Source organism: Empedobacter sp. GD03861, from assembly GCF_029840885.1.
Lineage (GTDB): Bacteria > Bacteroidota > Bacteroidia > Flavobacteriales > Weeksellaceae > Empedobacter > Empedobacter falsenii_B.
On record NZ_JAOCDJ010000012.1, the window covers coordinates 1 to 56,482 of the forward strand.

The 56,482-nt window shown below is 32.5% G+C and carries 68 protein-coding genes, 1 other RNA gene and 1 riboswitch (1 of these 70 cut by a window edge); of the genes, 16 read left to right on the plus strand and 53 right to left on the minus strand.

Annotated elements, in window-relative coordinates:
- Positions 1 to 151: 151 nt before the first annotated feature.
- The 20 genes from N5D03_RS07910 to rpsH form a co-directional block, all read right to left on the minus strand.
- Complete coding sequence (locus N5D03_RS07910; protein WP_280051333.1) at positions 152 to 388, minus strand: hypothetical protein; 237 nt, start codon at positions 386 to 388, stop codon at positions 152 to 154.
- A gap of 173 nt (positions 389 to 561) precedes the next feature.
- Positions 562 to 1,407, minus strand: coding sequence for a GLPGLI family protein (locus N5D03_RS07915; protein ID WP_280051335.1), 846 nt, complete (start codon positions 1,405 to 1,407; stop codon positions 562 to 564).
- A 59-nt stretch (positions 1,408 to 1,466) separates the two neighbouring features.
- Positions 1,467 to 2,768, minus strand: coding sequence for a glycosyl transferase family 1 (locus N5D03_RS07920; RefSeq protein WP_280051336.1), 1,302 nt, complete (start codon positions 2,766 to 2,768; stop codon positions 1,467 to 1,469).
- A 7-nt stretch (positions 2,769 to 2,775) separates the two neighbouring features.
- On the minus strand, positions 2,776 to 5,421 hold the full coding sequence (locus N5D03_RS07925; RefSeq protein ID WP_280051337.1) for a YfhO family protein: 2,646 nt from the start codon (positions 5,419 to 5,421) through the stop codon (positions 2,776 to 2,778).
- Positions 5,411 to 5,668 (minus strand): hypothetical protein, encoded by a 258-nt coding sequence (locus tag N5D03_RS07930; RefSeq protein WP_125349691.1) that lies wholly within the window; start codon positions 5,666 to 5,668, stop codon positions 5,411 to 5,413. Before N5D03_RS07930 ends, N5D03_RS07925 begins: the two co-directional genes overlap by 11 nt.
- A 1-nt stretch (position 5,669) precedes the next feature.
- Positions 5,670 to 6,740, minus strand: a complete 1,071-nt coding sequence (locus N5D03_RS07935) for a DUF6263 family protein (protein WP_260509516.1) — start codon at positions 6,738 to 6,740, stop codon at positions 5,670 to 5,672.
- A gap of 229 nt (positions 6,741 to 6,969) precedes the next feature.
- Positions 6,970 to 7,443 carry a 50S ribosomal protein L17 gene (gene rplQ / locus N5D03_RS07940; protein WP_038335555.1) on the minus strand — a complete coding sequence of 158 codons (474 nt, stop codon included), beginning with the start codon at positions 7,441 to 7,443 and terminating at the stop codon, positions 6,970 to 6,972.
- A gap of 12 nt (positions 7,444 to 7,455) precedes the next feature.
- Positions 7,456 to 8,448, minus strand: coding sequence for a DNA-directed RNA polymerase subunit alpha (locus tag N5D03_RS07945; protein WP_038335552.1), 993 nt, complete (start codon positions 8,446 to 8,448; stop codon positions 7,456 to 7,458).
- A 22-nt stretch (positions 8,449 to 8,470) separates the two neighbouring features.
- Positions 8,471 to 9,073: a 30S ribosomal protein S4 gene (rpsD, locus tag N5D03_RS07950; protein ID WP_114999018.1), complete on the minus strand. Its 603-nt coding sequence runs from the start codon at positions 9,071 to 9,073 to the stop codon at positions 8,471 to 8,473.
- A gap of 47 nt (positions 9,074 to 9,120) precedes the next feature.
- Complete coding sequence (gene rpsK, locus N5D03_RS07955; protein ID WP_019974178.1) at positions 9,121 to 9,510, minus strand: 30S ribosomal protein S11; 390 nt, start codon at positions 9,508 to 9,510, stop codon at positions 9,121 to 9,123.
- An 11-nt stretch (positions 9,511 to 9,521) separates the two neighbouring features.
- Complete coding sequence (rpsM, locus tag N5D03_RS07960) at positions 9,522 to 9,899, minus strand: 30S ribosomal protein S13 (RefSeq protein ID WP_125349692.1); 378 nt, start codon at positions 9,897 to 9,899, stop codon at positions 9,522 to 9,524.
- A gap of 12 nt (positions 9,900 to 9,911) precedes the next feature.
- Positions 9,912 to 10,028 carry a type B 50S ribosomal protein L36 gene (gene ykgO, locus N5D03_RS07965; protein ID WP_013598490.1) on the minus strand — a complete coding sequence of 39 codons (117 nt, stop codon included), beginning with the start codon at positions 10,026 to 10,028 and terminating at the stop codon, positions 9,912 to 9,914.
- 75 nt (positions 10,029 to 10,103) lie between these two features.
- Entirely contained in the window at positions 10,104 to 10,319 is a 216-nt protein-coding gene (gene infA, locus N5D03_RS07970) for a translation initiation factor IF-1 (RefSeq protein WP_019974180.1), read from the minus strand.
- Positions 10,320 to 10,341: 22 nt separating this feature from the next.
- Positions 10,342 to 11,712, minus strand: a complete 1,371-nt coding sequence (gene secY / locus N5D03_RS07975; protein ID WP_125349693.1) for a preprotein translocase subunit SecY — start codon at positions 11,710 to 11,712, stop codon at positions 10,342 to 10,344.
- A 15-nt stretch (positions 11,713 to 11,727) separates the two neighbouring features.
- On the minus strand, positions 11,728 to 12,183 hold the full coding sequence (gene rplO / locus N5D03_RS07980) for a 50S ribosomal protein L15 (protein WP_038335541.1): 456 nt from the start codon (positions 12,181 to 12,183) through the stop codon (positions 11,728 to 11,730).
- Between the two features lie 30 nt (positions 12,184 to 12,213).
- Positions 12,214 to 12,393 (minus strand): 50S ribosomal protein L30, encoded by a 180-nt coding sequence (gene rpmD / locus N5D03_RS07985; protein ID WP_038335538.1) that lies wholly within the window; start codon positions 12,391 to 12,393, stop codon positions 12,214 to 12,216.
- Between the two features lie 11 nt (positions 12,394 to 12,404).
- Positions 12,405 to 12,926, minus strand: coding sequence for a 30S ribosomal protein S5 (gene rpsE / locus N5D03_RS07990; RefSeq protein WP_038335536.1), 522 nt, complete (start codon positions 12,924 to 12,926; stop codon positions 12,405 to 12,407).
- Between the two features lie 16 nt (positions 12,927 to 12,942).
- Positions 12,943 to 13,293, minus strand: coding sequence for a 50S ribosomal protein L18 (rplR, locus tag N5D03_RS07995; RefSeq protein ID WP_038335534.1), 351 nt, complete (start codon positions 13,291 to 13,293; stop codon positions 12,943 to 12,945).
- 13 nt (positions 13,294 to 13,306) lie between these two features.
- Positions 13,307 to 13,852, minus strand: coding sequence for a 50S ribosomal protein L6 (rplF, locus tag N5D03_RS08000; protein ID WP_038335531.1), 546 nt, complete (start codon positions 13,850 to 13,852; stop codon positions 13,307 to 13,309).
- Between the two features lie 22 nt (positions 13,853 to 13,874).
- Positions 13,875 to 14,276, minus strand: a complete 402-nt coding sequence (rpsH, locus tag N5D03_RS08005; protein ID WP_019974187.1) for a 30S ribosomal protein S8 — start codon at positions 14,274 to 14,276, stop codon at positions 13,875 to 13,877.
- A gap of 287 nt (positions 14,277 to 14,563) precedes the next feature.
- Positions 14,564 to 14,656, plus strand: a riboswitch (TPP riboswitch).
- A gap of 82 nt (positions 14,657 to 14,738) precedes the next feature.
- Between rpsH and thiM the strand changes: the two genes are divergently transcribed.
- The 5 genes from thiM to N5D03_RS08030 are packed head-to-tail and all read left to right on the plus strand — an operon-like array spanning position 14,739 to position 18,268.
- Entirely contained in the window at positions 14,739 to 15,542 is an 804-nt protein-coding gene (gene thiM / locus N5D03_RS08010; RefSeq protein ID WP_038335529.1) for a hydroxyethylthiazole kinase, read from the plus strand.
- Positions 15,532 to 16,191: a thiamine phosphate synthase gene (gene thiE / locus N5D03_RS08015; protein ID WP_038335526.1), complete on the plus strand. Its 660-nt coding sequence runs from the start codon at positions 15,532 to 15,534 to the stop codon at positions 16,189 to 16,191. The genes thiM and thiE overlap by 11 nt, the downstream gene beginning before the upstream one ends.
- Positions 16,166 to 17,002: a bifunctional hydroxymethylpyrimidine kinase/phosphomethylpyrimidine kinase gene (gene thiD / locus N5D03_RS08020; RefSeq protein WP_038335524.1), complete on the plus strand. Its 837-nt coding sequence runs from the start codon at positions 16,166 to 16,168 to the stop codon at positions 17,000 to 17,002. The genes thiE and thiD overlap by 26 nt, the downstream gene beginning before the upstream one ends.
- Entirely contained in the window at positions 16,986 to 17,648 is a 663-nt protein-coding gene (gene tenA, locus N5D03_RS08025) for a thiaminase II (protein ID WP_038335522.1), read from the plus strand. Before thiD ends, tenA begins: the two co-directional genes overlap by 17 nt.
- Complete coding sequence (locus N5D03_RS08030) at positions 17,633 to 18,268, plus strand: HAD family phosphatase (RefSeq protein ID WP_280049171.1); 636 nt, start codon at positions 17,633 to 17,635, stop codon at positions 18,266 to 18,268. Before tenA ends, N5D03_RS08030 begins: the two co-directional genes overlap by 16 nt.
- Before the next feature lie 71 nt (positions 18,269 to 18,339).
- Here N5D03_RS08030 and rpsN read toward each other — a convergent pair whose 3' ends face one another.
- From rpsN to rpsL, 18 genes are all read right to left on the minus strand, one after another.
- Entirely contained in the window at positions 18,340 to 18,609 is a 270-nt protein-coding gene (rpsN, locus tag N5D03_RS08035) for a 30S ribosomal protein S14 (RefSeq protein ID WP_019974193.1), read from the minus strand.
- 6 nt (positions 18,610 to 18,615) lie between these two features.
- Entirely contained in the window at positions 18,616 to 19,179 is a 564-nt protein-coding gene (gene rplE / locus N5D03_RS08040; RefSeq protein WP_038335516.1) for a 50S ribosomal protein L5, read from the minus strand.
- Position 19,180: 1 nt separating this feature from the next.
- The gene (rplX, locus tag N5D03_RS08045) at positions 19,181 to 19,495 is read right to left on the minus strand and encodes a 50S ribosomal protein L24 (protein ID WP_038335509.1); all 315 of its coding nucleotides are present in this window, start codon (positions 19,493 to 19,495) and stop codon (positions 19,181 to 19,183) included.
- Between the two features lie 9 nt (positions 19,496 to 19,504).
- A complete protein-coding gene (rplN, locus tag N5D03_RS08050) occupies positions 19,505 to 19,873 on the minus strand; it encodes a 50S ribosomal protein L14 (protein WP_019974196.1) in 369 nt (122 codons plus the stop codon).
- Between the two features lie 8 nt (positions 19,874 to 19,881).
- Positions 19,882 to 20,136, minus strand: a complete 255-nt coding sequence (gene rpsQ, locus N5D03_RS08055) for a 30S ribosomal protein S17 (protein ID WP_019974197.1) — start codon at positions 20,134 to 20,136, stop codon at positions 19,882 to 19,884.
- A 16-nt stretch (positions 20,137 to 20,152) separates the two neighbouring features.
- On the minus strand, positions 20,153 to 20,341 hold the full coding sequence (gene rpmC, locus N5D03_RS08060; RefSeq protein WP_038335494.1) for a 50S ribosomal protein L29: 189 nt from the start codon (positions 20,339 to 20,341) through the stop codon (positions 20,153 to 20,155).
- A 22-nt stretch (positions 20,342 to 20,363) separates the two neighbouring features.
- Positions 20,364 to 20,783 (minus strand): 50S ribosomal protein L16, encoded by a 420-nt coding sequence (gene rplP / locus N5D03_RS08065; protein WP_280051338.1) that lies wholly within the window; start codon positions 20,781 to 20,783, stop codon positions 20,364 to 20,366.
- A 36-nt stretch (positions 20,784 to 20,819) separates the two neighbouring features.
- The gene (rpsC, locus tag N5D03_RS08070; RefSeq protein ID WP_019974200.1) at positions 20,820 to 21,542 is read right to left on the minus strand and encodes a 30S ribosomal protein S3; all 723 of its coding nucleotides are present in this window, start codon (positions 21,540 to 21,542) and stop codon (positions 20,820 to 20,822) included.
- A 4-nt stretch (positions 21,543 to 21,546) separates the two neighbouring features.
- Entirely contained in the window at positions 21,547 to 21,963 is a 417-nt protein-coding gene (gene rplV, locus N5D03_RS08075; RefSeq protein ID WP_019974201.1) for a 50S ribosomal protein L22, read from the minus strand.
- A 9-nt stretch (positions 21,964 to 21,972) separates the two neighbouring features.
- A complete protein-coding gene (gene rpsS, locus N5D03_RS08080) occupies positions 21,973 to 22,251 on the minus strand; it encodes a 30S ribosomal protein S19 (protein WP_019974202.1) in 279 nt (92 codons plus the stop codon).
- Positions 22,252 to 22,254: 3 nt separating this feature from the next.
- The gene (gene rplB, locus N5D03_RS08085; RefSeq protein WP_038335472.1) at positions 22,255 to 23,079 is read right to left on the minus strand and encodes a 50S ribosomal protein L2; all 825 of its coding nucleotides are present in this window, start codon (positions 23,077 to 23,079) and stop codon (positions 22,255 to 22,257) included.
- A gap of 15 nt (positions 23,080 to 23,094) precedes the next feature.
- Entirely contained in the window at positions 23,095 to 23,379 is a 285-nt protein-coding gene (gene rplW, locus N5D03_RS08090) for a 50S ribosomal protein L23 (protein WP_038335466.1), read from the minus strand.
- Between the two features lie 10 nt (positions 23,380 to 23,389).
- The gene (gene rplD, locus N5D03_RS08095) at positions 23,390 to 24,019 is read right to left on the minus strand and encodes a 50S ribosomal protein L4 (RefSeq protein ID WP_038335460.1); all 630 of its coding nucleotides are present in this window, start codon (positions 24,017 to 24,019) and stop codon (positions 23,390 to 23,392) included.
- The gene (gene rplC, locus N5D03_RS08100; protein WP_038335606.1) at positions 24,010 to 24,639 is read right to left on the minus strand and encodes a 50S ribosomal protein L3; all 630 of its coding nucleotides are present in this window, start codon (positions 24,637 to 24,639) and stop codon (positions 24,010 to 24,012) included. Before rplC ends, rplD begins: the two co-directional genes overlap by 10 nt.
- Before the next feature lie 248 nt (positions 24,640 to 24,887).
- Positions 24,888 to 25,193: a 30S ribosomal protein S10 gene (rpsJ, locus tag N5D03_RS08105; RefSeq protein ID WP_019974208.1), complete on the minus strand. Its 306-nt coding sequence runs from the start codon at positions 25,191 to 25,193 to the stop codon at positions 24,888 to 24,890.
- 10 nt (positions 25,194 to 25,203) lie between these two features.
- Positions 25,204 to 27,327: an elongation factor G gene (gene fusA, locus N5D03_RS08110; RefSeq protein WP_280051339.1), complete on the minus strand. Its 2,124-nt coding sequence runs from the start codon at positions 27,325 to 27,327 to the stop codon at positions 25,204 to 25,206.
- Positions 27,328 to 27,332: 5 nt separating this feature from the next.
- The gene (gene rpsG, locus N5D03_RS08115) at positions 27,333 to 27,809 is read right to left on the minus strand and encodes a 30S ribosomal protein S7 (protein WP_019974210.1); all 477 of its coding nucleotides are present in this window, start codon (positions 27,807 to 27,809) and stop codon (positions 27,333 to 27,335) included.
- A 12-nt stretch (positions 27,810 to 27,821) separates the two neighbouring features.
- A complete protein-coding gene (gene rpsL, locus N5D03_RS08120; protein WP_019974211.1) occupies positions 27,822 to 28,205 on the minus strand; it encodes a 30S ribosomal protein S12 in 384 nt (127 codons plus the stop codon).
- A 414-nt stretch (positions 28,206 to 28,619) separates the two neighbouring features.
- Here rpsL and N5D03_RS08125 point away from each other — a divergent pair, with 414 nt between their 5' ends.
- The 3 genes from N5D03_RS08125 (at position 28,620) to N5D03_RS08135 (ending at position 31,606) form a co-directional block, all read left to right on the plus strand.
- A complete protein-coding gene (locus N5D03_RS08125; protein WP_038335434.1) occupies positions 28,620 to 29,264 on the plus strand; it encodes a DUF47 family protein in 645 nt (214 codons plus the stop codon).
- 22 nt (positions 29,265 to 29,286) lie between these two features.
- Positions 29,287 to 30,393 carry an inorganic phosphate transporter gene (locus N5D03_RS08130; protein ID WP_280051340.1) on the plus strand — a complete coding sequence of 369 codons (1,107 nt, stop codon included), beginning with the start codon at positions 29,287 to 29,289 and terminating at the stop codon, positions 30,391 to 30,393.
- 115 nt (positions 30,394 to 30,508) lie between these two features.
- Positions 30,509 to 31,606 carry an inorganic phosphate transporter gene (locus tag N5D03_RS08135; protein ID WP_114999000.1) on the plus strand — a complete coding sequence of 366 codons (1,098 nt, stop codon included), beginning with the start codon at positions 30,509 to 30,511 and terminating at the stop codon, positions 31,604 to 31,606.
- An 82-nt stretch (positions 31,607 to 31,688) separates the two neighbouring features.
- Here the strand turns inward: N5D03_RS08135 and N5D03_RS08140 are convergent, their stop codons facing one another.
- The 4 genes from N5D03_RS08140 to N5D03_RS08155 are packed head-to-tail and all read right to left on the minus strand — an operon-like array spanning position 31,689 to position 35,671.
- A complete protein-coding gene (locus N5D03_RS08140) occupies positions 31,689 to 33,404 on the minus strand; it encodes a phospho-sugar mutase (protein WP_219034157.1) in 1,716 nt (571 codons plus the stop codon).
- Positions 33,405 to 33,413: 9 nt separating this feature from the next.
- Positions 33,414 to 34,118 carry a DUF2807 domain-containing protein gene (locus N5D03_RS08145; protein ID WP_125349699.1) on the minus strand — a complete coding sequence of 235 codons (705 nt, stop codon included), beginning with the start codon at positions 34,116 to 34,118 and terminating at the stop codon, positions 33,414 to 33,416.
- 17 nt (positions 34,119 to 34,135) lie between these two features.
- On the minus strand, positions 34,136 to 35,098 hold the full coding sequence (locus N5D03_RS08150) for a glycosyltransferase family 2 protein (protein ID WP_114998995.1): 963 nt from the start codon (positions 35,096 to 35,098) through the stop codon (positions 34,136 to 34,138).
- A gap of 3 nt (positions 35,099 to 35,101) precedes the next feature.
- On the minus strand, positions 35,102 to 35,671 hold the full coding sequence (locus tag N5D03_RS08155; protein WP_114998993.1) for a DUF4199 family protein: 570 nt from the start codon (positions 35,669 to 35,671) through the stop codon (positions 35,102 to 35,104).
- Between the two features lie 229 nt (positions 35,672 to 35,900).
- Between N5D03_RS08155 and ffs the strand changes: the two genes are divergently transcribed.
- From ffs to N5D03_RS08175, 4 genes are all read left to right on the plus strand, one after another.
- An RNA gene (gene ffs / locus N5D03_RS08160) (signal recognition particle sRNA small type) lies at positions 35,901 to 35,999 on the plus strand.
- A gap of 81 nt (positions 36,000 to 36,080) precedes the next feature.
- Positions 36,081 to 37,733 carry a CTP synthase gene (locus N5D03_RS08165; RefSeq protein ID WP_114998992.1) on the plus strand — a complete coding sequence of 551 codons (1,653 nt, stop codon included), beginning with the start codon at positions 36,081 to 36,083 and terminating at the stop codon, positions 37,731 to 37,733.
- Entirely contained in the window at positions 37,711 to 39,555 is a 1,845-nt protein-coding gene (gene yidC / locus N5D03_RS08170; RefSeq protein WP_280051341.1) for a membrane protein insertase YidC, read from the plus strand. Before N5D03_RS08165 ends, yidC begins: the two co-directional genes overlap by 23 nt.
- A 214-nt stretch (positions 39,556 to 39,769) precedes the next feature.
- Positions 39,770 to 40,336, plus strand: coding sequence for an acetate uptake transporter (locus tag N5D03_RS08175; protein WP_280051342.1), 567 nt, complete (start codon positions 39,770 to 39,772; stop codon positions 40,334 to 40,336).
- Positions 40,337 to 40,401: 65 nt separating this feature from the next.
- Here the strand turns inward: N5D03_RS08175 and N5D03_RS08180 are convergent, their stop codons facing one another.
- The gene (locus tag N5D03_RS08180) at positions 40,402 to 40,716 is read right to left on the minus strand and encodes a GlsB/YeaQ/YmgE family stress response membrane protein (RefSeq protein WP_125349703.1); all 315 of its coding nucleotides are present in this window, start codon (positions 40,714 to 40,716) and stop codon (positions 40,402 to 40,404) included.
- 119 nt (positions 40,717 to 40,835) lie between these two features.
- On the opposite strand from N5D03_RS08180, the gene glmM reads away from it, so the two are divergent.
- From glmM to N5D03_RS08200, 4 genes are all read left to right on the plus strand, one after another.
- On the plus strand, positions 40,836 to 42,218 hold the full coding sequence (gene glmM / locus N5D03_RS08185; protein ID WP_280051343.1) for a phosphoglucosamine mutase: 1,383 nt from the start codon (positions 40,836 to 40,838) through the stop codon (positions 42,216 to 42,218).
- 92 nt (positions 42,219 to 42,310) lie between these two features.
- Positions 42,311 to 43,690 carry a tetratricopeptide repeat protein gene (locus N5D03_RS08190; protein WP_280051344.1) on the plus strand — a complete coding sequence of 460 codons (1,380 nt, stop codon included), beginning with the start codon at positions 42,311 to 42,313 and terminating at the stop codon, positions 43,688 to 43,690.
- Positions 43,691 to 43,794: 104 nt separating this feature from the next.
- Positions 43,795 to 44,388: an ACP phosphodiesterase gene (locus N5D03_RS08195; RefSeq protein WP_280051345.1), complete on the plus strand. Its 594-nt coding sequence runs from the start codon at positions 43,795 to 43,797 to the stop codon at positions 44,386 to 44,388.
- A gap of 63 nt (positions 44,389 to 44,451) precedes the next feature.
- Positions 44,452 to 46,080 (plus strand): carboxyl transferase domain-containing protein, encoded by a 1,629-nt coding sequence (locus N5D03_RS08200; protein WP_219034162.1) that lies wholly within the window; start codon positions 44,452 to 44,454, stop codon positions 46,078 to 46,080.
- Positions 46,081 to 46,133: 53 nt separating this feature from the next.
- Here N5D03_RS08200 and N5D03_RS08205 read toward each other — a convergent pair whose 3' ends face one another.
- The 10 genes in view from N5D03_RS08205 to N5D03_RS08250 are tightly spaced (at most 53 nt apart) and all read right to left on the minus strand, a layout consistent with a single transcriptional unit that may run on beyond the window.
- Positions 46,134 to 46,709, minus strand: coding sequence for a sugar transferase (locus N5D03_RS08205; protein ID WP_280049184.1), 576 nt, complete (start codon positions 46,707 to 46,709; stop codon positions 46,134 to 46,136).
- Between the two features lie 5 nt (positions 46,710 to 46,714).
- Entirely contained in the window at positions 46,715 to 49,204 is a 2,490-nt protein-coding gene (locus N5D03_RS08210) for a polysaccharide biosynthesis tyrosine autokinase (RefSeq protein WP_280051346.1), read from the minus strand.
- A gap of 2 nt (positions 49,205 to 49,206) precedes the next feature.
- The gene (locus N5D03_RS08215) at positions 49,207 to 49,950 is read right to left on the minus strand and encodes a polysaccharide biosynthesis/export family protein (protein ID WP_280051363.1); all 744 of its coding nucleotides are present in this window, start codon (positions 49,948 to 49,950) and stop codon (positions 49,207 to 49,209) included.
- Positions 49,951 to 50,003: 53 nt separating this feature from the next.
- Positions 50,004 to 51,107 (minus strand): MraY family glycosyltransferase, encoded by a 1,104-nt coding sequence (locus N5D03_RS08220; RefSeq protein WP_038335348.1) that lies wholly within the window; start codon positions 51,105 to 51,107, stop codon positions 50,004 to 50,006.
- Positions 51,094 to 51,840, minus strand: coding sequence for a glycosyltransferase family 2 protein (locus N5D03_RS08225; RefSeq protein ID WP_280051348.1), 747 nt, complete (start codon positions 51,838 to 51,840; stop codon positions 51,094 to 51,096). Before N5D03_RS08225 ends, N5D03_RS08220 begins: the two co-directional genes overlap by 14 nt.
- On the minus strand, positions 51,831 to 52,949 hold the full coding sequence (locus N5D03_RS08230; protein WP_280051349.1) for an EpsG family protein: 1,119 nt from the start codon (positions 52,947 to 52,949) through the stop codon (positions 51,831 to 51,833). Before N5D03_RS08230 ends, N5D03_RS08225 begins: the two co-directional genes overlap by 10 nt.
- A gap of 6 nt (positions 52,950 to 52,955) precedes the next feature.
- The gene (locus tag N5D03_RS08235) at positions 52,956 to 53,945 is read right to left on the minus strand and encodes a glycosyltransferase (protein WP_280051351.1); all 990 of its coding nucleotides are present in this window, start codon (positions 53,943 to 53,945) and stop codon (positions 52,956 to 52,958) included.
- The gene (locus N5D03_RS08240; RefSeq protein ID WP_280051353.1) at positions 53,945 to 55,009 is read right to left on the minus strand and encodes a glycosyltransferase; all 1,065 of its coding nucleotides are present in this window, start codon (positions 55,007 to 55,009) and stop codon (positions 53,945 to 53,947) included. The genes N5D03_RS08235 and N5D03_RS08240 overlap by 1 nt, the downstream gene beginning before the upstream one ends.
- A 6-nt stretch (positions 55,010 to 55,015) precedes the next feature.
- A complete protein-coding gene (locus tag N5D03_RS08245) occupies positions 55,016 to 55,564 on the minus strand; it encodes a serine acetyltransferase (RefSeq protein WP_280051355.1) in 549 nt (182 codons plus the stop codon).
- Between the two features lie 3 nt (positions 55,565 to 55,567).
- Positions 55,568 to 56,482 carry the 3' portion of a glycosyltransferase gene (locus N5D03_RS08250; RefSeq protein ID WP_280051357.1) on the minus strand. Its footprint extends 228 nt past the window's final position, so 915 of the gene's 1,143 nt are visible here — the last part of the coding sequence; its start codon lies beyond the right edge, outside the window; its stop codon occupies positions 55,568 to 55,570.

Consider the following 56,482-nt stretch of genomic DNA (forward strand, 5'->3'; position numbering starts at 1 on the left):
ATGTGTAATTATATACAAATTCATATGATTGACATAAAGAGATAATTGGTATTAATAATAATATATATAATAGCTTTTTCATGGTATCGATAAATGTAGATAACTAAATAATATTTATTTAATTATCTACATAATTTATTAGATTATTACTTTAATTTGCAGGTGGAATAGATTCTATTAATTTTTCCATTTCACATAGCTTTTTATCTGCTTCATTTATTGCTGCTAAATCCCAAGTTGCGTCTTTATCTTTGCAAGCCATTATATAACCTCCACATTCTGTACTTGATTTAAATAAATCACATTCTTTTTCTACAACTGTAGTAGTGTTAGTTTCATTTGCCATTGCAAAAGTTCCGATAAGTGCAAAAGCACTTGTTAATAACATTTTTTTCATTTTTTAAGTAATTTAGTTTTTTAATAATCAATCATAGTTTGCAACCTACAATTGCCTCATTAACGTTAATTACATCAATAATAATAATAATAATAATAATAAATGAATAAAACAAATCGTTTTGTAAGTTAAGTAATTAAAAACAAATAGAATATGTTAAATTCTTACTCCAATTCAATAGGGTTATAAGGCATTCCACCCAAATTGGTTATAGGTTTCTTATTTTCGTCAAGAGCATATCCTTTTAACCTTTCAGCTGCATTTTCATGATAATCTTTTTCGGCTTTATAGAATTCTGTTTTTTTAACCTCTATAGGTGTTTTTTCACCTTGTGCTAAATAGATTTGTTTAGGTTTTTGGTTGATAGCGTTTGCTGTAAAATGATAATGTTCTTTATCATCATAAATTTCTAAAATAAGACCAGGCAAACCATAAAATTTATACGGACCAGCATTCATTGGGATTTCGTCTGTGTACCAAGCCGTCCATTTTCTACCACCGTAGTTTACAGTCGCTTTTTTTGCAGTATAATTCAATATTTGTTTGATGTCATTCAGTAGTTTCCAATCCAATTTTGGTAACGTTTCTTTATAAAAAAATGAATCGTGATAAATTTTATCTGCAAAAGTCAATTGATCTTTTTCTTTATCGATAATAATTTGATATCTAAAGGCAGATTTGAAACGTTGAGCCATACTAATATTAATATCATTTGCATTAACTGTTCCCAAATGACTATGTTTTTCGTCTATAGAATCTGATCCAATTCTATTGTAATCGACGAATTTATTGTAACGTTTACCAATTTGTAGAAGTGCTAAACCAGCTTTCGCTTTTTCCGGGTTTTTTATATTACGAACAACTTTGTAATCGTAAGTTATATTGTAATCAGATAACTCGAAATTTGTTTGGGAGTAATTAGAAGAATTGAATGTCGCGTCAGTTTTTATTTGTGGCTGTGCATATACAATGCAACCAATAAAAATGATAAAATAGTATAGTAATTTCATTATAAGGTTGTTAATTATGATGAAATTACTATAAATATTTTTATTCTACAAATATAGTATTAATTTATTTTTAAATTATTTACCACGTCAACCAACTTTTTAGTTAAGTTTTTACGGTTGAATTGTTGAACTTCGTCTTCGTTTGTTTCAAATTTTTGAAGAGGATTTCTTAACCATTGGTTATAAATAGAAAGGATGAAAGATTTTATTTCAGTAACATCTTGATGGCTAAAATAATCGCCAGCTTTCGTTTTATGCAGTATTTTTTGAACATCAGCATCTGCTGGACCAACTGCTAAAATAGGATTTCCAGTCGCCATATATTCAAATAACTTTCCAGGAATAATTCCTTTAGATGCAACATTATCAAAGTTGGTCAAAATCAAAACATTTGCTGTATTAATAGCGTTCAATGACTCTTGATGTGAAACGTAACCATGTGCAACCAAGTTTTTCTCTAAACCTGCATCAATCACTGTTTGTTTGACGTCATCAGCCAAAGAACCATAAAAATCAAGTTTAAAATCTTCTCGAAACGATTGATTTTCGTTGCTAATTTCGGCTAAAGCTTTCCACAAAGCAATTGGATTTCGAAGCATTTCCAAACCTCCAGAATACGTCAAATGAAAGTGATTTCTATCTTTTTCTGTTTGTTGTTTTACTTCTTCAAAACCATTTGTAATTACTTCTACATGTTTTGCACCAATCTTCTTGAAATTTTCTCCATCAGCATAACTTGTTGCTAAAACAACATCTGCTTTTTGCATCACTTCACGTTCCAAATCTTTGTGTTTTTTTGCAGCCCAAAAAGTTAATTTCAATTCTTTGTGATAACTAATTTGAGTCCATGGATCACGAAAATCTGCCAACCATTTGAGATTTGGTAATTGTTTTTTCAGCTTCAAGCCAATTAAATGAAGACTATGAGGCGGACCAGAAGTTACAATCGTATCGATATTTTCTTTTTGTAAAAAGTTTTTTAAATATTCAGCAGAAGGATTTACCCAAAACTTACGTGCATCTGGAATAAAGAAATTCCCTCTTACAAAAACCGACAACTTCGACATAAAAGATTGATTTTCTTTTTTCTCGAAATGTCCACCTTTATAAGCTTTATTCTTTGGATTCAGTTTTTCTGCTAACTGATAAGGTTCCCAAATTTTATTCTTGATGATTTTAACTTTTGGATTAATGTCCTTGGCTAAAGTTTCATCGAGAATTGGATAAGAAGGATTTTCTGGAATATAAACATAGGTTTCATATCCAAATTCAGGAAGATATTTTGTGAATTTCAACCATCTTTGAACACCAGGACCTCCCGCAGGAGGCCAGTAATAGGTGATGATTAATATTTTTTTCATTCCAAAATTAAGCCTTTTCAGCGACTAAGTTTAAATTCTCTTTTGTAGAACATTTTTTATATCCCAAATAAATACCTCCAGCCACAACGATTAAAAGTAAAATATTCGAAACAATCACAATCATATTTCCAGTAGAAATAACTTGTGGTTTAAATTCCATCACGATTGTGTGATTTCCTTTCTGTACAGGAACTGCACGCAAAACATAATTCGCTTTTTCGATCGGAACTTCTTTTCCATCAACGGTTGCAGTCCATCCATGTGGGTAATAAACTTCTGAGAAAACAGCAATTTGATCTGCGTTAGAAGAAGATTTATACGTCATTTTCATCGGTGAATAATCAACCAATTCAATTTTCGCATTAGTATCTGCCGAAACATTCATGTTTTTATTCTCAACCAAATCTTTACGTAAAATTACAGTGTTATTAATTGGTGTAGAATTTATCGCTAAGATTTCATCATTTGCATTTTCTGTCCATTTGATATTTGAAGCCAACCACGCACTTCCAAAAGCTGTAGGATTTTGCTGTACTTGGGGTTCCGTTGGACTTCCATGAATAATGTATTTCGTATTCATCATATTCAATACATTAATCAAACCTGTTTCATCTTTGATTCCGTATTTTTTCAATTGTGGATCTTGAGAAAAATAGATATCCACAACATCTTGGTATTTCCCTAATTTCGCTGCATGATAACCACCAATCGAAGGAACAAAATATGAAGTTCCAGCTTCGTTAAATGTACTCAAAACCGTATTGTAAACACGGAAATGTGATTTATCTTGTTTTGATATGTTCGATAATAAATTATTCAACGGAACTTTGTAAGCAATTTGTGCTACATTATTGTTGTTCTGAGCTTCGGTTTGTAAACGAGGCGACATTTCCGTTGGGAAAGGATTATCAACAATGTATTTAGATACAAAATTATCTTCGTTCAAATATCTTTTATTCACCGTAAATCCATCAATAAAAGCCAATGCACCAATCGCTAAAATGACGATAATTGGTTTTTTGATAAACTTGAATAAATAAGCCAACAACAAAGCCATTGTGAACAAAACAAAAATCAATGTGCGAACTGTATCCGCTTTAAACATTGCAATTCTATCTTGAATTAATGCTTCATCTAATCGTTTTATCAATCCATCCCAAAGTCCGATTGCATTTGGATTTGCTTGCTGAATTTGTCCGATTAATTGTTCAGTCATTAATTTTTCATTCTCTGATGTAAATGGAAAAATCATTCCACCGAATAAGAAGAATATAATTAAAATTCCAACTGTAGAACCACCAGCTATATAAAGTACTTTCTTTTTGAATTCATCTGATTCGTCAGAATTAAAGAAATAATATAAAGTCAAAATTGCTAAGAAAGGCATTGTAAATTCGGCAATTACCAAGATTGATGATACAGCGCGAAACTTATCATACATCGGGAAATAATCAATAAATAAGTTCGTAACGAATGGTAAATTTTTACCCCATGCCAAAATGAAACTTAGAATCGTTGCTCCAACTAACCATTTTTTATAGGTCGCGTATTTTCCACGTACCATAAACATTCCGATAATAAACAAGAAAACGACTACAGCTCCCTGATAAGCTGGACCAGAAGTTCCTGGCTGATCTCCCCAATATGCACTTCTCGGTTGACTTGCCACAGCTTGAAAAACTTGCTGATTGAACTCGTCTTCACCAAGACTATATTGAGTATTTTGTAATTCTGATGTATAATTCTTTAAATCTTCTGGATTCGTTTGCGAACCACCCCCCATCAAATTTGGAATAAAAAGATTTAATGTTTCTAATTTTCCATAACTCCATTGTGTGATATAATCGTGATCTAATCCGTTCGAATTCTTTTTCAACAAGGTCATCTCAGATTTCCCACGAGTCGTTTCTTTACTATATTCGTAAGTTGACAATAATCGATTTGCATTCAATCCTGCTGCAATAATTACAGCGACAACTACTAATGCAGATGATTTTAAGAAATCTGGTAATTCTTTTTTCTTTAAACTATCAATAAATTGAACAATTGCAAAAACCAACAACGCTAAAAACAAATAGAACGTCATTTGAATGTGATTGGCTTGTAATTGCAATCCCATAAACAAGGTTGTGAGTACAAAACCTGCAATGTATTTTTTGCGATACAATAGAAGAATTCCAGCAACCAAAGGCGCGAAATACCCAATTGTATGTAGCTTTCCGTTATGTCCGGCTGCAATTAATTCGAAATAATACGAACCAAATGCAAAGAAAATTGCACCGACTAAAGCATATTGCCACTTTTTGAAAAGCGTTAAGCCAAGAATAAAAAATCCTGTAAACAACAAGAAAATGTAATCTGCTGGACGCGGTAAAAATCTGAATGCGCCATCAATGGTTTTGATGATATCAAAACTATATTTCGCACCAGTTTGATAGGTTGGCATTCCACCAAACATCGCATCAGACCAATAGACATTTTCTCCTGTTTTGTCTTGATACGTCAACATTTCTTGCGCACTACCCTTGTAGTTGATAATATCAGGCTGAATAACAGATTTTCCCGATAAAACTGGTGAACAATACACCAATGCAATCACTGCAAAAAGCAGCAATGAGATAAGAACGTAGAGTAAATTCTTTTTATTTTTCATCCTTTTTTTCTTCGATTATTTCGTAATCCACCGTTTCGGCGTCTATATTATATTTCGGTTTGTCGAAAGATGTGTTTGGTTTCGATTCGTTGTACGAATCATTTGAGTTTTGGCTCTGATTATAAGCATTTCTTTGCTGATTAATTGCTTCTTGAAAAACCTTTTTCACTGCAAATACTTTTCTTAAAAATCTAAAAATCGTTAAGAAAATAATACTTAAAATTATAATCCAAATAATTGTTTTCATTTTAGTTAACTGTTGTGACAGTTGTAACCGACTCAGTCATCGTTTGTTTTTGACCTTGCGCTTCTACTGTACGTTTTAATGTTTCCTTTTTCGTTAAATTAACTTTGTTGATCCAACCAGATTTTGTATCCAACAAAATTTTTCCATCTACATTCGCACTACTATTCGCAGACATTGTAACACCTTGCTGCGACTCATTACCTTTCAAACTTTGCGTTCCATTTACAGTAATTGTCGTATTTGCAGGCTCAACACTTGCTAAAGTTCTCTTCATCGAAATATTTCCTTTCATTGGACCTTGATCAATTTTTTGACTATCGCTCCAAGATTCTTTAAGCGCTAAAGTTTTGTTAGGAAAAATATTCATCGTTTCTTCAAATTGAGAAGAAATTGCTTGTTTGTTTAATGAATTATCGATAATCTGTGTAAAGAATTTAAATTCTTCTGCACTTACTTGAGTTTTTACAGAATTTAAAATTGATTTTTTAATTTCATCTAATCCATCAACGCTTACAACTTTTCCTTTCTGATCAACTTTCATTGTATACGTTTTTCCTGTCATCGCTTTGTAAATCGACCAAGAAACCGCAATATCTTTGTTCGCTGGTTTCGCAGCATTTGTGTCATACGAAATTGATTTTCCCGAAGGATCTGTCATTTTCTCGCTATATTGTTTAGATTTCACTTCTAATGTATACACACCATCTTTGAAATCTTTTACCGTATAATCAATTTGTTTTTTACTTTCGCTTGACATTTTTTGAGATTGTTTCCCATCCGAAGCCGTGTGAGTTGTTTTGATTCCCAACGTCATTGGATAAGTCTTTCCTATCTCCAAATTGTATTTGTAAGCATATTTGTCATCTGCACCTTTTGTTATTGCTACAACTTCTGGTTCAGCAAGCGTTTCAGCAACATTCAAAGAATCTGTTGTTTCCGTTTTGGCAACTGTATCACCTTTTTCATTCACAATTAATTCTTTTCCGTCTTTATCTTTTCCTACGACTTTATCATCTTTTTTACATGAAACAACTGCCATTGCGACAGCCATCATGAATAGTAATTTTTTCATATCAATTTTATGTTTGATAGTTGGTTTATTGCCAAAATCAATCCAAAAATAAGGATTTTAGTTGATTTTTTAACATTAAGATTTTAAAACAATCATATCTAGAAAATTAGATGATTGAAAAGAATTTATTGTCAATCTAGAAAATTATAAAGTATTACAAATTGTCATAATTAATAAATACAAAAAAAGCCTCCCAAATTGGGAGGCTTTTACTATATAATCGAATAGATTATGCTTCTTCTGTACTTTCAGTTTCAGCAGCTGGTGCAGCTTCTTCTGTTTTAGTACTTTTTTTACTACGACGTGTAGTTGCTTTTTTCTCTACTTTCGCGTTAGTGTAGATATCATTGAAATCTACTAACTCGATCATTGCAGTATCAGCACCGTCACCTAAACGGAATCCAGTTTTGATGATACGAGTGTATCCTCCTGGGCGATTTGCAATTTTAGGAGCTACAGTTCTGAATAATTCAGTTACAGCTTCTTTATCTTGTAAGTATGAAAATACAACGCGACGGTTGTTAGTATCGTCTGTTTTAGACTTTGTCAATAAAGGCTCAACATATGTTTGTAATGCTTTAGCCTTTGCTACTGTTGTGTTAATTCTCTTGTGAGTAATCAACGCTATAGCTAAATTAGATAATAAAGCTCTTCTATGAGAGGCAGTTCTACCTAAATGGTTAAATTTTTTTCCGTGTCTCATTTTTTAATAAAATTATTCTACGTCTAACTTATATTTTACGATGTCCATTCCAAAGTTAAGACCTTTGCTGTCCACCAATTCTTCTAACTCTGTAAGAGATTTCTTACCAAAGTTTCTGAATTTCATTAAGTCAGACTTAGCGAAAGAAACTAATTCGCCTAATGTTTCAACTTCAGCTGCTTTTAAACAATTTAATGCTCTTACTGATAAATCCATATCTACCAATTTTGTTTTCAATAATTGGCGCATATGTAATGCTTCTTCATCATAAGTTTCACCAGATGCAACTTCTTCCGCTTCTAATGTAATTCTCTCATCTGAGAATAACATAAAGTGGTGAATTAAGATTTTAGCTGCTTCAGTTAAAGCATCTTGAGGTGTTATAGAACCATCTGTTGTAATTTCAAAAACTAATTTTTCGTAGTCAGTTTTTTGTTCTACACGATAGTTTTCAATTGCGTATTTTACATTCTTAATTGGAGTGTAAATTGAGTCAATTGCTATAGTACCGATTGGCGCAGAAGCCTTTTTATTCTCATCAGCTGGTACGTATCCTCTACCTTTTTCGATTGTAAATGTAATTGTTACGTTTACTTTAGCGTCTAAGTTAGCGATAACTAATTCAGGGTTTAAAACTTGGAATCCAGAAATAAATTTCCCTAAATCACCTGCTGTTAATTGATCTTGCCCTGAGATAGTAGCAGTTACAGTTTCAGCATCTGATTCATCAATTTGTTTCTTAAAACGAACCTTTTTCAGATTTAAAATGATCTCTGTAACATCTTCCACTACTCCTGGAATAGTTGAAAATTCGTGCTCAACTCCTTCAATTTTGATTGAAGTGATCGCATATCCTTCTAATGAAGAAAGTAACACTCTACGTAGAGCATTTCCAACTGTAATCCCGTATCCTGGCTCTAATGGACGGAACTCGAATTGTCCGAATTTAGAGTCAGACTCTACTAAGATTACTTTGTCAGGTTTGATGAAATTTAAAATAGTCATTTTATTAGTCTGATTTTAAGGTTTATTTAGAATATAACTCGACGATTAATTGCTCTTTAATATCTTCTGGAATTTGAACTCTTTCTGGAGCTTTTGTGAAAGTTCCTGATTTTTGTTCGTCGTTCCAAATTAACCAATCGTACTCGCTACGTGCGTGTAAAGAGTTTGTGATTGCAGTTAAAGATTTAGATTTTTCTCTAACAGCGATTACATCACCAGCTTTTAATTGGTAAGAAGGGATGTTCACGATTTCTCCGTTTACAGTTACGTGTTTGTGAGATACTAATTGACGTGCAGCACTACGTGAGTTTGCGATACCTAAACGGTAAACTACGTTATCTAAACGAGATTCACATAATTGTAATAATACTTCACCTGTAATTCCTTTAGAAGCATTTGCTTTTTTGTATAAGTTAGCAAATTGACGCTCTAAAATACCGTAAGTATATTTTGCTTTTTGTTTTTCAGTTAACTGAATAGCGTATTCTGATTTTTTAGCTCTTCTTTTGTTAGGTCCGTGTTGCCCTGGAGGATATTTCTTTTTCTCAAAAGATTTATCGTCACCGAAAATTGGTTGTCCAAATTTTCTTGCAATTTTAGTTTTTGGTCCTGTATATCTTGCCATGATTTGTTACTATTAAATATATTAAATAATTAAATTGAGAAAAATGATTATACTCTTCTCTTTTTAGGTGGACGACATCCATTGTGTGGTAATGGAGTAACATCAACGATTTCAGAAACCTCGATACCACCGTTATGAATTGTTCTAATAGCAGATTCACGACCTTGACCTGGTCCTTTCACGAATACTTTTACTCTTCTTAATCCTGCTTCGTATGCAACTGTTGTTGCATCTTGAGCAGCTACTTGAGCAGCGTAAGGAGTGTTCTTTTTAGATCCACGGAATCCCATTTTACCTGCTGAAGACCAAGAGATAACTTCACCGTTTTTGTTTGTTAAAGTAACGATAACGTTGTTAAACGATGCTTGAATATGAGCTTGTCCAGTAGCTTCAATAACTACTTTTCTTTTCTTTACTACTTTCTGATTTTTTGCCATGATCCTATTTATTATTTAGTGGCTTTTTTCTTGTTAGCAACTGTTTTCTTTTTACCTTTTCTTGTACGTGAGTTATTTTTTGTTCTTTGACCACGTAATGGTAAACCTAATCTGTGACGAATACCTCTTTGACATCCGATATCCATTAAACGTTTGATGTTTAATTGGATTTCTGATCTTAATTCACCTTCTACTTTGAAAGTTTCATTGATCGATGCACGGATTGCGTTGATTTCTTCATCAGTCCATTCGCTAACTTTTGTATCTTCTGAAATGTTATTTTCAGATAAGATTTTAGAAGCACTGCTTCTTCCGATCCCGTAAATGTATGTAAGTCCGATTACCCCTCTTTTGTTTTTAGGTAAATCTACACCTGAAATTCTTGCCATAATTCTAAATAATTAACCTTGTCTTTGTTTAAACTTAGGATTCTTTTTGTTGATCACATACAAACGTCCTTTACGACGCACAATTTTACAGTCAGCACTTCTCTTTTTAATGGATGCTCTAATTTTCATCTTTGTAAATTTATTTATAATCCGATAGAGTTAACGTATCTACATTAACTCTACCACCAGTCGTTATTATTTCTTTTAGTATCTGTAAGATATTCTACCTTTCGTTAAATCGTAAGGAGACATCTCTATTTTAACTCTATCACCTGGTAATAATTTGATATAGTGCATACGCATTTTACCAGATATGTTACATGTTACAACATGTCCATTTTCTAATTCGACACGGAACATTGCATTTGATAATGCTTCTGTAATCGTACCGTCTTGTTCAATATGTTTTTGTTTAGCCATAAATCTTTTTAATAAAATCTTATTAGATATCTCTTGAAGTTCTACCTGAAGACATTAAACCATCGTAACGGTGATTTAATAAATATGTATTAATTTGTTGTACAGTATCTAAGATAACTCCCACCATAATTAACATTGATGTACCTCCAAAGAACATTGCTAAGCTCTGTTCTACACCTAATAATTTTACAATCGCTGGCAAAACAGCAAGCAAAGTTAGTAAAATTGCTCCAGGTAACGTAATTTTTGATAAAATTTCGTCTAAAAAATTTGCAGTTTCTTTTCCAGGACGGATTCCAGGGATGATTCCTCCGTTACGTTTAAGATCTTCTGCCATTTGGTTTACTGGGATTGTGATCGCAGTATAGAAATAGGTGAAGATAATAATTAGTAATCCGAAGATCAAATTGTATTCCCACGTAAATGGATCTGCCATTTTCGCGAAGAATGCTTTTACTGGACTTCCTTCATCTAGGAAATAGTTTGCCAATGTTCCTGGTAAAAACATAATTGCTTGTGCGAAGATAATAGGCATTACACCTGCTGCATTTACTTTAAGTGGAATATATGAACGTACAGAGTCTGTAACTGATCTCATATATGAACTACTTGAAGTTTGCGCTCTTCTTACATATTGTACTGGTACTTTACGCACCGCTGCAACAATCATAATACACATTGCAATAACTAGGATTAACCCTAACATTTCTATCAAGAAGAAAATACCGTTTGAAGGGTCTACTTCAAATGCATTAAATATTGCTTTTGGTAAGTCGGCTAGGATACCAACCATAATTAAGATTGAAATACCATTACCTATACCTTTGTCAGTAATTTTTTCACCCATCCACATGGCAAAGATTGTCCCTGTAATCAAAATGATTGTTGAAGGGAACCAGAACCAAAAGTTGGTTGGAGGAATTACATAGATAGCATATGAAGAAGTTGGATCGTAAGGTAAAATTTGAGAAGTTACCAATGTAAGGTATGCTGGTGCTTGCACCAAACAAATCCCGATTGTCAACCATCTCGTAATTTGATTTACTTTGTTACGTCCGCTTTCTCCTTCTTTTTGTAGTTTTTGGATGTAAGGTACTGCTAATCCCATCAATTGTACAACAATCGAAGCAGAGATATAAGGCATAATTCCTAACGCAAATACGGAAGCTCTCTTAAAAGAACCTCCGGTAAAAGAGTTTAATAATCCTAAAATTCCTGAATTTGCATTTTCTTGGTCTGCAACAAAACGATTAACCTCGTTAATATCGACACCTGGAAGTGGAATATGAGAACCGAATCTATAAACCAACAATAGAAGGATAGTTACAAGTAACTTATCCTTCAATTCTTTTATGCTCCAGATATTTTTTATGGTCTGTATAAACCCTTTCATCTATAAAATATATTCTTAAGCGTTAACTAATTCTACTTTACCTCCTGCTTTCTCAATAGCCTCTTGAGCTGTTTGAGTGAATTTATCAGCAGTAACATTAACAGTAGCTTTTAACTCACCACGACCTAAGATTTTAACTAAGTCATTTTTGTGAGCTAATCCTAACTGAACTAATGTTTCTTTATTTAAAGTATCTGTAATTTTGTTGTTATCAACTAATTGTTGAATTGTATCTAAATTGATTCCTGTGTACTCAACTCTGTTGATGTTTTTGAAACCAAATTTAGGTAAACGTCTTTGTAAAGGCATTTGTCCACCTTCGAAACCGATTTTTCTTGAATAACCAGAACGAGATTTAGCACCTTTGTGTCCACGACCTGCTGTCAAACCGTTTCCACTACCTTCACCTCTACCTTTACGGAATTTATTTTGTACTGAACCAGCAGCTGGTTTTAAATTACTTAAATTCATTTTTAATAATTTTTAAAAGGTTAAAAGCGATTAAGCTCTTTCTACTACTACTAAGTGTGAGATTTTACGGATCATTCCTTCAATTTGAGGAGTTGATTCGTGCTCAACAACTTGATTCAACTTTTTTAAACCTAAAGCAACTAATGTAGCTTTTTGAGATTTATCACGGTTGATTGCACTACGTGTTTGTTTAACTCTTACTTTGCTCATTTTACTTTTTTTTAACCGTTGAATACTTTAGTTACAGAAATACCTCTTTGGCGTGCAATAGTTTCTACAGAACGTAAGCTTAATAAAGCACGGAAAGTAGCTTTTACTGCATTGTGAGGGTTAGAAGAACCTTTAGATTTTGACAATACATCATGTACACCAACTGACTCTAATACCGCACGTACTGTACCACCTGCAATTACCCCTGTACCTTTTGATGCTGGACGGATGAATACTTGCGCACCACCGAAACGAGCTTCTTGTTCGTGAGGAATTGTGTTGTTAAATAATGGAACACGTACTAAGTTTTTCTTAGCATCTTCGATTGCTTTAGCGATTGCAGAAGCTACATCTTTAGATTTCCCTAAACCGTAACCTACAACACCATTACCATCTCCTACTACAACAATAGCAGAGAATCCGAATGCTCTACCTCCTTTTGTTACTTTAGTAACACGTTGTACTCCAACTAAACGATCTTTTAAATCTAATCCTGTTGGTTTTACTCTTTCTACGTTTTTAAATCCTAACATAATTTCTTTCTCTTTTTTAGAATTTTAATCCACCTTCTCTAGCTCCTTCAGCTAAAGCTTTGATTCTACCATGATACACGAAACCGTTACGGTCAAAAACTACAGTTTCAATTCCTTTTGCGATAGCTTTTGCAGCTAAAGCTTTACCAACAGATGTAGATACTTCAGTTTTTGTACCTTCAGCAACACCTTTTTCACGAGATGATGCAGAAGCTAAAGTTACTCCATTGTTATCGTCAATAATTTGAGCGTAAATTTCTTTGTTAGAACGGTAAACTGATAAACGAGGTTTAGTTTCTGTTCCAAAAATATTTCGACGCACGCGTCTTTTTATTTTTTGTCTTTTTTCTACTTTAGATAATGCCATTTTTCAATGATTTTTATGCAGATTTACCTGCTTTTCTTCTAATAATTTCTCCTACGAATTTAATTCCTTTTCCTTTGTAAGGCTCTGGCTTACGGTAAGAACGAATTTTCGCTACGATCATTCCTAATAATTGATTATCATGAGATGATAATGTAATAATTGGGTTTTTACCTTTTTCTGTTAAAGTTTCAACTTTAATTTCTGTAGGTAATTCAATAACGATATTGTGAGAGAAACCTAATGACAAATCTAATTTTTGTCCGTTGTTAGATGCTCTATAACCAACACCAACTAATTCTAATTGTTTTTTGAAACCTTCTGTTACACCAGTAATCATGTTATTGATTAATGAACGGTATAAACCATGTAAAGCTTTGTTATCTTTAGAATCGTTTGGACGAACTACAGTTAAAACTCCGTCTTCGATCGTTACATCAAATCCTTCTTTTAACTCTCTTGTCATTGTAATGTTGCTACCTTTTACAGTAACTACGTTATCTTTAAATTCAACAGTTGCTGCAGCAGGGATGTTGATATGTGCGTGTCCTATTCTTGACATAATTTCTTAATTTTTTAAAAGATTAATAAACAAAACATAAAACTTCACCACCTACATTCTCTTGACGAGCTTGTTTGTCTGTCATCACACCTTTAGAAGTTGAGATGATAGCAACACCTAAACCGTTTAATACACGAGGTAATTCTTTAGATCCTGCGTATTGACGTAAACCTGGAGTTGAAGCTCTTTTGATTTTACGGATAGCTGGCTCTTTCGTAACTTTGTCGTACTTTAAAGCGATTTTGATTGTTCCTTGAGGTTGATCTTGTCCTTCGAATTTGTAGTTCAAGATGTAACCTTGTTCAAATAAGATCTTAGTGATCTCTTTTTTAATTTTAGATGCAGGGATTTCCACTACTTTGTGTCCTGCCATCATTGCATTTCTAACGCGAGTTAGAAAATCTGAAATTGGATCTGTATACATAAATAATTCTATAGTATAGCGCGTAAGCACTACTTTTAAAATTAAACTTTTACCAAAATGCACTATGCATTTGGGTTGCAAATATATTGCATATTTTTTAATTACAAACTATTAATCTAAATAATTTATTTTTAATCGTTTTATAACTAGGAATTAAGATAAAACATGAAACTCAATCTTTATATTTATTTATCATTTTAATCGATCTCAACAATTAATTCTTGATGTAATCTTCTATTTTTATTCTTAAAAAATAGCTGAAAGTCAAAACAATTTATATAAATTTGATTTGGCTTTAGGGGTATTCTGAAAAGAATTGAGAGAGTCCCTTTGAACCTGATACGGTTAACACCGACGTAGGGAAAAGCAATATCTATGCAATTATTTAATATTTGCAACGCTTTATTTTCAAAGAAAATCCTCTTTAGCCATTAATTGTTTCATCTAAAAAATTATCAATTAATGGAAAATCTAATTATTCAAAATTTACATGCTGTCCGGACAAAAAATCCGCTTGTTCACAACATCACCAATTTTGTGGTGATGAACAATACTGCAAATGCTCTTTTGGCAATTGGAGCATCGCCTGTTATGATACATGCACACAAAGAAGTGGAAAATATCGTCAAAATCTCAAATGCATTAGTCATCAATATCGGAACTCTTGATGATTATTGGGCAGAAAGCATGCTAATTGCAGCAAAAAAAGCAGATCAACTGAATAAACCTTGGGTATTAGACCCTGTTGGAGCTGGAATTTCAACTTTCAGAAATGAACTTATAAAAGAACTGCTTCGCTATCATCCTACTGTCATAAGAGGAAATGCTTCAGAAATTTTAACTTTAGATACCTTCGAAGCTGTTCAGGGAAAAGGAGTCGACAGTACACATCAAAGTAATCAAGCGATAAAAGCAGCACACAATTTAAACCAGAAAATTGGATCTGTTGTTTGCATTTCAGGTGCTTCAGATTTTATTGTATCCAACAATCCGATAATTGAAATTAAAAATGGTCATGAATTGATGACTAAAGTTACTGGTTTAGGTTGTTCAGCAACAGCTAGCATCGGTGCTTTTATTGGCCTTAATAAAAATCCTTTCCTCGAAACGGTTAGCGGCATGGCCATATTTAGTTTAGCAGGTGAATTGGCACAGAAAAAAAGTAATGGCCCAGGAACCTTACAAATGAATTTGTATGACACGTTATACCATATATCTGCAGAAGAAATTCAAACAAATTTGAAAATCTCAGTTTATGAAGATTAATCCAACTTTTCCTTATCCTTTGTATTTAGTTATTTCTGAAAAAGATTGTACGCATCTTCATTGGTTAGATGTTGCAGAGCAAGCAATTATAGGTGGGGTTGATATCATTCAGCTTCGGGAAAAAAATTGCACTGTCAGCGAGTATATTTCAAAAGCTACAATATTAAAAAAAATTACGGACCACTACAATATCCCTTTGATTATTAACGATTCATTAGAAGTCGCAACCGCTGTTAACCCTTGGGGAATACATGTCGGGCAGTCAGATATATTACCTTCTGAAATTCACAAAAATGCACAAGCTCTAAAAAATATTGGTTGGTCTTTAGAAATTATCAAACAGTTGAATGATGATGAAATGAAATATGTACATCATTTAGGGGTAAGTCCAATATTTTCGACTCCAACAAAAACCAATACGATTACTGAATGGGGTTTTGAAGGATTAAAATTTTTGAAAACTAAAACATCAAAACCATTGATTGCAATTGGCGGAATTAATGAAAGTAATATTGCTAAAATCATACAAGCCGGTGCAGATAGTGTTGCAATTGTTTCTGCAATTTGCGGAAGCAAAAATCCAAAAAAATCTGCCCAAATTTTAAAACAAATTATTAACGAAAATGAATACCATCCAAAAAGCATATAGTGTCTTAACAATTGCCGGATTTGACGGAAGCGGTGGCGCTGGCATACAAGCTGATACCAAAACAATTTCCGCTCATGGCTGTTATGCAACAAATGTATTGACAGCCTTGCCTGTTCAAAATACACAAGGCGTACAAAATATTTACGAAATTCCTGCACAAGCAATTCGTGAACAAATTCAATCCATATTAGAGGATATTTATCCTGATGCAATAAAAATTGGAATGGTTCATAGTGTTGAATTGGTTCATATCATTTCAGAGGAATTAAAAAATTACAATAGACCGATTGTTTATGACCCTGTCATGGTTGCGACAAGTGGACATCGGTTAATCAAAGAAGAAACACTTGAAGCTTGCATAGAAAAGCTTTTTCCTTTGGCCACGCTTATCACGCCAAATCTTGATGAAGCAAGTATTTTGGTAAATCATAAAATTGATTCTGCTGAATTGATGCTTTCTTATGGAGAAACGATTTTAAATTTAGGTTGTCAGAATCTTTTATTAAAAGGCGGACATCTTCAGCAAGAAAAAATTATCAGTTATTTATTTCAAAAAGAACAACCTGTACAAAGTTATACCTCTCAAAAAATAGAGACAAAAAATACGCATGGTTCAGGCTGCACACTATCTTCTGCAATTGCGTGTAATTTAGCTTTGGGGGTTTCACTCACACAAAGTGTACAACTAGCACAAGAATATGTTGAACAAGCAATATTAGGAAGTAAAGACCTAACAATTGGAAAAGGAAATGGACCTCTTAATCATTTATTTAATCCACAAAAATTAAAAACCTATGACATTCACAACTAAAGCTTGGGAAACCATCGCGCCTATTTACAATGATATTCTAAATATGCCTTTTATAATTGAATTGCAAAATGGGTCATTACCAATAGAGAAATTTCAGTTTTACATGTTACAAGATGCAAAATATTTGGAACATTTTGGGCGAGTATTAGCTGCCATTGGATCAAAATCTGAAGACAATCAACAAGCCATTGACTTTTTCGAATTCGGAAAAAATGCATTAATTGTTGAACGTGCTTTACACGAATCCTATTTTGAGGATTTTGGATTATCGCAAAACATCATCATCGAAACACAACCTGTTTGTCACCATTATTCACATTTCTTAAAAAGTACAGCTGCATTCGAACCTATTGAAATTGCATTAGCTGCTGTTTTGCCTTGCTTTTGGATTTATAAAGAAGTTGGTGATGAAATCATCAAAAATCAAACAAAAGAAAATAATCCATATCAAAAATGGATTGAGACCTATAGTGGAGATGAATTTGGTGAAGGTGTAAAAAAAGCGAAAAGTTATGTTGATAAGATTGCAGAAGGAGCAACTGAAAAAATAAAAGAACAAATGCTAGAAGCTTTTGTCAAAGCAAGCGAATTAGAATTTCAGTTTTGGAATGCATCTTATGAAAATATCACATGGGAAAGAAAATAAATGCCATCTTTTTTGATTTTGATGGGGTAATCGTAAATAGTCAACAATTATGGGAGCTGATGTTTGATGAAGTCATTAAAATATATCGGTTGGATACGATATGTTTGGTAGAAAATGACGGAATGAATTTCACAACAAATGAAGCAATCCAATTGATGTTAGAAAATCAGCAACGCTTTACAAATCATTTGTACGAGGAAATAATCGATTGGACAGAAAAATTTTATGTCGAAAACTTTCATCAGTTTGTACAATTAAATGACCACGTTGCTGAGATGTTGGAACATTTAAAAGCCAATCAAATTCAAATTGTTCTTGTTTCCAATTCCTCTAGAAGACAAATTAAGTATGCTTTTCAACAATTAAAACTTCATTCCTATTTTGATCACACTATTTCAGCAGATGATGTTTCAAAAGGCAAACCAAATGCAGAACCTTATTTAAAAGCTTTATCATTATGCGAAAAGCAAAAGGAAGAAGTTTTAGTTATCGAAGATTCACTCACCGGAATTAATTCAGCAAAACATGCTGGTTTAAATTATAAAATTTACAACAATTCAGATTTTTGTCTTCAGCCAAATTACATAGCTGATTTTAGGGAATTGATCAAAGAAATATAAACCTTACAAAAACAAAAAAATCCTTACTCAATAAAGAGTAAGGATTTAATATTTCTAAAGCTATTGGTAAATTACCAAGACGCTTTTTTAACACCTGGGATTAACCCTTCGTTCGCCATTTCGCGGAAAGTTACACGAGAGATCCCGAAAGTTCTCATGTATCCTCTTGGACGACCTGTTAATTTACAACGGTTGTGTAAACGTACAGGAGAAGCGTTTTTAGGTAATTTTTGTAATGCTTCGTAGTCACCAGCTTCTAATAAAGCTTGACGTTTCGCAGCATATTTAGCAACTAATGCTTCTCTTTTGCGCTCACGCGCTTTCATTGATTCTTTAGCCATGACTTCTTATTTTTCTTTAGTAAATGGTAATCCGAATTTAGATAATAAAGCTTTAGCTTCTTTATCTGTGTTCGCTGAAGTTACAAAGGTAATATCTAAACCTTGAATTTTCTTGATTTTATCAATATTAATTTCTGGGAAGATAATTTGTTCTTTGATACCTAAGTTATAGTTACCTCTACCGTCGAAACCTGTAGAAGAAATACCGCTAAAATCACGTACACGTGGTAAAGCTGCAGATACTAAACGGTCTAAGAATTCATACATTTTCTCACCACGTAAAGTTACTTTAGCCCCAATTGGCATTCCTTTACGTAATTTGAAAGCTGCTTCATCTTTCTTAGAAATTGTTCCTACTGCTTTTTGACCAGTGATTAATTCTAACTCTTCGATAGCGTAATCAACGATTTTTTTGTCAGCTGTAGCAGCACCTAAACCTTGAGATAAAACAATTTTCTCTAATTTAGGAACTTGCATAATAGATTTGTATCCGAACTCTTCTTTAAGAGCAGCTACAATCTCTTCTTTATATTTAACCTGCGGACGAGGTGTGTATGTTGTTGTACTCATCTTAGATAGCTTTTCCTGATTTTTTAGCAATTCTTACTTTTTTCCCTCCTTCTTCTTTGATCGCTACTTTCGTTGCTTTCCCAGTTTCTGGATCTACTAAAGCCAATTTACATAAATAGATTTGAGCTTCTTTTTCAACAACTCCACCTTGTGGATTTTGTGCGCTTGGCTTTACACGTTTTTTTGCAATATTAACCCCTTCAACGATAGCTTTAGCTTTGTCAGGGAATACGCGTAACACAGTACCAGTTTGACCTTTGTTAGATCCTGATAATACGACTACTTTGTCTCCTTTTTTAATTTTTAACTTTGCCATGTTGTTCTATTATAATACCTCTGGGGCTAATGATACAATTTTCATATATTCTTTATCACGTAACTCACGAGCAACTGGACCGAATACACGAGTACCACGCATTTCTCCTTGAGTGTTCAATAATACACATGCATTATCGTCGAAACGGATATATGAACCGTCTTTTCTACGAACTTCTTTTTTAGTTCTAACTACAACAGCTTTTGATACAGCACCTTTTTTAACGTTTCCTGAAGGTGTAGCTTCTTTGATCGCAACTACGATTTTGTCACCTACTGATGCGTATCTTCTTTTAGTACCACCTAAAACGCGGATTACTAATGCTTCACGAGCTCCTGTGTTATCTGCAACTTTTAATCTAGATTCTTGTTGTAACATAACTTATCTTATTTAGCTCTTTCAATGATTTCTACTAATCTCCATCTTTTGTTTTTAGACAAAGGACGAGTCTCCATGATACGCACTGTGTCACCTTCGTTACACTCGTTATTTTCGTCGTGCGCTGTATATTTCTTCGTTTTTAAAACGAATTTCCCATAGAATGGGTGCTTTTGCTTCTTAGTTTCAGCTACAACAATGGTTTTTTCCATTTTGTTTGATGTAACTAAACCTACTCTTTCTTTTCTTAATTTTCTTTCCATCAGTTACAGATTACTGTTATGATTGTTTTTCGTTTAACACGGTATTCAAACGAGCAATTGTTCTGCGTAAGTCTCTAATACCGATTGGATTTGCTACAGGAGAAACAGCGTTTGTCAATTTTAATTGATCGTAGTTCGCTTGTTCTTCAGCTATTTTAGCTTGTAACTCCTCAACACTTAGATTTCTAATATCTGCTGCTTTCATTTTTTCTTAATTTTTGAAATTATTAATTTTGGAAATCACGTGCAACGATAAACTTAGTCTTAACAGGTAACTTCTGAGCTGCTAAACGCAATGCTTCAGTTGCAACCTCTACTGGCACACCTCCTACTTCGAATAAGACACGACCTGGTTGTACAGGAGCTACCCAATATTCTGGTGCACCTTTACCTTTACCCATACGTACCTCTGCTGGTTTCTTAGTAATTGGTTTATCTGGAAATATTTTAATCCATAATTGACCCTCTCTCTTCATGAAACGAGTTGCAGCAATACGAGCTGCCTCGATTTGACGTGCTGTAATAAACGCTTCGTCTAAAGATTTGATCCCGAAAGTCCCGTAAGCTAATTGAGTTCCTCTGTGAGAAACACCTTTCATCTTACCTTTTTGGGTTTTTCTAAACTTTACTCTTCTCGGTGATAACATATCTACTTAATTCTTTATGTTAGTTGTTAAACTAAATTATCGCTTTCTATTATTAGATCTTTCACCTCCCTTTCTGTTGTTGTCAGATTTTTTTTGTTTTTTCTGTAATCCAACTAAAGGAGATAATTCTCTCTTACCATATACCTCACCTTTCATGATCCATACTTTGATCCCTAAACGACCATAAGTTGTATGAGCTTCTGAAATGTGGTAATCAATGTCTGCACGGAATGTAGACAAAGGAATACGTCCATCTTTATAAGTTTCAGAACGTGCCATCTCTGCACCGTTTAAACGACCAGAGATTTGAACTTTGATTCCTTCTGCGTTCATTCTCATTGCTGATTGAATTGCCATTTTAATAGCACGACGGTAAGAAATACGATTCTCAATTTGACGAGCGATACTATCCCCTACTAAGATTGCATCTAATTCTGGTCTCTTAATTTCGAAGATGTTAATTTGAACCTCTTTACCAGTGATTTTCTTTAACTCTTCTTTTAATTTGTCAACTTCTTGTCCACCTTTACCAATAATGATACCTGGACGAGCAGTAGTTACAGTTACTGTAACTAATTTTAAAGTACGATCGATGTAAATACGAGAAACTCCGGCTTTAGACAAACGTGCTCTTAAATAAGTACGAATTTTTGCATCTTCTGCAATTTTATCACCGTAATCATTTCCACCGTACCAGTTAGAATCCCATCCTCTGATGATTCCTAAACGATTTCCGATTGGATTAGTTTTTTGTCCCATATTCTTAATCTTGTACTTTTTGTTTATCTTCTTTAGTTCCTAAAACCAAAGTTACATGGTTTGAACGTTTTCTGATTCTATGTGCTCTACCTTGAGGTGCAGTACGAATTCTTTTTAATTGACGTGCACTATCAACAGAGATTTCTTTAACATATAATCCAGCTTCTTCAACATCAGCTCCTTCATTTTTGATTTGCCAGTTAGCGATAGCGCTTAATAACAATTTCTCTAAACGGATTGAAGCGTGGTTTTTAGTATATTTTAAAATACCTAAAGCTTTTTGAATTTCAACTCCACGGATAATATCTACTACTAATCTCATCTTACGAGGAGAAGTAGGAACATTATTTAATTTCGCAAAAGCTACCTGCTTGTTAGCTTCTTTGATTCTTTCGTTACTTAATCTTTTTCTAGATCCCATGGCCCTTTACTATTTTTTTCCTTTGTTTTTAGCTCCGGCATGACCTCTAAAAGTACGTGTAGGAGCGAACTCACCTAATTTATGACCTACCATATTCTCAGTAACATAAACAGGAATAAATTGCTTTCCGTTGTGTACTGCGATTGTTTGACCAACAAAATCAGGAGAAATCATTGATGCTCTTGACCATGTTTTGATCACGTTTTTGCTACCGCTTTCTACGTTAGCAAGAACTTTCTTTTCTAATTTATAGTGGATGAATGGTCCTTTTTTTAATGAACGTGCCATAAATTATTTTTTTCTTCTTTCAACAATATATTTGTTAGACGCTTTCTTCTTGTCACGAGTTTTGTAACCTTTCGCTGGAATACCGTTACGAGAACGAGGGATACCTCCTGTCGCACGACCTTCACCACCACCCATTGGGTGATCTACAGGGTTCATAACCATTGGACGAGTTCTTGGACGACGACCTTGCCATCTAGAACGACCAGCTTTACCAGAAACTTCTAACTGATGGTCTGTGTTAGAAACAACACCTACTGTTGCTTTACACTCCACTAAAATCATTCTTGATTCACCACTTGGTAACTTAACGATAGCATATTTACCATCACGCGCAACTAATTGAGCATAAGTACCTGCACTTCTTGCCATAACTGCTCCTTGCCCTGGACGTAATTCAATACAAGAGATTACTGTACCTAATGGCATATTTTTAAGCTTCATAGCATTACCTACTTCTGGTTCTACGTTTTCACCTGAAACAATTACTTGTCCAGCTTTCAAACCATTTTGAGCAATAATGTAACGTTTTTCACCATCTTCGTAAGATAATAAAGCGATGAATGCAGTTCTGTTTGGATCGTATTGTACAGATTCTACAGTTGCAGCACCTTCTTTATCACGTTTGAAGTCGATGATACGATATTTTTGTTTGTGTCCACCACCGATATAACGCATTGTCATTTTACCAGTGTTGTTACGTCCACCCGATTTAGATTTTCCTTCAACTAATGTCTTTTCTGGCTTAGCATTTTTATCTACTGCCGCAAATTCATTAACCACTCTAAAACGTTGTCCCGGGGTGATAGGTTTTAATTTTCTTACTGACATTTTTTAATTCTTAAATTATCCGAACAACTCTATTTCTTGACCTTCAGCTAAGCTAACGATCGCTTTTTTCAACTTATTTGTTTTTCCAGTTTGAAAACCTGTTTTTGTGTAACGAGTTTTTACTTTTGGAGCAGATACTAAAGTACTAACAGAAACTACAGATACACCGTAAGTTTTTTCTACAGCTTCTTTAATTTGAATTTTGTTAGCTTTTGTGTCTACATAAAACGAATATTGCCCTAACAACTCACTGTTATTAGTTGCTTTTTCTGAAATTACTGGTTTAATTATGATTCCCATTTTCTTCGTCTTATTTTGTTAAATTTTCTTGAACTGTTGCTAAAGAACCTTCTAAAAATACGATTTGAGAAGCATTGATTAAATCAAATACATTTAATTCCTCAGTTGTAACAACTTTAACTTTTTGTAAGTTACGAGAAGATAAATATACATTGCTATTAGATTCACCTAATACGAATAATGATTTTGTGTTCTCTAATCCTAAATCAGTTAAAACAGTTTTGAACTCTTTAGTTCTTGGAGCTTCGAAAGAAAAGTTTTCAACAACTTTGATTTCATTCTCAGCTAACTTTTGTGATAAAACTGATTTTTTAGCTAATCTCTTTTGTGCTTTGTTTAATTTGAAAGAGTAGTTTCTTGGACGTGGTCCGAAAACTCTACCTCCTCCTCTAAACACTGGAGATTTGATAGAACCAGCACGAGCTGTACCTGTTCCTTTTTGCTTTTTGATTTTACGAGTTGATCCCGCAATCTCAGCTCTTTCTTTTGCTTTGTGCGTTCCTTGGCGTTGAGCTGCTAAATATTGTTTAACTTCTAAGTACACTGTGTGTGTAGAAGGCTCAATTCCGAAAACTGCCTCGTCTAAAGATACTGTTCTTCCAGTTTCTTGACCTTTGATGTTTAATACTACTACTTCCATCTTCTAACGATTACGTATGAATTTTTAGGACCTGGGATAGCACCTTTAACAATTAAAAGATTTTTCTCAGTATCCACTTTAAGTACTTTTAAGTTCTGAACAGTAACTTGTTTACCACCCATTCTTCCAGCCATACGCATTCCTTTGAATACACGAGATGGATCTGAACCAGCACCGATAGAACCTGGAGCTCTTAAACGGTTATGTTGACCGTGTGTAGCTTGACCTACCCCACCGAAACCATGACGTTTAACAACACCTTGGAAACCTTTTCCTTTTGAAGTACCTGTAATACTTACAAATTCTCCTTCGTTGAATAATTCAACGTTAACTTCTCCTCCTAGAGTTAAAGAGTTCACGAATTCTTCACCGTAAAACTCAACTAACTTTCTCTTTGGAGTCGTTCCTGCTTTTTTAAAGTGACCTTTTAAAGCATTAGTCGTGTTTTTTTCTTTTGCGTCATCGAAACCAAGTTGAGCAGCAACGTACCCATCTTTCTCTACGGTTCTGACTTGAGTAACCACACATGGCCCAGCCTCTACGATTGTCACAGGAATATTTTTCCCGTTCTCATCAAATAAGCTAGTCATCGCGATTTTTTTACCAATGATACCTGACATTTGATTAAAATATGTTAATAATTTGTTTAATATTTCAGAGAATGTGGACTTTCGACCACTAGAGATCTTCTCTAAAATTAGCATGCAAATGTATGAATTAATTTGTAAACAACAAACTTTCAATTGATTATTTTTCAAAAGTTTACAAACAGCGAAAAATGTCAATCAAAGCATTCTTAATAGCAACTCATAAAAAAACCCTGAGATGTGCACGTCTCAGGGTTTATATTTATTTAAAATACAGCTAACTATACTTTAATTTCTACTTCAACACCACTAGGTAATTCTAACTTCATTAAAGCATCAACTGTTTTAGATGAAGAAGAATAAATGTCTAATAATCTTTTGTGAGCTGATAATTGAAATTGCTCGCGAGATTTTTTGTTAACGTGTGGAGATCTTAAAACTGTAAAGATTCTTTTGTGAGTTGGTAATGGAATTGGTCCATTAACAACAGCTCCTGTAGCTTTTACAGTTTTTACGATTTTTTCAGCTGATTTATCAACTAAAGAATAATCGTAAGATTTTAATTTTATTCTAATTTTTTGACTCATTTTTCTTGAATTAAGCGTTACCTTTTGCTTTAGCGATTACAGCTTCAGACACGTTTGTTGGTGCTGGAGCGTAGTGATCGAATTCCATTGTAGATGTAGCACGACCAGAAGATAATGTACGTAATGAAGTTACATATCCGAACATTTCTGCTAATGGAACCATAGCTTTAATAACTTTAGCGTTATTTCTATCATCCATTCCTGATACTTGACCACGACGACGGTTTAAGTCACCTACAATATCACCCATGTTTTCTTCTGGAGTTAAAACCTCTAACTTCATGATAGGCTCTAAGATTTGAGCACCAGCAGCTTTTGCAGCAGCTTTGTAACCCATTTGAGCAGCTAACTCGAAAGATAATTGGTCAGAATCCACAGGGTGGAAAGATCCATCTTTTAAAGTAACTTTTAACGAATCCATTTCGAATCCTGCTAAAGGTCCATTCTTCATTGCAGCTTTGAAACCTTTCTCAATAGAAGGGATAAATTCTTTAGGAACGTTTCCACCTTTAATTTCTGAAACGAATTCTAAACCTACTTTTCCTTCATCTGCTGGTCCCATTTCGAAAACGATATCAGCAAATTTACCACGTCCACCAGATTGTTTTTTGTAAACTTCACGGTGTTCAGCTGGTCTTGAGAATGACTCTTTGTACTCTACTTGAGGCTCTCCTTGGTTAACTTCTACTTTGAATTCACGCTTTAAACGATCAACAATGATATCTAAGTGTAACTCACCCATTCCAGAAATAACTGTTTGCCCTGAAGCTTCATCAGTTCTAACTGTAAATGTTGGATCTTCTTCAGCTAATTTAGCTAAAGCCATACCCATTTTATCAACATCAGCTTTAGTTTTAGGCTCAACCGCGATACCAATTACTGGATCTGGGAAATCCATAGATTCTAAAACGATAGGTGCTTTTTCATCACATAAAGTATCTCCTGTTTTGATATCTTTGAAACCTACAGCAGCTCCAATATCTCCAGCTTCGATAAATTCGATTGGCTCTTGTTTTGCAGCATGCATTTGGAAGATACGAGAGATACGTTCTTTATTACCAGAACGAGTATTTAATACGTAAGATCCAGCATCTAAATGACCAGAATAAGCACGGAAGAATGCTAAACGACCCACATAAGGATCAGTAGCAATTTTAAACGCTAATGCAGAAAATGGCTCATCTGCAGAAGGTTTTCTTGTTATAGGCTCTTCTGTTTTTGGATCTGTACCGTGAATAGCATCTTTATCTGTTGGAGCAGGTAAATAACGACAAACAGCATCTAGCATGAACTGAACTCCTTTATTTTTGAAAGAAGATCCACAAGTCATTGGGATAATAGACATGTCTAATGTTGCTGCACGTAAAGCTGCATGAATTTCGTCTTCTGTAATAGAGTTTTCATCTTCCATGAATTTCTCTAATAAGTTTTCGTCATAAGCAGCGATTTCCTCGATTAATTGAGCTCTGTATTGTTTAACTTCGTCAACTAAATCTGCAGGAATTTCTACAACATCAAAAGTAGAACCATTGTTTTCATCATGCCATACAATCGCACGGTTTTTGATTAAATCAACGATACCTTTGAAATCAGCTTCTTCACCGATAGGTAATACAATAGGAACAGCATTAGATCCTAACATTTCTCTTACCTGACGACATACATTTAAGAAATTAGATCCTTGACGATCCATTTTGTTAACAAATCCCATACGTGGAACTTTGTAGTTGTCAGCTAAACGCCAGTTAGTTTCTGATTGAGGCTCAACACCATCAACTGCTGAAAATAAGAATACTAATCCATCTAATACACGTAATGAACGGTTTACCTCTACAGTAAAGTCAACGTGACCAGGAGTATCAATAATATTGAAGTGGTACCCTTTTGCATCTGCTAATGGCTTACCTTGTTCTGTTGGAAAAGTCCAAGTACAAGTTGTTGCCGCAGAAGTAATGGTAATACCACGCTCAGCTTCTTGCTCCATCCAGTCCATTGTAGAAGCTCCATCGTGAACCTCTCCAATTTTGTGAGACTTTCCTGTATAGAATAAGATACGTTCTGTAGTGGTAGTTTTCCCAGCGTCGATATGCGCTGCGATACCAATATTTCTTGTATATTTTAAATCTCTTGCCATTTCTATTAGAATCTAAAGTGTGAAAATGCTTTGTTTGCTTCAGCCATTTTGTGAGTATCTTGACGTTTTTTAACGGCAGATCCTTCTTCTTTAGCAGCAGCAATGATTTCACCTGCTAATTTTTGAGCCATAGATTTCTCATTTCTATTACGAGAGTATTTAATTAACCACTTCATAGCAGTTGAAATCTTACGGTCTGGACGGATTTCCATTGGAATTTGGAATGTTGCTCCACCTACACGGCGAGAACGAACTTCTACGTGAGGCATTACGTTTGATAATGCTTCTTTCCAAATATCTAATGATGTTTTTTCCGCATCTTCTTTACGAGAATCTACGATTTCTAATGCATCATAAAAAATTTTAAATGCAACAGATTTTTTTCCATCATACATTAAGTTGTTAACGAAACGTGTTACTAACTGATCATTAAATTTAGGATCTGGAAGTAAAGGTCTTTTTTTAGCTCTTGTCTTTCTCATCTTTCCTTAAATTTATTTTTTAGCATCTTTTGGACGTTTCGCTCCATACTTACTTCTACGTTGAGTACGTCCGTTTACTCCCGCAGTATCTAACGCTCCACGTACAATGTGGTAACGAACACCTGGTAAATCTTTAACTCTACCTCCTCTAACCAATACTATCGAGTGCTCTTGAAGATTATGACCTTCACCACCGATGTACGCGTTAACTTCTTTCCCGTTTGTTAATCTAACACGAGCAACTTTACGCATTGCTGAGTTAGGTTTTTTAGGAGTTGTAGTGTAAACACGTGTACAAACACCGCGGCGTTGTGGACATGATTCCAATGCAGCCGATTTACTCTTCTTGGTTAGTTTTTTTCTACCTTTTCTAACTAATTGTTGAATTGTTGGCATACTAATTAAATTTCCTTTTAAATTTGGATTAAACCCATTTTTTGGGCATGCAAAACTACAAATAATTTATACAAAAACAAATAATAATGGATTTATTTTACATTGATTTATAATTTTTTAAAGAATTATAAACTATATTTTACAGAATTTTAATTCAAGAATAACAAAACAAGTAAATTATCAATAAACCTAATTTTTGATAAGTGATAGTATCTTATCTACATCTATTGACAACAAAATTTATTAAAACTTTATCCTATATTATTTTTCTCTAAGCTAATAACTTTTCGTATTTTTAATTAATCTGAATATCATATAATTATCAATATATTTTAATAAAAACGTTCGTATAATATTTATTTAATGTTAATTTTACATTAGAAAAATTAATTTTGCACTTCAAAACATTATTGAATGTCGGTAAACTCATTTTTTAAATTATTTACTCCGAAGGATAAAGTATTCTATCCTTTGTTCGAGGAAGCTTCAAAAAGTTTAATCAAATTAGCTGAATTGTTACATGAATGTGTAAACGCTCCAGTTGAAGAACGCGAAGATTACATCGCGCAAATTTCTAAGATAGAAAGCAAAATTGAATATCTTACTCAAAAAACAAATTTAGAGTTAAGCAAAAACTTTATCACACCTTTTGACAGAGAAGATATTTATCAATTAGTAAAATCTATCGATTATGTTGCAGATAATTTAAATGGAGCAGCGAATCGTATCAATATTTATCAAGTAGATAAAATTACAAAATCTATCCGCAAAATTACAGCTGTTAACTTAGAGGCTTGTCAATTAATCGGAGAGGGAATTGAGCAATTGAAAGATTTGAGAAACGTAAATCGTATTTACGAAATATGTGAACGAATCAATAAATTAGAAAATAAATCGGATCGTATTTTTGATAAAGCAGTTCAGGAAATTTTCGAAAACGAAACTGATGTTAAAAACATCATCAAATACAAGGAAGTTTTATCTTCATTAGAATCTGCAACAGATAAGTGTAAAAGTGTTGCAAATGTATTGGAAGCAGTAGCGGTAAAACACTCATAACCAGAACTTAATCTAAAAGATTATGACAGAATTTTTTTCAGCGTTTTCGAGCATGCTTACGTCAACGCCAGGAATCCTATTGATTACTATTATCGTCTTAGCTTTTGTTTTTGATTATATAAATGGTTTTCACGATGCGGCAAATTCTATCGCTACCATTGTCGCTACTAAGGTTTTAACACCTTTTCAGGCTGTACTTTGGGCAGCAGCATTCAACTTTGCAGCTTACTTTATTTCGGTCTATTGGATTGGAGAATTTAAGATTGGTAATACGATTGCAAAATCGGTTAACGAGCATTTTATTACACTAGAAGTAATATTAGCTGGAATTATCGCTGCCATTTCTTGGAACTTATTAACATGGAAGTTTGGTATTCCCTCTTCTTCTTCTCATACATTAATTGGTGGTTTTATTGGAGCAGCATTAGCTCACGCTGGTGGTTTTTCTGCCGGTGGAGAAGATGTAATTGTTTACAAAAAAGTAATTCCAATTGTTTGCTTTATCGTATTAGCGCCATTAATTGGTATGATTATCGCCTCGATATTAACCATCATCACGCTGCATATTTGTAAAAGAGCCAAACCTGCAAAAGCAGAATGGTGGTTCAAAAAATTACAATTAGTTTCTTCTGCCCTTTTCTCTTTAGGACACGGTATGAATGATGCGCAAAAGGTAATGGGTATTATTGGAGCTGCGGTTATCTTCTATCACATGAATGTCGATTTTGACCCAGCTTATGTACAAGCGGAAGATAAATTCCAATATTTCGTAGCGCATTGGATGTGGGTTCCTATTACATCGTTTGTTGTTATCGCATTAGGTACAATGGGTGGTGGATGGAAAATCATCAAAACAATGGGTTCTAAAATTACAAAAGTAACACCATTAGAAGGTGTAGTTGCTGAAACTTCAGGAGCAATGACGCTTTATATTTCTGAGCATTTCGGAATTCCAGTTTCTACAACGCATACAATTACAGGTTCTATTATTGGTGTAGGTTTAACGAAACGTGTATCTGCAGTTCGTTGGGGAGTAACAATTAGTTTACTTTGGGCTTGGGTTCTTACCATTCCAGTCTCAGCATTATTAGCTGCATTGATTTACTACATCGTAACATTATTTGTTTAAAAAAAAACAATCAATATCATTCATATTTAGGAGCTTTTATAAGCTCCTTTTTTATTTTTGAAATAATTTTCGAAATTGATAAATGATAAGTTTAAGAAAGTTTTAAATTTGCGCCATGCAATTAACTGTATTATTTATCATTATCGGTTTAGCCATTTTATTTGATTTCTTAAATGGTTTTCACGATGCCGCAAACTCTATTGCAACCGTTGTTACTACAAAGGTTTTGACTCCAATTCAGGCTGTTATTTGGGCTGCATTCTTCAATTTTGTTGCTTTTTTCATTGCTAAATTTATCATTGGAGAATTCGGAGTTGCAGACACAATCGCTAAAATTATCAAAGAAGATGTTGTTGTCGCATTTGGCTCTAATCCATCTGTAGTTGTTATGGCGGCGCTTTCTGCAGCAATCACTTGGAATATTTTAACTTGGAAATTAGGAATCCCTTCCTCTTCATCTCACACATTGATTGGAGGATTAGCTGGAGGTGCATTAGCTGCAACAGGTTATGATTTTTCTGCGATTAACAGTACAATTATCTTAACGATTATTGCTTTCATTTTGGTCGCGCCAATTATTGGTTTGGTCGCTGGTAATGTTATTTACATCATCACGCTGAATCTTTGTCGAAATGCAAAACCACATAAAGCAGATGCTTGGTTCAAGAAATTGCAATTGGTTTCTTCTGCAATGTTGAGTATTGGTCATGGTTTGAATGATTCTCAAAAAGTAATGGGAGTGATCACGTTTGCTTTACTTGCCAATCAAACTGCGATTGTTAATACGGATATGAATGATTGGATTTTGAATGATGTTTTCAATTGGAAACATTGGTTCATCACAACAAGTAGTACTGATATTCACGATTGGGTTCCGATTATGTGTTTCTCGGCAATTGCTTTAGGAACTTTAGGTGGCGGAATGAAAATCTTAAAAACGATGGGAAATAAAATTACAAAAATTACTCCTATCGAAGGTTTCACTGCTCAAACAGCTTCAGCTATTACATTATTTTTTACAGAACATATCAAAATGCCAGTTTCTACAACGCACGTAATCACGGGATCCATTATTGGTGTTGGAATGGTAAAAAGAGTTTCTGCCGTTCGTTGGGGTGTTACAATTAGTTTATTATGGGCTTGGATTTTGACAATTCCAGTTTCTGCACTTATTGCAACAGGATTTTATTATCTATTTTCGATGTTTTTCTAACATTAAAAATTTAATCATATAAAAAATGGCTGTCAAAATTGACGGCCATTTTCTATTTATTTTAATATTTATTCTTGAATGATTATTTGCTAAAATCTTCTTTCAATAAATCGATTTTCGCTAACAACGTTTGTTGAACAGCTGGATAATCTTCTTTGTTAGAAAGTGAAGCATTTACAGAGAAATAATATTTAATCTTTGGTTCTGTTCCAGAAGGACGACAAGCTACTTTACTTCCATCCTCTGTATAGAAAATCAATACATTTGACTTTGGTATCTCAATCGCTTTTTCTTCACCAGAAATTAAATCTTTGTCGATAGAAGATTGAAAATCTTTTACACGAACAACTTTAGATCCTGCTAATTCTTTTGGAGGATTTGATCTAAATTCAACCATCATTTTAGCAATTAACTCTGCACCTTCTTTTCCAGGTTTTACAATACTAATTAAATCTTCTTGATATGCTTTTCCGATTTCAAGATAGATTTCCATTAATTTATTGTACAGAGAACTTCCTTTTGCTTTTTGTACAGCAGCAATTTCAGAAACCAATAAAGCTGTTGTAACAGAATCTTTATCACGGATAAAGTCTCCAACCATAAATCCGAATGATTCTTCTCCTCCTCCAACAAAACTTTCTTTGCCTTCGAATTTGCGAATCATATCAGCAATCCATTTGAAACCTGTTAATCCTACTTTACAATCAACATTGAATTTCGCAGCAATATCATAGAAAATATCAGACGTTACGATTGTCGATCCGATAAATTCATTTCCAACTAATTTCCCCGATTTTTGCCATTTTTCTAATAAATAATAAGCCAAAACAGTGTTCATTTGGTTACCATTTAATAAAACAATTTCACCTTCATTGTTACGCGTTGCAACACCTACACGATCCGCATCAGGATCTGTTCCAATCACAACATCAGCACCAATTTCATTCGCTAAAGTAACTGCCATAGTCAAAGCCTCTGGTTCTTCTGGATTTGGCGATTTTACTGTTGGGAAATCTCCACTTGGAATTGCTTGTTCAGCAACTTGATGAACTTGAGTAAAACCAGCTTTATCAAAAGCTTTTGGCGTAATTGCAACGGCAGTTCCGTGAATAGAAGTAAAAACAATTTTTATATCTTCCTTACCATCTTGTGTAAAACTTCCGTTCGCTACACATGCATCAATAAAAGCTTCATCAATTTCTTTACCTATATACGTTAACAATGCATCGTTACCTTGAAATTTGATTTCTTCTACTTTTACATTATTTACTTCATTAATAATTTCTCCATCTTGTGGCGGAACAATTTGCGCTCCATCATTCCAATAAACTTTGTAACCATTGTAAATCGGAGGATTGTGGGAAGCTGTCAACACAATTCCAGCATCACAACCTAAATGACGAACTGTAAAAGACAATTCTGGCGTTGGGCGAAAAGATTCAAACAAATAAACGTTGATTCCATTCGCAGTCAAAACATCGGCAACCATTTTTGCAAACGTATCCGAATTGTGACGAACATCGTATGCAATCGCAACTTTTTTCTCTTTATTCGGAAATTGTTGATTAATATAATTTGCTAAACCTTGCGTTGCTGCACCAAGTGTATATTTGTTTAAACGATTTGTTCCAACACCCATTATACCACGCATTCCTCCTGTTCCAAACTCAAGGTTTTTATAAAAAGAATCGTCTAATTCGGTTGGATTATTATCAATTAAATCTTGAACAGCTTTTCTTGTTTCCGCATCATAAGCGTCAGAAAGCCATAATTTAGCATTATCTAAACTTGAAGTCATTCTTATCTTTTATTTTTTTAATACTTGGGCGCGGTCGGCAATTTTTGTATCCTTATTAGGATCGCCCATAAAATTTACAATTGAGTTTCCTTTTGCAGAACCATATAAGGTTTGGCGTGCATTGATGTCTAATAAAGCGTTATCATCTGTTGTGAAATTAGCTTCATTGACCTCGTATTTGAATAAATTCAATTGTGCTTCGCCATAAGCTTTCACTTTCATAGTTCCAGCAGTTCCTTCTAACATAATATTAGATTGATCATCTGCTTTCAAATCAAAGTTGTTTGTAATCAAAAAAGTTTGATTAATTCTCGCTTGATCTTTCGCAGAGATAGTCAATTCATCAACATTCAATGTTCCAGAAGTAGTCAAAGAAGTTTGTTTATTTGCATCAATCTTTTCTAAATCTCGTGTCACATAAACGTACAAATCATAGGCACTATAATGGTCTACATTTGATTTTTCTTTGATTGTAACCGCATTATTTTTTGCTTCAACTTCTAAATTATCAATAATATTTTGATGCGATTCTACTTTAACTCCAGATTTATTTCCTGGAACTAAAATAACATTACAATTACACGAAACGCTCAAATCTTTGATATTATCAGCTGTATATTCTTTTTGAGCCGTTGCAGCACCTTCTCCATCAATTGATGATGAACACGAAGTTGCAACTAAACCTAAAAATCCTAATAAAAATATTTTCTTCATAGTAGTTGGTTATTTAATTAGTTTAAATTCAATTCTTTTTGAACTAAATACAATTGTTTTTCGCGATTATTGCGAACAATTAACTCGCCCAAAAATCCCGCCAAAAATAATTGCGTTCCTAAAATCATAAAAACTAACGAAATATAAAAATAAGGACTATCTGTGATTAATCTGGCTGGTGTATGGGAAATATAAACTTTATATAATTTCTCGATTCCTAAATAAAATGAAGCGAAAAACCCTAAAATAAACATCAATGTACCCAATAAACCGAAAATATGCATTGGTTTATTCCCAAACCTTGACGCAAAGAAAAGTGTAATCAAATCCAAGAAACCATTTACAAAACGATTTGCTCCAAATTTTGAAACACCATATTTACGCGCTTGATGTTTTACTTTTTTCTCAATAATTTTCGAATATCCCGCATTTTTCGCTAAAACAGGAATATAACGGTGCATATCACCATACAATTCGATATTTTGCGTTACTTCCCAACGATAAGCTTTCAAACCACAGTTAAAATCGTGCAATTTTACACCAGAGGTTTTACGTGCTACACCATTGAATAATTTCGAAGGAAGATTTTTTGTCAATTTATTATCTTGACGATTTTCTTTCCAACCCGAAACAATATCTGCTTTTTGGTTTTTCAGCATTTTGTATAACGACGGTATTTCCTCAGGAAAATCTTGTAAATCTGCATCCATAGTAATCACAACATCTCCTTTCACTTCTTTAAAAGCCGCGCTAAGTGCTGGAGACTTACCATAATTTTTACGGAATTTAATTCCTTTCACTTCTGTATTGAAGTTGGCAATATACTCTATAATTTGCCACGAATCATCTGTACTCCCGTCATCAACGAAAATAACTTCGAATGTAAAATCATTCTGTTCACAGACTTTTTTGATTCTGTAGAATAATTCCTCTAAGGAATCTTGTTCGTTCAGTAAAGGAACAACAACTGAAATATCCATATGTTAAAAAACACGTTTTTTTAAGAATTGTGAAAACATCGCTGCAATTGCGATGTAGAAAGATAAGAAAATTGAGGATAATCCGAAGAAGTTTTTCACAGTAAATAAATTAAGTGTTTTATAATCATCCGAATTTCTAAATGTTTCGATATCTTTTGCGACTTTTGGATCAGACATATTAGACGTGAAAGTATCTAATAACCCTTGTTTCAAACTATCTTGTGCCCATTCTCCATAAGTATTGAAGAATACAAAAATAACAATCAAACTCATGATTCCTGCAAAGAAAATCGTGTAGAAACCAACTTTGAAACCTTCTTTGAAAGTCATTAATTCTTCTGAAGTTTGATGATTTTTTGCTTTATTTTTCGATAAATTGAAAATTATTAAAAAACAATATAATGCATACAAAGGTAATACAATAAAACAGCAAATCATGAAGCTGTAAGTGTAATAATCTTTTACAGAAACTGTTCCGTTTAAAGAAAAATAAAAGTAAAGCGCGAAAAACAATGCTAATGTAATTGCTGTAAGCACCAAAGAGTTTTTGAAAATTTTATTAAAACTAATCATTCTGCAAAGATAATTATATCTCGTAATTCTTTCTCTATTAAATTGTATGATTTAAAAAGGAATTTATCTTCATAAATTCTTTTCTTCAATTATTTTTTACAATATCAATTACTTTTTTAGTTCTAATTTTTATTTGTAAATCAATCTATTAATTCAATCAGACCTAAGCAACAAGAAAGTTTTTTCAATAAACACTTTTATTTTTACAAAACTTTCTTACCTTTGCATCAGGCAAGTCCTACACAACCAGCTCCTGTTGAATCCTCCAGGACGGGAACGTAGCAAAGGTATACGGTCGTAGCGGTGTGATGTAGATCGCTTGCCTATTTTTATTTTTCTAAATTTCACTCCCACTTTTTTTTACCCCATTATTTATTCGTAAATTTGCAACCATTGATTTAAAGATTCAATGGAAACAAACAAAGCACCAAAGTACATTTTCGTTACCGGAGGAGTAACATCGTCGTTAGGAAAAGGAATCGTAGCATCATCATTAGGAATGCTACTAGAAGCAAGAGGATATAGAGTAACAATTCAGAAATTGGATCCCTATATAAATGTAGACCCAGGAACACTTAATCCTTACGAGCATGGAGAATGTTACGTTACGGAAGACGGTGCAGAGACCGATTTAGATTTAGGACATTATGAGCGTTTCTTGAACCGCGCAACATCTCGTGCTAACTCAGTTACTACAGGTCGTATTTATCAAACAGTTATAGAAAAAGAACGTCGTGGAGATTATTTAGGAAAAACAGTTCAGGTTGTTCCTCATATCACAAACGAAATCAAACGTCGTATCAAATTATTAGGTAATACAGGTGATTATGATATCATCATTACTGAAATTGGAGGTACGGTTGGAGATATTGAGTCTTTACCTTATATCGAATCTATCCGTCAGTTAACTTGGGAATTAGGAGAGCATAATTCTTCTGTTATTCACTTAACATTAGTCCCTTATTTAGCTGCTGCGGGTGAATTAAAAACAAAACCTACTCAACATTCTGTTCGTACATTAATGGAAAATGGTATTCATGCCAATGTTTTAGTTACACGTACAGAGCGTCATTTACCAAAAGATGTAAAAGCTAAATTGGCTTTATTCTGTAATGTTCGCAAAGAAAATGTAATCGAAAGTATGGATGCGGACACAATTTATGAGGTTCCATTCTTATTACATAAACAAAATTTTGACGAAGTTGTTTTAAAAGGCTTAGATTTGCCAACTGATCAAGAACCAGATTTTACAGTTTGGAACAAATTCTTATCAAATCATAAAAATCCTAAAAACGAAATCGAGATTGCTTTAGTTGGTAAATACGTTTCGTTACACGATTCTTATAAATCAATTACAGAAGCATTTACGCATGCTGCTGCAACTTGCGAAACGAATGTAAAAGTTCGTTGGGTATATTCTGGCGATATTACAGAAGACAATGTTGGAGAGCAGTTGAAAGGCGTTTCGGGAATTTTGATTGCACCAGGTTTTGGAGATCGTGGTATTTTAGGTAAAATAATTGCTGCAAATTATGCACGAAGAAATAATATTCCAACATTAGGAATTTGTTTGGGAATGCAAATTATGGCAATTGAATTTGCGCGTAACGTTTTAGGTTACGAAAAAGCAGATTCAGCAGAAATGGATTTAACAACGCCTTATCCAGTTATCAGTTTGATGGAAGATCAAAAAGATGTATCGGACAAAGGAGGAACAATGCGTTTAGGAAATTGGAAATGTGAATTAACTCCTAATTCAAAAATTGAGAAAATTTACAACACAACCGAAATCTTAGAACGTCATCGTCATAGATATGAATTCAACAATGATTTTTACGATGAATTTATTGAAAACAATTTTATTCCAGTTGGTAAAAACCCTGAAACAGAATTAGTAGAAATTTTAGAACATAATCAACACCCATATTATATAGGTGTACAATTCCATCCGGAATATAAAAGTACAGTTGCTTCGCCACATCCTTTATTTATAAGTTTTATCGAAGCTTCTTTATTGAATAAACAAAATGATTTATTAAATGCAACAAGAGAAAAAATTTGATTTTAACCAAACGATTGGTTTTATTTTAATTGCAATTCTTTTTGGCGTATTCTATTTTCTAAACAAACCTTCGGAAGCGGAGGTCGAAGCTCAGAAAAAAGAATTAGTTCAAAAGCAAGAGCAAGCAAAAAAACAGGAACAATTAAATAAAACAGCTACAACACAAGCTTTTCAAACTGTAGATCCTACATTAGCAAAAGATATTGAAGTTAGTAATGATAAATTAAAAGTTACTTTTTCGCCAAAAGGAGCTCAAATTTCTGACGTACAAATCGTTGGATATACAGCTTACAATGACAAAAAAGATGGACACAAAGATCCTTTACATTTGATAAAAGATGGATCAAGTAAGTTCAATTTATCATTCAAAACAAAACAAGGAGCTGTTCTTAATGTTTCGGATTTAGTATTTGTACCTCAAGTACAGAAAAATGCGAACAATACAATTGTAACGTTTACAGCAAATGCTCAAAATAGTCAAATTCAATACATCTATACATTAGGCGATTCTTATGGTATCGATTTCGAAGTTAAAACGCAAGGTTTATCTAACATCACTTCTGAGAAAAATGTAGATTTAGCGTGGACAATGGACGGTTTCAGTACTGAGAAAGGGAAAGATCAAGAAAAATATTGGTCGCATACTTATTTTCAGTTCAAAGGAAACAAAGACATCGAATACGAATTATTTGGTTCTGACGAATGGGAAGAAGAGGAAGCTATTTCTTGGGTAGCCAACAAACAACAATTCTTCGCAACAGTTTTATCAAATGATGAAGGGTTTAAAACAACAAAAGGTGGTTCTAAAAACTCTGATAAAGAGGATTTAACTTATAGTAAACACTATCACTTAAACTCTAAATTAGAGTTGAAAAATAGTGAAATCAATTCTAAATTCACATGGGATTTTATTCCATTGGATTATAAAATGTTGAAAGATTACAACGACAAAGGATTCCAAAACTTAATTGACTTTGGTTGGGGATTATTTGGTTGGTTGAATAAATATTTCTTCTTGAATGTTTTCAAATGGTTAGCTTCAGTAGGAATCACTTACGGATGGGTAATCTTTTTGATGACAATCGTTGTAAAATTGATTTTATCTCCAATTATGTACAAACAATACCGTCAATCTGCATTGATGAAAGTTGTTCGTCCAGAGTTGAATGAAATCAACGAAAAATACAAGGATCCGAAAGATGCGATGAAGAAGCAACAAGAAACAATGGCAATTTATCGTAATGCAGGAATCAATCCATTAGCAGGATGTTTACCAGCATTATTACAAATTCCTATTTTCTATGCGTTATTCCGTTTCTTCCCGAACTTAATCGACTTGAGAGGTGTTCCTTTCTGGTTCGTAGATGATTTAACAGCCTTCGACGATTTAATCAAATTACCAGAATGGGTTCCATTCCTTAATGGTCACTTAAGTGTATTCGCTTTATTATACATTGTTGCAATGATGATTTATTTTAAAGTTTCTGGATCTATGGATAACTTCCAAATGCCACAACAAGAAGGAATGCCAAACATGCAATTCATGAAATACATGATGTATGTAATGCCAGTTTTCTTCTTTGTATTCCTTAACAATTATGCTTCTGGTCTATCTTGGTATTATTTAGTATCCAATGCGATTAATATTTTCATCGTGTTATATATTAAGAAATATATGATTCACGAAGCAAAGATTCATCAAATCATCGAAACAAATAAAACAAAACCTAAAAAAACAGGTAAGTTTGCTTCGAAAATGCAAGAAATGATGAAACAAGCTCAAGAAATGCAAGAGCAACAACAAAAGAACAAAAAGAAATAATCAAACTATATTTCAAATTCAAAAATCCGTTAATGATAATTAACGGATTTTTTATTTATTCAAGACAATAAAAAATTTAAGCACTCAAATTATTATATACCAACATTTTATTCACTTAAAAATATTTTTATAGTGTACGTTATACACTTTTTATGAATAAATTCTTTTTTATTTATTATTTTCAGATTATTATTGTCTCAAAATAATAAATAACATGAACAATATTTACTCAATTAAAGACCAAACAGCAAATCCTGGACCTTTAGGATTATTTGGTTTTGCAATGACAACTGTTTTATTAAACATACACAATGCAGGTTTTTTCCCTGTTAATAGTATGATTATGGGAATGGGTGTTTTCTTTGGAGGTGGAGCACAATTTGTGGCTGGCGTTATGGAATGGAAAAAAGGAAACAACTTTGGTAGTATTGCATTCATGTCTTATGGCGCTTTTTGGTTAACACTTGTATTTACATGGTTAGCCCCGATGTTTGGCGTAGAAAAACCGGACGGAAATTCAATGGGATGTTATTTAGGAATGTGGGGATTATTTACATTAATCAACTTTTTCCAAACCTTAAAAGGCAATTTGGTCGGAAAATTATTATTCGGATCATTAACCTTATTATTCTTTTTATTGGCAGCAGGTAACTTTACAGGTAGTCAAAGCATTTTACATTTTGCTGGTTGGACAGGAATCATCTGTGGATTTATTGCTTTTTACGAAGCTTCTGCAATTATGATTAATCAGAAATACGAAAAAGCAATTCTTCCTCTATAAATAGTATGAATAAAAAAAATCCTTTATCAGAGACTGATAAAGGATTTTTTTATAATTGTAATGAATTATTTATTAAACATTGGAGCTAATAATTTTTTCCAAATAAATAAGATTAATAATGATCCTAAAATTGAAAAAATCCAATCCAATGGACTGAAAAAACTTACTTCTCCATCATGAGAAATTCCTAAAATTGTACGCATATAAGCTCCTAAATATGCACCAATAATACCTATAAGTGCAGTTACCCAAAATCCTCCCGGATCTTTACCTGGCATTATTGCTTTAGCAATTCCAGCACAAATTAAACCGAACACTAAGTATACCAAAAAGCTCCAAACTCCGGTAATACCTAACATAATAAATGAAGTTGTCATCATAATTAATACTATTTTTTATGGTTTTAAAAATTGTTAAGTAAATCTTAACTAAAATCGTTCCAAAAAGATAAGAAAAGTTTTTGTAATTTGTAAATTTGTAACACTATAAAATAAAATTTATGTCTCTAATCAAATCTATTTCAGGTTTTCGTGGAACAATCGGAGGAAAACCGGGAGATAATTTAACTCCTATAGACGCTGTTAAATTCGCAGCTGCTTACGGAACTTGGCTTAAGAATCAATCAAATCAATCAGAATATAAAGTAATTGTAGGGCGCGACGCTCGTATTTCTGGACAAATGGTTTCTCAATTAGTTTGTTCAACTTTACAAGGATTAGGAATTAATGTTGTCGATTTAGGTTTATCTACAACGCCAACTGTAGAAGTTATGGTGACACATTTGCATGCAGATGGAGGAATTATTTTAACTGCTTCTCACAATCCAAAAGAATGGAATGCATTGAAATTATTGAATGCAAAAGGAGAATTTGTTTCTGCTGCAGATGGCGCACAAATTTTAGCTTTCGCAGATAAAGATGATTATACATTTGCTGAAGTTGATGATTTAGGTTCTTATGAAACTTTTGATGATGCAATTGATTTACATATCGAGAAAATTTTGGCTTTGCCATTAGTGAATGCAAAAGCGATTCAAGAGAAAAATTTCAAAGTTGCGATTGACGCGGTAAATTCAACTGGAGGAATTGCAATTCCTAAGTTGTTACAACGTTTAGGTGTGATTCATTACGATATGTATTGCGAACCAAACGGGAATTTTCCACATAATCCAGAGCCTTTAAAAGAACATTTAGGTGATATTTGTAAAAAAGTAATCGACGAACAAGCTGATTTCGGAATTGTAGTAGATCCAGATGTTGACCGTTTAGCAATTATCGACGAAAAAGGTGAAATGTTTGGAGAAGAATACACATTAGTTGCAGTCGCAGATTATGTATTATCAAAAACGCCTTCAGCAACAGTTTCTAACTTATCATCTTCTCGTGCTTTACGCGATATTTCTGAAAAATATGGTCAAAAATATTCGCCATCAGCAGTTGGAGAAGTGAATGTTGTAGTTGAAATGAAAAACGTTGATGCTAAAATTGGTGGAGAAGGAAACGGTGGAATTATTTATCCAGAATTACACTACGGACGCGATTCTTTAGTAGGAATTGCTTTATTCTTGACATATTTAGCTGAACAAGATAAATCAGTTTCTGAAATTAGAGCTTCTTATCCAGCATATTTTATGGCGAAAAAGAAAATCGAATTAACACCAGAAATCAATGTTGACGAATTGTTAGTGAAAATTCAAGAAGTTTACAAAAACGAAGAAATCAATACGGTTGATGGAGTTAAAATTGATTTTCCTACTGAATGGGTTCATTTAAGAAAGTCAAATACAGAGCCAATTATTCGTATTTATACTGAAAGTACTTCAGAAGAAAATGCAAATAAATTAGCGGATAAAATGATCGAAAGCATCAAAAATATTATCTAAAACAATCTATTTTAATTGTTTAACAAATGTGCAAAACTCTAACAATTCGTTATGATTTTTGCACATTTTATTTTGTAAATTAGTCTATCACTATGGACGAAGATTTTTTTAATAACGAGCTAATTGAAGGTTTTGAGCAAATGCTTGATAATCGTGAATATAGATATTACGATTCGGAGGATTTGGTCGAAATTATTGAGTTCTATCTTGAAGTAAATGATAACGAATATGCAAAACGTGCGTTGGATTTTGCAGAAAAAATGCATCCCGAGAATATAGATATCAAAATCAAGAGAATTGAATATTTTCTTACAATTGAGGATTTAAAAAAAGCTGCAAAACTCATCAAAGATTTAAAGGATTTAGCTGCAAACGAGTTAGATTATCTTTTGGTACAAGCGCGTTTTTGGGGAATGAAAAATATGCCTCGAAAAGCGATAAGTTTTTATGAAGAAGCTTTGCAAATAGACGACGAAGAAACTGATTTTATTTGCAATTGTATCGGAAATGAATATTTGAATTTAGATGAAGTTCATTCTGCGTTGATTGCTTTCAGAAAAGCATTGAAATTCAATCCAGAAAACGATTATACTTTCTATTCTATCATTCAATGTTACGAGGAAATTCATAATCCTGATGAATGCATCGAATTTCTGAAAGATTTTATTGACGATAATCCATATTCGGAAGTTTCTTGGTTGCAACTTGGTCTGTTGTACAATCACAAAAAAATGTATGACGAAGCTATAAATGCGTTGGATTACGTGCTCGCGATTAATCCTAACTCTATTGTTGGTCATGCTAACAAAGCGCTTTCATTGGAAGAATTAGGAGAATATAATAAAGCAATAGAAACGCTAGAAGAAACATTAGAATTTGATGATTCGCCAGCTGTTACGCATATGAAAATTGGTGAATTGTACGAAAAGTTAGAGAAACCACAAAAAGCATTGAAAGCTTATCATATTGCGATAAAAGAAGATCCGCAATTGGATAAAGTTTGGGCAAAAACATCTTCGCTTTACAACAAATTAGGAAATATAGAGGAAGCCGAATATTACATTCAGCGTGCAATAGAATTGAATGGCGATAGTTACGAATATTATACAGATTCAACTTACTATTTTCTGAAACAAATGAAGTTTGAAGAAGCTATAAAAAACCTTTCGAAATTGGTTCAATTAAAGCCTTTAGTTTTCCATACTTGGTTTGCTTACGTCGAAACTTTAATTGCTGTTGGCGAATACGAGGAAGCGATTGCAGTCTTATTAACAGGCGCTTTAAAGAATTTTAATCGTGCCGAATTTTTCTATCAATTGAGTAATGTCTATTATATTACAGAGCAAGATCAATTAGGAAATGAAGCGTTGCAAAATGCATTAAGTTTGGATCGAAATTTAAAAGATTCTATGATCGAATATTATCCGATTTTAGAAGAAAAAATCAATCAAATTTCTGGAAATAACGAATAAAAATATAATTCTTAAGCCATCTTTTTTAGATGGCTTTTTTCTTCACAGTAAAATAACACAGGTTTATTCAAAAAAACTTAACTTTATGATACTAAACAAGCCTTATGAACTTTATCGCACATCAATATTTATCTTTCGGAAATCAATCGCTTCAAATTGGGAATTTGCTTGGTGAAACTGTAAAGGGAAAACAATATCTAGATTTTCCAGAAGAAATTCAGAAAGGGATTTTATTGCATCGTTCGATTGATACATTTACAGATTCTCACGAAACGGTGAAGAAAAGCTCAAGTTATTTTCACGAAACACAGCACAAATTTGCACCAATTATTATTGATGTAATTTATGATTATTTTTTGATTAAATATTGGAATAATTATTCTGAAACTCCTTTCGAAAAATTTAAAACAGATTGTTATCAATTATTTAAGGATGAATACAATTCGCTTCCAAAAAAACTACAAGAAACCATTTTTTATTTGCTAAAATATGATTGGTTCGAAAATTATTCGACCATAGAAGGTGTTCAAAAAACATTAAAAGGAATCGGAAGTCGAGCAAAATTTGAGAATAATTTACATCAAATCATTCCCGAATTTGAAAAAAGTTATGCGAATCTAGAAACTGATTTTCTGTCATTTTTTCCTCAAATCCAAACGCATTGCATGAACTTTGTATTCGTTGATTCTCAAGTCTAAATTTCATTTTAAGAATTCGATAAAATTCATTAGTTTAGGGCTGTAAACAAACAGAAAACCACAATGGATTTAACTTTTAATAAAAGAGAGGATCATAACAAATTATTACTTTCAAAACTACGCCAAAAACTGAAACAAGTTTACCTTGGCGGAGGTCAAAAAAGAATTGATGCGTTGCATAGCAAAGGAAAAATGTCTGCAAGAGAACGTATTGATTATCTTTTAGACGAAAAAAAACCGAACATTGAGATTGGTGCTTTAACAGGCGATGAAATGTACAAAGAACACGGCGGATGTCCTTCGGGAGGTGTTGTTGTAAAAATTGGTTACATTTCTGGCAAACAATGTATTGTTGTTGCGAATGATGCAACTGTAAAAGCTGGTGCTTGGTTCCCAATTACAGGTAAAAAGAATTTGCGTGCGCAAGAAATTGCGATGGAAAATAAATTACCAATTATTTATTTAGTGGACAGCGCAGGTGTTTATTTACCAATGCAAGATGAGATTTTTCCTGATAAAGAAATGTTTGGTCGAATTTTCCGCAATAATGCAATCATGTCATCAATGGGAATTACTCAAATTTCTGCTGTGATGGGAAGTTGTGTTGCTGGTGGAGCATATTTACCAATTATGAGCGACGAAGCAATGATTGTAGACAAAACGGGTTCTATTTTCTTAGCTGGAAGTTATTTGGTAAAAGCTGCTATTGGAGAAGACATCGACAACGAAACTTTAGGTGGAGCAACAACACATTGCGAAATCTCTGGTGTGACTGATTATAAAGCAAAAGATGATAAAGATGCGTTGGATAGAATAAAATCTATCGTTGGTAAAATTGGTGATTATGAAAAAGCTGGATTTAATCGAATTGAAGCAGCTAAACCTGCTTTAGATGAGCAAGAAATCTATGGTATTTTACCTGAATCTCGTGCTGAGCAGTACGATATGTATGAGATTATTAACAGAATTGTTGATAACTCGGAATTGGACGAATATAAGCCTGATTATGGGAAATCAATTATCTGTACGTATGCGCGAATTGATGGTTGGGCGGTTGGAATTGTAGCTAATCAACGTAAAATTGTGAAGTCTAAAAAAGACGGAATGCAGTTTGGTGGCGTGATTTATTCAGATTCTGCGGATAAAGCAACTCGTTTTATTGCGAATTGTAACCAAAAGAAAATTCCGTTAGTTTTCTTACAAGATGTAACTGGTTTTATGGTTGGATCTAAATCTGAACATGGTGGTATTATCAAAGATGGTGCAAAAATGGTGAATGCAGTTTCTAATTCTGTTGTTCCAAAATTCACGATTATAGTTGGAAATTCTTATGGCGCAGGAAACTATGCTATGTGTGGAAAAGCATATGATCCTAGATTAATTACAGCTTGGCCTTCGGCTCAATTGGCAGTTATGGGAGGTGAACAGGCTGCGAAAGTTTTGTTACAAATAAAAGAAGCCACTTTGAAAGCACAAGGTGTAGAAGTTGATGAAGTGAAAAAGCAAGAACTTTTGAACGAAATTACAGCAAAATACAATGATGAAACAAGTCCTTATTATGCTGCGGCACGTTTGTGGACAGATGGAATTATTGATCCTTTGGATACGCGTAAATGGATTTCGATGGGAATTGAAGCTGCAAATCATGCTCCGATTGAAAAACAATTTAATTTAGGTGTTATTCAAGTTTAGAAAAACAAAAATATTTTTAAAAATAGAAGAGAATCCAATTTTAGGATTCTCTTCTATTTTTTGAATATTGTTTGAAACATGTAAATCAAATCTTGTCGAAAACTCCAATTCTTTACATATTCTACATTGATCTTAACTTTATCTGGCCAAAGAATTTCATCATTATATTTGATTGGATCATTTACATTGGATAAAATTTCTTCTTCTTTACGATATTTCAATTGAGCAGGACCAGTAATTCCAGGTTTAACTTTCAACATCAATCTATCCTCTCCAATCAATTTATCTGCATAACCAGCAACATCTGGACGAGGACCAACAAAACTCATTTCTCCTTTTAGGATATTAAACAATTGTGGTAATTCATCCAATTTATAATCTCGAAGAATCTTTCCAATTTTGGTAATTTGATGTTGATCCGTTGTTATTGTCGATTTAGAAACCCCTTTCATCGTTCTGATTTTATAAATATTGAAAAATCTTCCGTCTTTCCCAACTCTTTTTTGTGTAAAAACGCCAAATTGATTGGTATCTATAGAACTTATGATAATTAACAAAACAATTAATCCCACTAAAAAAATTAGTAGGATTAATGCAAGTATATAATCAAATATGTTCTTTAAGATCATTTCAATTAAAAGAATTTACCTTTAATTCGAGAAGCTAAACGTTTTATTTTTCCGAATGATGAATTATCAAAATTCTCATCTCCAGCAAAATATCCGTAGCCGTATCCATAACCGTAACCGTAGCCGTAACCATATCCGAAACCATATCCGTAACCGTAGCCAGTTTTAATTTGGAAATCGTTGAATATAATTCCGACATTCGAAACTTCACCTTCATCGTATTTATTCGAAATTGCATTGATAAAGTTTTTCTCAGAATAGTTGTAACGTGTTACATACAATGTACAATCTGCATAACGCATCAAATCGTACGAATCTGTTACTAATCCTATTGGCGGTGAATCTATAATTACGAATTCATATTTCTCTTTCAATTCAGTAAATAATTGATCCATTCGATTACTCAAAATCAATTCTGAAGGATTTGGAGGAATTGGACCTGCTGTAATAATATCTAAATTTGGTAAAATTGTACGTTGCGTAATTTGATTTAACTCTAAATCACCCGCAACATAGTCTGTAACACCTGTCTTATTATTGATGTTAAAATCATCAAAGATTTTTGGTTTACGTAAATCTAATCCAATCAAAACCGTTTTCTTATCCATAGAACCGATTGAACTCGCAATATTCATCGCGTTGAAAGTCTTTCCTTCACCTCCAATGAATGAGGTTACCAAAATCGTTTTATTATTTTCTTCAAGTCCTGGATTCTTGTATAAATATTTCAGATTAGAACGAATTGATCTAAACGATTCAGAAATTCCTGATTTTGGATTGTTGATTACAACTAAAGGTGAATTATCTCCCAAAGAACCAACTAAACCAATAATTGGAATATTTGTACGACTTGTAATATCTTTTAGTACACGAACTTTGAAATCTAATAATTCTTTAATCACTACATAAATCAAAGGAATCAACAAACCTATTCCCAAAGCTATTAAATAATTACGTTTTGGATTTGGATAAATGGAACCTTGACCTTGATTTTTAGCTGGATCAATAATCGTGATATCAGATACGATAGATGCTAAAGATAAATCAGTTGTATTTAATTGATTAATTAAAGTTGAATATAATGTACTATTTAATTCAAATCCACGATTTGCTTCAACAAATTCAATTTCTTCGTATGGTAAATCTTTCGCTTTGAATTCAGATTCCGCCAATTTCGCGTTAATCATGGATAGATCTGTATTCAACTTTTGTAAATGCGCATTAACTACATTCGAAATATTATTTCTTGTTTTAGCTAATCGACGATCAATTTCTCTAATCTCATCAGTGTTCTCTTTATAAACTTTTAACATTTGCTCGCGCTGATTCTCAAGACCTTCTAATTGATCTACATTCGTCATGTAATAAGACACATCAAGACCGGCAATATTAAGAGCGATTAAATTATCAACACTACTCGATTTTTTAGGCATTAAACGATGTAATGCATTGATTTTCTCTTCTACAGTTACGCGTTCTTTATCTAATTCAGTAAGTTTACCTAAAAGCTCACCTTTTTTTGAATCGAAATTATAAACTCCTGTTTTCTTCTGTAACTCTTGTAAATTATCTGTCGCACTATCTAATTTAAGTTTAACAGCTGCGATTCGTTCTTGTAAATATTTTCGAGTTTGAAAAGCAGATAGATTTCTTTCTGCTAATTCGTTCTCAATTAAAACTTGAATAGAGTTATTTAACAAATCAACCGCTTCATTCAAACTTTCAGCATTTTTTGATACAGCTATTATACTTGAAATTTTAGATGGATTTGTAACACTAAAATTCTGTACTGCTCTCCCAGTTGCATCTTTGATTGTGACTAATTTAAATGATATTGAACTTTCAGAAAATGGTACATTTGAACGAGTCAACATGATTTTATAGTTTTTACCAACCATCCATTGATTATAATAACCAATCTTAGGTAGATTCAACTCCTCAGACTTTATAATACTATCTTTAGTAAATTGATATAAAGAACCATTTTTGTTCTCAACTTCAAAATAAAAAGAGTTATGATCTTTAGGTTTTACTTTTACATCAACATAAGCAACTTGTTGATGTAAAGTATCAATATGAACATGAAAAGGAGCATCTAATTTATATATATTAGATTTTTTTAAACGTCCTTCTTCTGTATAATAAATATAAGATTCTGTCCTTTTAACAACTTTTTCGTTATGTATACGAGAAGTTAATGTATACGATAACCCATCGATTTTATTTGCATTTCCTCCCCAAATAAAGTTAATAGAATTCGAAGCTAATGAATTATTAGCAGAACTATTATCTTTAATTTTAAATGTTGTATTTGCTGTATAGATTCTGTTTAACTTCCAACTATTAAGATAATAGGCAACTGCTAATGCTATAAGCATCGAGATTATGTATAATGGCCAAGCATTTAACAACCTTGGTATAAGTCTTTCTATATCAATAAAGTCAGATTGTTTTTTCTTACTTTTTTGATCAATAGTTGTAGTTGTGTTTGCCATCTTTAAATTTTATCAAAAAATAAATAAACACCCAAAATTGTTGCGATTGCTCCCATTACAGTAGTTACTACTGTCAGAGGATTAAGTCCTACACCCCATACTTTTTCTTTACGAGGGTTAACAACAATAATATCATTATTCTGAATCCAGTAATACTCAGAATTCATAATAGATTCTTTTGTTAAATCCACATAAACTTGTTTTGTACCATCTAAATCTGTTCTAATAATTCGAACATTCTTTAAATCAGCATAAATATTATTCGATCCTGTTTTTGAAAAAGCTTCTAAAATTGTTAAGTCTCTTTTGTTTGCTCTATACGTACCTTGTTGAACCTCTCCTACAATAGTATACTCAATACCTGCTAAATTAACGTCGATAAAAGTTCCTTTTTCATCATAGATTTTATAAAACTCATCTTGGATTTTCTTACGCGCCTGTTCTATAGTTAATCCTTCTAAATGAACAAAACCGATTCTAGGTAATTCTATATTTCCATCTTTTCTAACTACCACTCCAGAATTTTCTCCTTGTGCAAAAGTTCTATTCCCTGAAGATATAAAATCACTAAGTATCCCCATTGATTCTCTAGATGCTGAAGAAACATTTATTAATACTCGATCCCCTTTCTGAATATAATATTCTGGCTTATCAAAAGTTATTTTACCATTTGTATCTAATTTTAAATTTGGATCAGGTTGAATTAATTGAACATCTTTTAATGATATACACGAAAATAAATTCATGAGGATCAATAAAATTACAGTTTTGGTTAAAGTTGATTTTAAGTAATGCATTTTTATAATGATATTTTTTTATTCTTTTTTAATACTACAGCGTATCGTAGAGAGACAACAAAACTAATTGATAAAACAATAAAGATCAAAAATAGTTTATTAATTTCAATATTTCTAAAATAATACCCAATGAATATAAAAAAAATGTTAATAAGTACTAATATTATTGAAGTTTGAATATGAGTAAACCCTAATTTTAAGAATTGGTGATGGAGATGGTTTTTGTCTGCCGAAAATGGACTTCTTTTTCTAAGAATTCGGATTGTAAAAACCGATAAAGTGTCTACGATTGGAATAACAAAAATAAAAAGTAATAAAACAGGTCCTGTTTTTAAACCTAAACTAGAGGTTTCACTAATGTATAAAAAGCGAATTGCCATAAAAGTTAAGATAAATCCTATCACCATAGAACCTGTGTCTCCCATAAATATTTTAAACTTTTTGGACAAATTATATCTTCCAAAACCTAGTAAAACAGCTAATGTACTAACAGCTAATATTCCTATTCCGTAATCAAATATTCTGTAGAATATATAAACAAAACACAAACTAATTACTATACCAATTCCTGAAGCTAAACCATCAATTCCGTCAATTAAATTGAATGCATTTATTAGTACTATAAATACAAAAATGGTTAATATAACTCCAACAAAATAAGGAATCTCGTAGATACCAAATAATCCTGAAAATGACTTAATCATTATACCAGAACCAAAAATAATTAAAATGGTACTTATTATCTGACCATATAATTTTTTATCTGGAGCTACAACTAATAAATCATCCATTAATCCAATAAAAAATAATATTGTAATTGCGGATAAAAAGAAAGAATAGTTAACACCTAATTCTGTAGCAAATATCGATGTTGAAACTACTATTCCAAAAAATAAAGCCACTCCTCCCAAGGTTGGCACTTTATTAACATGAGAACTTCTTTCTCCTGGTACATCCATCAATTGTTTTTTGTAGGAAATACGTATAATTTTAGGAATTGAGATCAATGTAATGATTAATGCAAAAAAATAGGCTCCCATTATGTTAATATATAAAGGAGAAATGTTTAGCGTATATAAATATTCTAATAATTTAAAATTTTCCATATTTTTTTAATCCATTCATAGCCCAAAAAAATGTATAATATGATGATTTGAAAATATTCATTTTTAAATAATTTCTATAAACATCATATTGTTTTTTAGCAATTCGTAATTTATTTCGAGAAACAGAGTTATTTCGAATTCTGTAAATAGCTAAAGATTCATTGATTGCTCTTGCATATTTTATTTTACCTAACAAATCTATCCACATGGCATGATCTTCTCGAAGTTCTACATCTGGAACTGGTATTTTTCCAATTCGTTTTGAATCATATACAGATGTTAACATCGGAATAGGACAATTGTATAAAATTCGATTTCGATCTACTTTATCTACAGCAATAAAATCTGCTAACAATGGCTTTAAATTTTCATCAACCCGCTTATAACTTGAATAAACTAACTCTTCATTATTCTCTAACAAATAATTAATCGTAATCTCTAAAAAATTTGGCAACCATAAATCATCACTATCGAGAAATGTAATAAATCTACCTTTTGCTTTATTCAATGCTAAATTTCTAGAATAGGCAGCTCCTTGGTTTTTAGATTGAATAATTAATTTTATTCTATTATCATTAAAAGATTGAATTATTTCGACAGATTTATCTGATGAACAATCATCTACAATAATCCATTCCCAATTCTTATAGCTTTGAGATTTGATAGAATTGTAAGTATCAGCTATATATTTTTCTGAATTATAGCATGGTGTTATAATTGATACTATTTCCATTTCCATAATCCGTAAACTGCCTCTTTATTAAAAAATGTTCTATAATTACCAAAATTCGATTTATGTCCCTGTTTAACTTGAAACCAAAAAATCAATAAAATAGTATAAGAAACAAAACTTACATAAATAAAATTCCGTTTAAACTTTTCTCCGTTGAAAGAATACACTAATCTTCCTACTGTAAGCCCTAAGAAAACTAAATAAAATCCTGGTAATCTAATACCAAAAATTCCTTTTCCTAGAAAGAAGTAAAGTAATACTCCAAAAACAAAAAGATTACGGAAATAACAATATAATTTATCTTCTACAGCATATTTATTATAAATAATAATTGAAAGAATTGAAATAATCTTCACGAAATCACCTACTGCTACACCATCACCTTCATTATATAACTGACTTTGATAATCCTCAAACTTATCTTGTCCAATTGGCATATATTGCATAATAACCTCAATAATAGAATTTAGTCCTGTATAGAAACCTATGATAGAAAACACAACTAACCAACCTATAAATTTTTCATCAAACTTCATTGGAGCAATCCAATAAGCAAGTAAAAAAACAATTATAGATTCATGAAATTGAAATCCAATTGTAATACAAATCAAAAACTTTATTAGGTTACGATCGATTACATAACGTATAGAATAAAGTGCAATTGCATTTGCTAAACCTTGCCTAATATGTACATGCTCTTCGAACATAAAGTTCGGCATCGCATAAATAAATAATACTAAAAAAGGAAATCCTCCGTATTTATAGAAAGTTGTTGTCTTTAGAATAAGAGAAGTTGTTGCCACTACTAACGTAAGCATTCCAAAATCAAAACCATAATCAACTAGAATTTTGTTTAATCCTAAATAACCTTTTTCCATACTCGCCATTTCAGCAAATCGATCAAATTCTGACCAACTAGTACTTGCTAATAAGTTAAATGTATTAAAATAAGCTACCCAATCAGGACTCAATGCATACCCTAATCCAGCAGTTAAACACATTATCACAACAATTAATACATATAATTGTGTACTAACCTTTTTATTAGAAAATTCTAAAAAAGATGCGACAAGTAGAAATGCAAATATGAATAAATAAATAAAACTCACTACCGATTAAAATTTAAGTAATAGTTGAGGATAAATCATGGCTAAATGGTAAAAAATTCTTTTTTTCAATGGTAATGAATTTAAATAATTTCTATCGAAACGTATATAGTTTTTAAGTTCTTTTTTTGTTAAGTTATTCGCCTTTAAAAAGTCATTCAAAACATTTAACATTTTACGCTTCAAATTATTATCTTTCACATAAGCCAAATAAGCTAAATACGAATAATAACCTTGTATGATTTGAAAACGCTTTAACTCAGTTACAAATGTATTGTAATTACTCTGATAAAAATAATTTGCCACCTCATTTACAGCTACAAACATATCCAAACCTTTTTCTGTATGTGTTTTGCTTATAGAGTTTTGTCGTTCAAAATACTTATAAAAAGGTTCATTAATTTTAGAAATAACACTCGAATCTAAAACTAATTTCGGAATCAATTCTATATCCTCAAAATGAATTCCTCTTCTAAATCGATGATTTTCAAACAACGATTTTTTAAAGATTTTATTACAAGCAAAGCAACTCATTTCTCCAAAAATTGTAAAATCATCTGATAAAACTATTTTTTCTGGCAATTGAGGCGATTGTGGTAAATCACGAAATTCAGTTCCTTTTTCATCAACTTTTACCAAATCACATAAAACAATTTCAGATTGATGTTTTTTTGCCAAATCAAACATCTTTTCAAACATTGCTGAATCTATATAATCATCAGAATCAATAAAAGCGATAAACTCTCCTTTAGATTTTTCAATTCCAACATTTCTCGCATCACTTAGTCCTCCATTTTCTTTGTGAATAGAAATTACGCGCGAATCTTTAGAAACAAATTCATCAATTATTTGTTGCGAATCATCCTTAGATCCATCATTTACAATAATCACTTCAATATCTTTTAACGTTTGATTCAATATCGAATCTAAACATTTCGAAAGATACTTTTCAGTGTTATAAACTGGCACAATGACGGATATTTTAGGTTGAACTGACATTATATTTTATCAAAAATTGATTCGTATTTAGAAATAATAATCTCTTTGCTAAAGCGTGAATAAATACTTTTTACTATTTTTTCTTTATCGTGAGATTGATTCAAAATTTCTTTCATTTTTTCTGCAAAACCTTTTGAATCTGAAATTGGAAAAACTTCAGCATTAATACCTTCTTGCACAATTTCATTGATTCCTCCTGGACAATTATTTGCCAAACTATAAGTTCCACAAGCTCCAGCTTCCAGCAAAACATTCGGAAAACCTTCGTAACGAGAAGAAAGTACAAACAAATCTGCATTTTTTAGGTAAACAAATGGATTTGAAACTTTTCCTTTAAACGTTACATTATTTAAACCTAACTCTCCTTTTTGTTGAGCTAGTTCATCTTTAAAAGCTCCATCACCAAGAATCGTTAAATGTATATTTTCTCCTTTCAATTCATTCATCACATTCAATAAAAGATCAAAACCTTTTCGTGGTGAAAGATTTCCTATTGCCACAATATTTTTATAGCTCGTGTCAAAACCGATAGGAACATTTTCTATTTTTAATCGATTAATCAAATCAAAATCAACTGGATTATTAATTTTTATAATTTTATTTTCCGAAATTCTAAAATTATCAACCAAATCATTTTTCATATCGTCACTTTGCGCAATAATTTGATGAAAATTTTTATAAAATCGATAAAAGAATAAAATTTCTTTACGTTTTACATGTTCAGAAACTACATTTGTTTCTCTTGTAATAAACTTCGTTTTCGGAAAAAATGAAATGATTGGTGATAAAAAAGCGGAAATTTCTCCCCAACCTGTAAAAACAATTTCTGGTTTTAACTTTTTAATCAACGGAATAATTTTGAAAATCGAATAACGAATACGAGAAACCTTTAATTCAATAATTTCAACATCATCTTTCAAATGATTCAAATAATAACCTTCTTTTTTGAACAACACCAATTTTGGACAGAATTTTGTTCGATCCAATTCATTACAAAGCGTTGTAATTACTCGCTCCGCACCTCCTTGATTAAGGTCTGGCAATATGAAAAGTATTGTTTTCAAAAAATTTTAATCAATTCTATTATTAATATAACCTTCCGTTGCTTTTTCGTTCGAAATAATTTGCATTGGATTTCCTGTCACAATCGAATTATCTGGTACGTCTTGCGTTACATAACTGTTTGGCGCAATCAACACGTTATTTCCGATTGTAATTCCACCAACAATTACGGCATTTGTACCGACCCAAACATCATCTTTCAAAATTGGAAAACCTTTCAATTTTCCTCTATTTGTCTGTCCTAACGTTACGCCATGCGCTATATTGCAATTTTTTCCTATTTTACATTTCGGATTAACAACAACAGTTCCCCAATGACCTAAATTTAAACCTGCTCCAATTTCTGTTTTTGCAGAAATTTGATAGCCATATTTAATCGAATAACGACGCAGCAATAAACGATAAATCAATCCTAAAGGATGTTTTGTAGAATATTGTTGAGCTTTTCTTAAACAATAAATAAAACGAAAACCTGGACTTATAAAGCCTTTCAATAAAGGAGAATTTGTCCAATATCCAAAGTTTCGATAAAAATCTTTCTGAATAATTGTCTTCATAATTTAGTTTAAATATTTTTCAATTGAATTTACTGCATTACCTAACTCAAAAGGTAGTGTTTTACCTTCAATGATTTGTTGATATTTTTGAGCAATTTCAGGATTTTGAATAAAATATTTCATTCCATCATAAATTGCTTCTTCTTCATTATCGATAATATATCCTAATTCGCCATCATTTAACATTTCTCTAACTCCCGAAACATCTGTTGTAATAATTGGTTTTGCTAAAACCATCGCTTCAAATAAAACAGTTGGATAACCTTCGTAACGAGAGGACAAAATATAATAATCGGCTTGAACAAAATAAGGATATGGATTTTCTTTGAAACCAATCAAATGTGCTGTTTCTTCAACTTTTAATTCTTCAACCAATTTTTTGATATTCGGAAAATCATAACCATCACCAACAATCCAAACTTGATGTTGAAAGCCTTCGTCTAACAATCTGCGATGCGCTCTCAATAGACGATCAAATCCTTTTTGTGGAAAAACTGTTCCGATTGAAACAAATGTCGGTTGATCATTTTTTTTCTGAATCTCACAAGGTTCTAAAGCTGACTTTATAATTTCATTGACATCAATAGGATTATAAATACGAACCACTTTTTGTTTTTGTTCATCTGAATTTGCTAAACCTAAAAATAATTGATTAATCTTTTCTGAAATCACTAGAATTTGATCAAACTCGAAAAAGTTTTTCAATCGTTTTGTTGTATATTCAGGAATATTCGACAAATCATTGTGAATCCAAACTATTTTTTTAGAAGATTTAATCGGAGAATTCAAGATTTCATCTGCCATTCCATGAATTGCCGCAAACTCTATATCGTATTTTTTATTCGGTAAAATAAATTTGTAAAGCAACTTTGGAAATGATGACAAAATCTTTTGATAAATCACTCGAAAAGCTTTTTT

Excerpts from the sequence above, each read along its gene's own strand:
- rplV (WP_019974201.1), bottom strand. The coding sequence starts at position 21,963 with ATGGGATCTAGAAAAAGATTAAGTAACGAAAGAATCAAAGAAGCTAAC.
- N5D03_RS08195 (WP_280051345.1), top strand. The coding sequence starts at position 43,795 with ATGAACTTTATCGCACATCAATATTTATCTTTCGGAAATCAATCGCTT.
- N5D03_RS08190 (WP_280051344.1), top strand. The coding sequence starts at position 42,311 with ATGGACGAAGATTTTTTTAATAACGAGCTAATTGAAGGTTTTGAGCAA.
- rpsE (WP_038335536.1), bottom strand. The coding sequence starts at position 12,926 with ATGTTAGGATTTAAAAACGTAGAAAGAGTAAAACCAACAGGATTAGAT.
- rplX (WP_038335509.1), bottom strand. The coding sequence starts at position 19,495 with ATGGCAAAGTTAAAAATTAAAAAAGGAGACAAAGTAGTCGTATTATCA.
- rplC (WP_038335606.1), bottom strand. The coding sequence starts at position 24,639 with ATGTCAGGTATCATTGGTAAAAAAATCGCGATGACTAGCTTATTTGAT.
- N5D03_RS08145 (WP_125349699.1), bottom strand. The coding sequence starts at position 34,118 with ATGAAGAAAATATTTTTATTAGGATTTTTAGGTTTAGTTGCAACTTCG.
- N5D03_RS07945 (WP_038335552.1), bottom strand. The coding sequence starts at position 8,448 with ATGACTATTTTAAATTTCATCAAACCTGACAAAGTAATCTTAGTAGAG.
- N5D03_RS07915 (WP_280051335.1), bottom strand. The coding sequence starts at position 1,407 with ATGAAATTACTATACTATTTTATCATTTTTATTGGTTGCATTGTATAT.
- thiE (WP_038335526.1), top strand. The coding sequence starts at position 15,532 with ATGAAGATTAATCCAACTTTTCCTTATCCTTTGTATTTAGTTATTTCT.
- rplB (WP_038335472.1), bottom strand. The coding sequence starts at position 23,079 with ATGTCAGTAAGAAAATTAAAACCTATCACCCCGGGACAACGTTTTAGA.
- rplQ (WP_038335555.1), bottom strand. The coding sequence starts at position 7,443 with ATGAGACACGGAAAAAAATTTAACCATTTAGGTAGAACTGCCTCTCAT.
- rplE (WP_038335516.1), bottom strand. The coding sequence starts at position 19,179 with ATGAGTACAACAACATACACACCTCGTCCGCAGGTTAAATATAAAGAA.
- rpmC (WP_038335494.1), bottom strand. The coding sequence starts at position 20,341 with ATGAAAGCAGCAGATATTAGAAATCTAAGTGTTGAGGAGTTACAAGCT.
- N5D03_RS08215 (WP_280051363.1), bottom strand. The coding sequence starts at position 49,950 with ATGAATTTATTTTCGTGTATATCATTAAAAGATGTTCAATTAATTCAA.
- N5D03_RS08235 (WP_280051351.1), bottom strand. The coding sequence starts at position 53,945 with ATGTCAGTTCAACCTAAAATATCCGTCATTGTGCCAGTTTATAACACT.
- rplF (WP_038335531.1), bottom strand. The coding sequence starts at position 13,852 with ATGTCAAGAATAGGACACGCACATATCAACATCCCTGCTGCAGCAACT.
- thiM (WP_038335529.1), top strand. The coding sequence starts at position 14,739 with ATGGAAAATCTAATTATTCAAAATTTACATGCTGTCCGGACAAAAAAT.
- N5D03_RS08140 (WP_219034157.1), bottom strand. The coding sequence starts at position 33,404 with ATGACTTCAAGTTTAGATAATGCTAAATTATGGCTTTCTGACGCTTAT.
- rpsN (WP_019974193.1), bottom strand. The coding sequence starts at position 18,609 with ATGGCTAAAGAATCAATGAAAGCGCGTGAGCGCAAAAGAGAAGCATTA.
- rplN (WP_019974196.1), bottom strand. The coding sequence starts at position 19,873 with ATGTTACAACAAGAATCTAGATTAAAAGTTGCAGATAACACAGGAGCT.
- N5D03_RS07935 (WP_260509516.1), bottom strand. The coding sequence starts at position 6,740 with ATGAAAAAATTACTATTCATGATGGCTGTCGCAATGGCAGTTGTTTCA.
- infA (WP_019974180.1), bottom strand. The coding sequence starts at position 10,319 with ATGGCTAAACAAAAACATATTGAACAAGACGGTACGATTACAGAAGCA.
- N5D03_RS08205 (WP_280049184.1), bottom strand. The coding sequence starts at position 46,709 with ATGATCTTAAAGAACATATTTGATTATATACTTGCATTAATCCTACTA.
- N5D03_RS08245 (WP_280051355.1), bottom strand. The coding sequence starts at position 55,564 with ATGAAGACAATTATTCAGAAAGATTTTTATCGAAACTTTGGATATTGG.
- N5D03_RS07920 (WP_280051336.1), bottom strand. The coding sequence starts at position 2,768 with ATGAAAAAAATATTAATCATCACCTATTACTGGCCTCCTGCGGGAGGT.
- thiD (WP_038335524.1), top strand. The coding sequence starts at position 16,166 with ATGAATACCATCCAAAAAGCATATAGTGTCTTAACAATTGCCGGATTT.
- N5D03_RS08135 (WP_114999000.1), top strand. The coding sequence starts at position 30,509 with ATGCAATTAACTGTATTATTTATCATTATCGGTTTAGCCATTTTATTT.
- rpsG (WP_019974210.1), bottom strand. The coding sequence starts at position 27,809 with ATGAGAAAGACAAGAGCTAAAAAAAGACCTTTACTTCCAGATCCTAAA.
- fusA (WP_280051339.1), bottom strand. The coding sequence starts at position 27,327 with ATGGCAAGAGATTTAAAATATACAAGAAATATTGGTATCGCAGCGCAT.
- rpsH (WP_019974187.1), bottom strand. The coding sequence starts at position 14,276 with ATGTATACAGATCCAATTTCAGATTTTCTAACTCGCGTTAGAAATGCA.
- rpsC (WP_019974200.1), bottom strand. The coding sequence starts at position 21,542 with ATGGGACAAAAAACTAATCCAATCGGAAATCGTTTAGGAATCATCAGA.
- N5D03_RS08225 (WP_280051348.1), bottom strand. The coding sequence starts at position 51,840 with ATGGAAATAGTATCAATTATAACACCATGCTATAATTCAGAAAAATAT.
- N5D03_RS07930 (WP_125349691.1), bottom strand. The coding sequence starts at position 5,668 with ATGAAAACAATTATTTGGATTATAATTTTAAGTATTATTTTCTTAACG.
- rpsK (WP_019974178.1), bottom strand. The coding sequence starts at position 9,510 with ATGGCAAAAAATCAGAAAGTAGTAAAGAAAAGAAAAGTAGTTATTGAA.
- secY (WP_125349693.1), bottom strand. The coding sequence starts at position 11,712 with ATGAAAGGGTTTATACAGACCATAAAAAATATCTGGAGCATAAAAGAA.
- glmM (WP_280051343.1), top strand. The coding sequence starts at position 40,836 with ATGTCTCTAATCAAATCTATTTCAGGTTTTCGTGGAACAATCGGAGGA.
- rplD (WP_038335460.1), bottom strand. The coding sequence starts at position 24,019 with ATGGAAGTAGTAGTATTAAACATCAAAGGTCAAGAAACTGGAAGAACA.
- tenA (WP_038335522.1), top strand. The coding sequence starts at position 16,986 with ATGACATTCACAACTAAAGCTTGGGAAACCATCGCGCCTATTTACAAT.
- N5D03_RS08150 (WP_114998995.1), bottom strand. The coding sequence starts at position 35,098 with ATGGATATTTCAGTTGTTGTTCCTTTACTGAACGAACAAGATTCCTTA.
- N5D03_RS08175 (WP_280051342.1), top strand. The coding sequence starts at position 39,770 with ATGAACAATATTTACTCAATTAAAGACCAAACAGCAAATCCTGGACCT.
- N5D03_RS08030 (WP_280049171.1), top strand. The coding sequence starts at position 17,633 with ATGGGAAAGAAAATAAATGCCATCTTTTTTGATTTTGATGGGGTAATC.
- N5D03_RS08125 (WP_038335434.1), top strand. The coding sequence starts at position 28,620 with ATGTCGGTAAACTCATTTTTTAAATTATTTACTCCGAAGGATAAAGTA.
- N5D03_RS08210 (WP_280051346.1), bottom strand. The coding sequence starts at position 49,204 with ATGGCAAACACAACTACAACTATTGATCAAAAAAGTAAGAAAAAACAA.
- rpmD (WP_038335538.1), bottom strand. The coding sequence starts at position 12,393 with ATGAGCAAAGTAAGAGTTAAACAAACACGTAGTGCAATCAACCGTGAT.
- rpsJ (WP_019974208.1), bottom strand. The coding sequence starts at position 25,193 with ATGAGTCAAAAAATTAGAATAAAATTAAAATCTTACGATTATTCTTTA.
- N5D03_RS08180 (WP_125349703.1), bottom strand. The coding sequence starts at position 40,716 with ATGATGACAACTTCATTTATTATGTTAGGTATTACCGGAGTTTGGAGC.
- rpsS (WP_019974202.1), bottom strand. The coding sequence starts at position 22,251 with ATGGCACGTTCATTAAAAAAAGGACCATTCATCCACTATAAATTAGAA.
- N5D03_RS07925 (WP_280051337.1), bottom strand. The coding sequence starts at position 5,421 with ATGAAAAATAAAAAGAATTTACTCTACGTTCTTATCTCATTGCTGCTT.
- rpsQ (WP_019974197.1), bottom strand. The coding sequence starts at position 20,136 with ATGGAAAGAAAATTAAGAAAAGAAAGAGTAGGTTTAGTTACATCAAAC.
- ykgO (WP_013598490.1), bottom strand. The coding sequence starts at position 10,028 with ATGAAAATTAGAGCATCCATTAAAAAGAGAAGTGCTGACTGTAAAATT.
- rplW (WP_038335466.1), bottom strand. The coding sequence starts at position 23,379 with ATGGGAATCATAATTAAACCAGTAATTTCAGAAAAAGCAACTAATAAC.
- rplO (WP_038335541.1), bottom strand. The coding sequence starts at position 12,183 with ATGAATTTAAGTAATTTAAAACCAGCTGCTGGTTCAGTACAAAATAAA.
- N5D03_RS08200 (WP_219034162.1), top strand. The coding sequence starts at position 44,452 with ATGGATTTAACTTTTAATAAAAGAGAGGATCATAACAAATTATTACTT.
- N5D03_RS08165 (WP_114998992.1), top strand. The coding sequence starts at position 36,081 with ATGGAAACAAACAAAGCACCAAAGTACATTTTCGTTACCGGAGGAGTA.
- N5D03_RS08220 (WP_038335348.1), bottom strand. The coding sequence starts at position 51,107 with ATGGAAAATTTTAAATTATTAGAATATTTATATACGCTAAACATTTCT.
- rpsL (WP_019974211.1), bottom strand. The coding sequence starts at position 28,205 with ATGCCAACAATTCAACAATTAGTTAGAAAAGGTAGAAAAAAACTAACC.
- yidC (WP_280051341.1), top strand. The coding sequence starts at position 37,711 with ATGCAACAAGAGAAAAAATTTGATTTTAACCAAACGATTGGTTTTATT.
- N5D03_RS08130 (WP_280051340.1), top strand. The coding sequence starts at position 29,287 with ATGACAGAATTTTTTTCAGCGTTTTCGAGCATGCTTACGTCAACGCCA.
- N5D03_RS07910 (WP_280051333.1), bottom strand. The coding sequence starts at position 388 with ATGTTATTAACAAGTGCTTTTGCACTTATCGGAACTTTTGCAATGGCA.
- N5D03_RS08155 (WP_114998993.1), bottom strand. The coding sequence starts at position 35,671 with ATGATTAGTTTTAATAAAATTTTCAAAAACTCTTTGGTGCTTACAGCA.
- rplP (WP_280051338.1), bottom strand. The coding sequence starts at position 20,783 with ATGTTATCACCGAGAAGAGTAAAGTTTAGAAAAACCCAAAAAGGTAAG.
- rpsM (WP_125349692.1), bottom strand. The coding sequence starts at position 9,899 with ATGGCAAGAATTTCAGGTGTAGATTTACCTAAAAACAAAAGAGGGGTA.
- rplR (WP_038335534.1), bottom strand. The coding sequence starts at position 13,293 with ATGGCATTATCTAAAGTAGAAAAAAGACAAAAAATAAAAAGACGCGTG.
- rpsD (WP_114999018.1), bottom strand. The coding sequence starts at position 9,073 with ATGGCAAGATATACAGGACCAAAAACTAAAATTGCAAGAAAATTTGGA.